This window comes from Alteromonas sp. ABH4_457 (assembly GCF_056160625.1).
The window spans coordinates 288,358-346,028 of record NZ_JBSWXN010000007.1; the positions used below are offsets into that span (position 1 = coordinate 288,358).

Annotated in this window: 51 protein-coding genes (2 of these 51 only partly in view); 25 read left to right on the plus strand and 26 right to left on the minus strand. The window is 48.7% G+C overall.

The window, feature by feature from the left end; translation table 11 throughout:
- The 6 genes from ACXAGR_RS19025 to ACXAGR_RS19050 form a co-directional block, all read right to left on the minus strand.
- Positions 1-748, minus strand: the 5' portion of a protein-coding gene (locus tag ACXAGR_RS19025) for a JmjC domain-containing protein (RefSeq protein ID WP_474851955.1). 404 nt of this gene lie to the left of the window's left edge; only the first 748 of its 1,152 coding nucleotides appear in the window; the start codon lies at positions 746-748; its stop codon lies beyond the left edge, outside the window.
- 6 nt (positions 749-754) lie between these two features.
- Positions 755-1,960, minus strand: coding sequence for an adenylate/guanylate cyclase domain-containing protein (locus ACXAGR_RS19030; RefSeq protein ID WP_474845711.1), 1,206 nt, complete (start codon positions 1,958-1,960; stop codon positions 755-757).
- 76 nt (positions 1,961-2,036) lie between these two features.
- Positions 2,037-3,410, minus strand: a complete 1,374-nt coding sequence (gene purB / locus ACXAGR_RS19035) for an adenylosuccinate lyase (RefSeq protein WP_474851957.1) — start codon at positions 3,408-3,410, stop codon at positions 2,037-2,039.
- A 14-nt stretch (positions 3,411-3,424) separates the two neighbouring features.
- The gene (gene hflD / locus ACXAGR_RS19040) at positions 3,425-4,051 is read right to left on the minus strand and encodes a high frequency lysogenization protein HflD (RefSeq protein ID WP_119501072.1); all 627 of its coding nucleotides are present in this window, start codon (positions 4,049-4,051) and stop codon (positions 3,425-3,427) included.
- The gene (gene mnmA, locus ACXAGR_RS19045; protein WP_474851959.1) at positions 4,051-5,166 is read right to left on the minus strand and encodes a tRNA 2-thiouridine(34) synthase MnmA; all 1,116 of its coding nucleotides are present in this window, start codon (positions 5,164-5,166) and stop codon (positions 4,051-4,053) included. The genes hflD and mnmA overlap by 1 nt, the downstream gene beginning before the upstream one ends.
- Before the next feature lie 192 nt (positions 5,167-5,358).
- A complete protein-coding gene (locus ACXAGR_RS19050; protein WP_474851961.1) occupies positions 5,359-5,901 on the minus strand; it encodes an rRNA large subunit pseudouridine synthase E in 543 nt (180 codons plus the stop codon).
- 459 nt (positions 5,902-6,360) lie between these two features.
- On the opposite strand from ACXAGR_RS19050, the gene ACXAGR_RS19055 reads away from it, so the two are divergent.
- The gene (locus ACXAGR_RS19055) at positions 6,361-8,586 is read left to right on the plus strand and encodes an NADP-dependent isocitrate dehydrogenase (protein ID WP_474845716.1); all 2,226 of its coding nucleotides are present in this window, start codon (positions 6,361-6,363) and stop codon (positions 8,584-8,586) included.
- 152 nt (positions 8,587-8,738) lie between these two features.
- Here ACXAGR_RS19055 and cspD read toward each other — a convergent pair whose 3' ends face one another.
- Positions 8,739-8,957 (minus strand): cold shock domain-containing protein CspD, encoded by a 219-nt coding sequence (gene cspD, locus ACXAGR_RS19060; protein ID WP_119501076.1) that lies wholly within the window; start codon positions 8,955-8,957, stop codon positions 8,739-8,741.
- Between the two features lie 202 nt (positions 8,958-9,159).
- On the opposite strand from cspD, the gene clpS reads away from it, so the two are divergent.
- Both clpS and clpA read left to right on the plus strand, forming a co-directional pair.
- Complete coding sequence (clpS, locus tag ACXAGR_RS19065) at positions 9,160-9,480, plus strand: ATP-dependent Clp protease adapter ClpS (RefSeq protein ID WP_119501077.1); 321 nt, start codon at positions 9,160-9,162, stop codon at positions 9,478-9,480.
- Between the two features lie 24 nt (positions 9,481-9,504).
- Complete coding sequence (gene clpA, locus ACXAGR_RS19070; RefSeq protein ID WP_119501078.1) at positions 9,505-11,781, plus strand: ATP-dependent Clp protease ATP-binding subunit ClpA; 2,277 nt, start codon at positions 9,505-9,507, stop codon at positions 11,779-11,781.
- An 84-nt stretch (positions 11,782-11,865) separates the two neighbouring features.
- On the opposite strand, the gene infA is transcribed toward clpA, so the two are convergent.
- The 4 genes from infA to trxB all read right to left on the minus strand — a co-directional run bounded on the left by infA (position 11,866) and on the right by trxB (position 14,623).
- Positions 11,866-12,084 carry a translation initiation factor IF-1 gene (infA, locus tag ACXAGR_RS19075; protein WP_070124261.1) on the minus strand — a complete coding sequence of 73 codons (219 nt, stop codon included), beginning with the start codon at positions 12,082-12,084 and terminating at the stop codon, positions 11,866-11,868.
- A gap of 74 nt (positions 12,085-12,158) precedes the next feature.
- Positions 12,159-12,872: an arginyltransferase gene (locus ACXAGR_RS19080; RefSeq protein WP_474845719.1), complete on the minus strand. Its 714-nt coding sequence runs from the start codon at positions 12,870-12,872 to the stop codon at positions 12,159-12,161.
- Positions 12,869-13,618: a leucyl/phenylalanyl-tRNA--protein transferase gene (gene aat, locus ACXAGR_RS19085; RefSeq protein ID WP_474851963.1), complete on the minus strand. Its 750-nt coding sequence runs from the start codon at positions 13,616-13,618 to the stop codon at positions 12,869-12,871. Before aat ends, ACXAGR_RS19080 begins: the two co-directional genes overlap by 4 nt.
- 39 nt (positions 13,619-13,657) lie before the next feature.
- Positions 13,658-14,623, minus strand: coding sequence for a thioredoxin-disulfide reductase (trxB, locus tag ACXAGR_RS19090; protein WP_474851965.1), 966 nt, complete (start codon positions 14,621-14,623; stop codon positions 13,658-13,660).
- Between the two features lie 273 nt (positions 14,624-14,896).
- Here trxB and yfbV point away from each other — a divergent pair, with 273 nt between their 5' ends.
- A complete protein-coding gene (gene yfbV / locus ACXAGR_RS19095) occupies positions 14,897-15,346 on the plus strand; it encodes a terminus macrodomain insulation protein YfbV (protein WP_119501081.1) in 450 nt (149 codons plus the stop codon).
- Between the two features lie 91 nt (positions 15,347-15,437).
- Here yfbV and ACXAGR_RS19100 read toward each other — a convergent pair whose 3' ends face one another.
- The gene (locus ACXAGR_RS19100) at positions 15,438-15,950 is read right to left on the minus strand and encodes a SprT family zinc-dependent metalloprotease (protein ID WP_474851967.1); all 513 of its coding nucleotides are present in this window, start codon (positions 15,948-15,950) and stop codon (positions 15,438-15,440) included.
- A gap of 6 nt (positions 15,951-15,956) precedes the next feature.
- The gene (gene sppA, locus ACXAGR_RS19105; RefSeq protein WP_474851969.1) at positions 15,957-17,816 is read right to left on the minus strand and encodes a signal peptide peptidase SppA; all 1,860 of its coding nucleotides are present in this window, start codon (positions 17,814-17,816) and stop codon (positions 15,957-15,959) included.
- 232 nt (positions 17,817-18,048) lie between these two features.
- Between sppA and ACXAGR_RS19110 the strand changes: the two genes are divergently transcribed.
- On the plus strand, positions 18,049-18,600 hold the full coding sequence (locus ACXAGR_RS19110; protein WP_474851971.1) for an NAD(P)H nitroreductase: 552 nt from the start codon (positions 18,049-18,051) through the stop codon (positions 18,598-18,600).
- 112 nt (positions 18,601-18,712) lie between these two features.
- On the opposite strand, the gene pyk is transcribed toward ACXAGR_RS19110, so the two are convergent.
- Both pyk and ACXAGR_RS19120 read right to left on the minus strand, forming a co-directional pair.
- On the minus strand, positions 18,713-20,149 hold the full coding sequence (gene pyk / locus ACXAGR_RS19115; RefSeq protein WP_119501084.1) for a pyruvate kinase: 1,437 nt from the start codon (positions 20,147-20,149) through the stop codon (positions 18,713-18,715).
- Positions 20,150-20,435: 286 nt separating this feature from the next.
- Complete coding sequence (locus ACXAGR_RS19120) at positions 20,436-21,287, minus strand: MurR/RpiR family transcriptional regulator (protein ID WP_119501085.1); 852 nt, start codon at positions 21,285-21,287, stop codon at positions 20,436-20,438.
- Between the two features lie 282 nt (positions 21,288-21,569).
- On the opposite strand from ACXAGR_RS19120, the gene zwf reads away from it, so the two are divergent.
- Genes zwf through ACXAGR_RS19145 form a run of 5 tightly spaced genes read left to right on the plus strand, consistent with a single transcriptional unit; the run spans position 21,570 to position 27,196 of the window.
- A complete protein-coding gene (zwf, locus tag ACXAGR_RS19125) occupies positions 21,570-23,066 on the plus strand; it encodes a glucose-6-phosphate dehydrogenase (RefSeq protein ID WP_474845731.1) in 1,497 nt (498 codons plus the stop codon).
- A gap of 1 nt (position 23,067) precedes the next feature.
- Positions 23,068-23,760, plus strand: a complete 693-nt coding sequence (gene pgl / locus ACXAGR_RS19130) for a 6-phosphogluconolactonase (RefSeq protein ID WP_474845733.1) — start codon at positions 23,068-23,070, stop codon at positions 23,758-23,760.
- A gap of 9 nt (positions 23,761-23,769) precedes the next feature.
- Complete coding sequence (gene edd / locus ACXAGR_RS19135; protein WP_474845735.1) at positions 23,770-25,599, plus strand: phosphogluconate dehydratase; 1,830 nt, start codon at positions 23,770-23,772, stop codon at positions 25,597-25,599.
- Positions 25,596-26,555 (plus strand): glucokinase, encoded by a 960-nt coding sequence (locus ACXAGR_RS19140; RefSeq protein ID WP_474845737.1) that lies wholly within the window; start codon positions 25,596-25,598, stop codon positions 26,553-26,555. Before edd ends, ACXAGR_RS19140 begins: the two co-directional genes overlap by 4 nt.
- A complete protein-coding gene (locus ACXAGR_RS19145; RefSeq protein ID WP_119501090.1) occupies positions 26,552-27,196 on the plus strand; it encodes a bifunctional 4-hydroxy-2-oxoglutarate aldolase/2-dehydro-3-deoxy-phosphogluconate aldolase in 645 nt (214 codons plus the stop codon). The genes ACXAGR_RS19140 and ACXAGR_RS19145 overlap by 4 nt, the downstream gene beginning before the upstream one ends.
- A 117-nt stretch (positions 27,197-27,313) precedes the next feature.
- Here the strand turns inward: ACXAGR_RS19145 and ACXAGR_RS19150 are convergent, their stop codons facing one another.
- Both ACXAGR_RS19150 and gap read right to left on the minus strand, forming a co-directional pair.
- Positions 27,314-28,165, minus strand: coding sequence for a D-hexose-6-phosphate mutarotase (locus ACXAGR_RS19150; RefSeq protein ID WP_474851973.1), 852 nt, complete (start codon positions 28,163-28,165; stop codon positions 27,314-27,316).
- Between the two features lie 127 nt (positions 28,166-28,292).
- Entirely contained in the window at positions 28,293-29,288 is a 996-nt protein-coding gene (gene gap / locus ACXAGR_RS19155) for a type I glyceraldehyde-3-phosphate dehydrogenase (protein ID WP_474851975.1), read from the minus strand.
- A 240-nt stretch (positions 29,289-29,528) separates the two neighbouring features.
- Between gap and malQ the strand changes: the two genes are divergently transcribed.
- The 5 genes from malQ to msrB all read left to right on the plus strand — a co-directional run bounded on the left by malQ (position 29,529) and on the right by msrB (position 38,159).
- Positions 29,529-31,733 carry a 4-alpha-glucanotransferase gene (gene malQ, locus ACXAGR_RS19160; RefSeq protein ID WP_474851977.1) on the plus strand — a complete coding sequence of 735 codons (2,205 nt, stop codon included), beginning with the start codon at positions 29,529-29,531 and terminating at the stop codon, positions 31,731-31,733.
- Between the two features lie 51 nt (positions 31,734-31,784).
- Entirely contained in the window at positions 31,785-33,953 is a 2,169-nt protein-coding gene (gene glgB, locus ACXAGR_RS19165) for a 1,4-alpha-glucan branching protein GlgB (protein ID WP_474851979.1), read from the plus strand.
- A gap of 17 nt (positions 33,954-33,970) precedes the next feature.
- Entirely contained in the window at positions 33,971-36,046 is a 2,076-nt protein-coding gene (gene glgX, locus ACXAGR_RS19170) for a glycogen debranching protein GlgX (RefSeq protein WP_474851981.1), read from the plus strand.
- 137 nt (positions 36,047-36,183) lie between these two features.
- Positions 36,184-37,731 carry an NADP-dependent phosphogluconate dehydrogenase gene (gene gndA / locus ACXAGR_RS19175; protein WP_474845750.1) on the plus strand — a complete coding sequence of 516 codons (1,548 nt, stop codon included), beginning with the start codon at positions 36,184-36,186 and terminating at the stop codon, positions 37,729-37,731.
- A gap of 26 nt (positions 37,732-37,757) precedes the next feature.
- Complete coding sequence (gene msrB, locus ACXAGR_RS19180; protein ID WP_474851983.1) at positions 37,758-38,159, plus strand: peptide-methionine (R)-S-oxide reductase MsrB; 402 nt, start codon at positions 37,758-37,760, stop codon at positions 38,157-38,159.
- 160 nt (positions 38,160-38,319) lie between these two features.
- Here msrB and ACXAGR_RS19185 read toward each other — a convergent pair whose 3' ends face one another.
- Positions 38,320-39,099, minus strand: a complete 780-nt coding sequence (locus ACXAGR_RS19185; protein WP_474845971.1) for a DUF2989 domain-containing protein — start codon at positions 39,097-39,099, stop codon at positions 38,320-38,322.
- A 241-nt stretch (positions 39,100-39,340) separates the two neighbouring features.
- Here ACXAGR_RS19185 and ACXAGR_RS19190 point away from each other — a divergent pair, with 241 nt between their 5' ends.
- The 7 genes from ACXAGR_RS19190 (at position 39,341) to ACXAGR_RS19220 (ending at position 47,576) form a co-directional block, all read left to right on the plus strand.
- Positions 39,341-40,786: a glyceraldehyde-3-phosphate dehydrogenase gene (locus tag ACXAGR_RS19190; RefSeq protein WP_474851985.1), complete on the plus strand. Its 1,446-nt coding sequence runs from the start codon at positions 39,341-39,343 to the stop codon at positions 40,784-40,786.
- Between the two features lie 183 nt (positions 40,787-40,969).
- Positions 40,970-42,097, plus strand: coding sequence for a M14 family metallopeptidase (locus ACXAGR_RS19195; protein WP_474851987.1), 1,128 nt, complete (start codon positions 40,970-40,972; stop codon positions 42,095-42,097).
- 44 nt (positions 42,098-42,141) lie between these two features.
- The gene (locus ACXAGR_RS19200) at positions 42,142-43,806 is read left to right on the plus strand and encodes an alanine/glycine:cation symporter family protein (RefSeq protein WP_474851988.1); all 1,665 of its coding nucleotides are present in this window, start codon (positions 42,142-42,144) and stop codon (positions 43,804-43,806) included.
- Between the two features lie 144 nt (positions 43,807-43,950).
- On the plus strand, positions 43,951-44,280 hold the full coding sequence (locus ACXAGR_RS19205; protein ID WP_119501104.1) for a hypothetical protein: 330 nt from the start codon (positions 43,951-43,953) through the stop codon (positions 44,278-44,280).
- Positions 44,277-44,567, plus strand: coding sequence for a YeaC family protein (locus ACXAGR_RS19210; protein WP_119501105.1), 291 nt, complete (start codon positions 44,277-44,279; stop codon positions 44,565-44,567). The genes ACXAGR_RS19205 and ACXAGR_RS19210 overlap by 4 nt, the downstream gene beginning before the upstream one ends.
- Positions 44,557-47,355, plus strand: a complete 2,799-nt coding sequence (locus tag ACXAGR_RS19215) for a DUF349 domain-containing protein (RefSeq protein WP_474851990.1) — start codon at positions 44,557-44,559, stop codon at positions 47,353-47,355. The genes ACXAGR_RS19210 and ACXAGR_RS19215 overlap by 11 nt, the downstream gene beginning before the upstream one ends.
- Positions 47,355-47,576 (plus strand): hypothetical protein, encoded by a 222-nt coding sequence (locus tag ACXAGR_RS19220; RefSeq protein ID WP_474851992.1) that lies wholly within the window; start codon positions 47,355-47,357, stop codon positions 47,574-47,576. The genes ACXAGR_RS19215 and ACXAGR_RS19220 overlap by 1 nt, the downstream gene beginning before the upstream one ends.
- An 88-nt stretch (positions 47,577-47,664) precedes the next feature.
- Here the strand turns inward: ACXAGR_RS19220 and ACXAGR_RS19225 are convergent, their stop codons facing one another.
- Both ACXAGR_RS19225 and ansA read right to left on the minus strand, forming a co-directional pair.
- A complete protein-coding gene (locus ACXAGR_RS19225) occupies positions 47,665-48,501 on the minus strand; it encodes a DUF2797 domain-containing protein (protein ID WP_474851994.1) in 837 nt (278 codons plus the stop codon).
- Between the two features lie 13 nt (positions 48,502-48,514).
- Entirely contained in the window at positions 48,515-49,522 is a 1,008-nt protein-coding gene (gene ansA / locus ACXAGR_RS19230; RefSeq protein ID WP_474851996.1) for an asparaginase, read from the minus strand.
- Between the two features lie 260 nt (positions 49,523-49,782).
- Between ansA and ACXAGR_RS19235 the strand changes: the two genes are divergently transcribed.
- Genes ACXAGR_RS19235 through ACXAGR_RS19245 form a run of 3 tightly spaced genes read left to right on the plus strand, consistent with a single transcriptional unit; the run spans position 49,783 to position 52,547 of the window.
- Complete coding sequence (locus ACXAGR_RS19235; RefSeq protein WP_119501110.1) at positions 49,783-50,589, plus strand: SAM-dependent methyltransferase; 807 nt, start codon at positions 49,783-49,785, stop codon at positions 50,587-50,589.
- Positions 50,586-50,798, plus strand: a complete 213-nt coding sequence (locus ACXAGR_RS19240; protein ID WP_474845765.1) for a hypothetical protein — start codon at positions 50,586-50,588, stop codon at positions 50,796-50,798. The genes ACXAGR_RS19235 and ACXAGR_RS19240 overlap by 4 nt, the downstream gene beginning before the upstream one ends.
- Before the next feature lie 39 nt (positions 50,799-50,837).
- Entirely contained in the window at positions 50,838-52,547 is a 1,710-nt protein-coding gene (locus ACXAGR_RS19245) for a GGDEF domain-containing protein (protein ID WP_474851998.1), read from the plus strand.
- A 44-nt stretch (positions 52,548-52,591) separates the two neighbouring features.
- Here the strand turns inward: ACXAGR_RS19245 and lipA are convergent, their stop codons facing one another.
- From lipA to rodA, 6 genes are all read right to left on the minus strand, one after another.
- Positions 52,592-53,554 (minus strand): lipoyl synthase, encoded by a 963-nt coding sequence (gene lipA / locus ACXAGR_RS19250; RefSeq protein ID WP_119501113.1) that lies wholly within the window; start codon positions 53,552-53,554, stop codon positions 52,592-52,594.
- Positions 53,547-54,131: a lipoyl(octanoyl) transferase LipB gene (lipB, locus tag ACXAGR_RS19255; RefSeq protein WP_474852152.1), complete on the minus strand. Its 585-nt coding sequence runs from the start codon at positions 54,129-54,131 to the stop codon at positions 53,547-53,549. The genes lipA and lipB overlap by 8 nt, the downstream gene beginning before the upstream one ends.
- A gap of 72 nt (positions 54,132-54,203) precedes the next feature.
- Positions 54,204-54,467, minus strand: a complete 264-nt coding sequence (gene ybeD, locus ACXAGR_RS19260) for a DUF493 family protein YbeD (RefSeq protein WP_474845770.1) — start codon at positions 54,465-54,467, stop codon at positions 54,204-54,206.
- 82 nt (positions 54,468-54,549) lie between these two features.
- Positions 54,550-55,698: a D-alanyl-D-alanine carboxypeptidase family protein gene (locus ACXAGR_RS19265; RefSeq protein WP_232373553.1), complete on the minus strand. Its 1,149-nt coding sequence runs from the start codon at positions 55,696-55,698 to the stop codon at positions 54,550-54,552.
- 247 nt (positions 55,699-55,945) lie between these two features.
- Positions 55,946-56,800: a septal ring lytic transglycosylase RlpA family protein gene (locus ACXAGR_RS19270; protein ID WP_474852000.1), complete on the minus strand. Its 855-nt coding sequence runs from the start codon at positions 56,798-56,800 to the stop codon at positions 55,946-55,948.
- A gap of 6 nt (positions 56,801-56,806) precedes the next feature.
- A protein-coding gene (rodA, locus tag ACXAGR_RS19275) for a rod shape-determining protein RodA (protein WP_119501118.1) crosses the window boundary here: on the minus strand, positions 56,807-57,671 show its 3' portion. Its footprint extends 251 nt past the window's final position; only the last 865 of its 1,116 coding nucleotides appear in the window; its start codon lies beyond the right edge, outside the window; it ends in the stop codon at positions 56,807-56,809.

Genomic DNA, 57,671 nt, shown 5'->3' on the forward strand with positions numbered 1-57,671 from the left:
CATTGCTTACCATGGAGGGATGTTCCTGCGGCAACAGGTGCGGGTCGCTGTATCGTCGTGGTGTAACACCGGCTACTGCCGGCGCTGCCGCAAGATGGTCTGCCAGTTGTTGTAATAAATCGTTCTGATCAGGGGCACGGAAGCCAATGGAATAAGTGAGGCAGTCTTCCAGTGCAGTGCCTTCGTGGGCCCAGCCCGGAGGGATATAAAGAATATCACCGGGCTTAAGTACCACATCGATATCGGGGTTAAAAGAGGCAACCTGCTGTAAATCCTTGTGCGGGCGGCACACTTCAGCATTATCAGGAGGCGCGACGCGCCAGCGGCGGGAACCTTTACCCTGAATAAGAAAAACATCGTACTGATCGGTATGTGCGCCCACGCCGGCCCCTTCTACAGCAAAGCTAATCATTACGTCATCCATTCGCCAGTAGGGGATAAAGCTGAACAGCGACATCAATTCGTCCACGTCATCACTGTAACGGTCTGTCGCCTGGACGAGCAACGACCATTTGCCTTTGCATACCTGGTCGAAATCTTCAAACGGGCCGTGGGCAACGTCCCACTTGTCACCGGTCCGGCTGACAATGCGGCTGTCGATATCAGCTTCCATCGCCATGCCGGCCAGATCGTGTTCATCCAGGGGATCATCGAAATCAATAATGCCGCTGCGGATAACTAACGGGGCTTTTTGCCAGTAAGTGGCGAGAAACTGATCAGTATTAAAATCAGTATTTAAGGTGTACATAAATAGTTAATCTTTTTGTAATCGCAATGAATGGGCAACCAGGTTATCGCCGACGACAAAGCTGTTAGAGAATTCAAATTGAGAGGCACCTGCATCGACAAGTTGTCCCCTGGTTCTGGCGCACACGGTGATTGAGCCGGGCTGACTGGCCTGTTCAAGCCTTGCTGCGCGGTTTACCGTTTTTCCCCAGATATCAAAATGGGGTTTATGGGCACCGATTATCCCGCCTGTGACAGAGCCGGTTGCGATTCCTATCCGGATATTACAGCCAAGGTCTTTTTCTTTTGCCAGTTCATGAAAGCTTTCTAAAATTGCGCTGGCAAAGGTACACAGTGTCACCGCAGTATTCTCCTGAATATATTCAGGTACAGTAATGGTGGAGGGAATTCCGGTAGCGGCCATGTATTCATCGCCGTTGGTTTTTACCTTTTCAATACCCAGGCGCAGGGCGTGGGCATCGAACAGACGATAAAGATCGTCCAGAATCGCAACAATACCAATGTCATCGTATTTTTCGCTGAGCTTGGTATAACCCTGAAGGTCTGCGAAAAGTACTGAAACATTGGTGATTTTTTCTGTGTGCCCTAAGGGCCAGTGTTTGCTCTTATCGTCCGGCGCTGCGGGCAACATGCTTTTCAGCAAGGTTGTGTTGCGGCGTTCAGACAACAACAAGGCTTCTGCCTGCTTTTCAATTTTATCCCTGACCAGCCTGAGCATGACCAGACCGCCGGAAACCAGAATGATGGCATTAGACAGGCGCAATGTGGCCCAGGTATGGGTTTCACTGAATACAATTACGCCTTCCACGATGATGTACAACAAGCCGTAGGTATATTCAGCAAAGCGGCGTTGTTGCTGTTCGCTGCGGGGAAAAATAAAGCCGCTGGTGATCATACCGACCAGCAGGAGCTGTTGTAATCCCGTGTCTTTTTCCCACATCAGTGATAGTAGCGTGATGAGGGTCATACAACTGGTGACAAAAATAAACCGCGCGCGATCTGCGGCATCCGGTTGATTACGGTAAGTCAGTGCGAGGGTGCTGCTGAACAGGAGTGCATGAGTGGCGATAAGCAACAGAATCGACACTGAATAGTCTTCAAGAATAAAAACAACAATCAGTGTATAGGCAGCCAGACCGGCTAAAACCGCAAGTGATAATGTCCGTACCAGTGAAAGCATTGAAACACTGGTTTTGCTAGCATGTGAATTCACAAGTATCCTGAAAAGAAGAAGGGCTGCACAGCAGCCCTAATATTCATACCGGTGACTAAATAGTATACCGTGACATTTATTCCGGCAACTGATCAACAAGGCGAATTGCATCACCGATGTAGTTAGCAGGAGACAAGGTTTTCAGTTCTGCTTTCACTGCGTCAGGCAGAGCCAGACCGTCGATGAATTCAGCCATGACTTCTGCATTGACTTTCTTACCACGGGTCAGCTCTTTGAGCTTCTCGTAAGGCTTTTCAATGCCGTAACGACGCATAACGGTTTGTACCGGCTCAGCCAGCAGTTCCCAGTTGTTGTCCAGTTCAGCAAGCAGGCTGGCTTCGTTAACTTCCAGTTTGCTGATCCCCTTCAGGGTCGCCTGATAAGCAATAACCGCATAACCCACACCAACACCCAGATTACGCAGAACTGTAGAGTCAGTCAGGTCGCGCTGCCAGCGTGATACAGGCAGTTTGGCGGCCAGGTGATCGAAAATTGCGTTTGCCAGACCCAGATTACCTTCTGAGTTTTCAAAGTCTATTGGATTGACTTTGTGCGGCATGGTAGAAGAACCGATCTCACCGGCAATGGTTTTTTGTTTGAAGTGACCGAGCGCAATATAGCCCCAGACGTCACGGTCAAAATCCAGTACGATGGTGTTGAAACGGGCCACGGCATCAAACAGCTCAGCAATGTAATCGTGAGGTTCGATTTGTGTGGTGTAAGGGTTCCATGTCAGGCCAAGGCTGGTAACAAATTTTTCTGACAGGGCGTGCCAGTCAGTATCTGCATACGCAGACAGGTGAGCATTATAGTTGCCCACTGCACCGTTGATTTTACCCAGCAGAGTGACCGCAGCAATCTGGTCGCGCTGACGGTGTAAACGCATGGCAACGTTCGCCATTTCTTTACCCATAGTCGTAGGCGATGCAGGCTGGCCGTGAGTACGGGCCATCATCGGAATGGTTTTGTATTCCTTCGCCAGACGGGTAAGTTCACTGATCAGCTTATCGCAATAAGGCAGAAGCACGGTGTCACGGGCTTCAGTCAACATCAGGCCGTGAGACAGGTTGTTGATGTCTTCTGAGGTACACGCAAAGTGAATGAATTCACTGATAGCGTTTAGTTCGCTGTTGCCTTCTACTTTTTCTTTTAAGAAGTACTCAACCGCCTTCACATCGTGATTCGTTGTGCGCTCAATCTCTTTAATGCGTATTGCGTCATCAACAGAAAAAGAAGCAACAATGTCGTTCAGCAGTGCGTGGGATTCATCGCTAAAAGCAGGAACTTCAGAAATTGATGCCTGTTCAGACAGCATTTGTAACCATCTTACTTCTACCTGAACACGGTATTTCAATAAGCCGTATTCACTGAAAATGCTGCGCAGCTCTGCACTTTTACTTGCATAGCGGCCATCGACAGGGGAAATTGCGGTTAACTGAGTCAGTTCCACCTTTAGCTCCTAAACTAATTGATTAATCTCAGTGCAAGGGTTGCACTGTGTAAAATTTGTTTGCGGTTAAAGAGTATCTGGCGGCGCCGGCCGCCCATTTGCCGCCACATAACGGCAGCACGCACACCCGCTAACAGCAGGGCACGGACCCGCTGCTGGTTAAGGGGGCGGCTTAAATGTTCTGTATTGCCGGCTACCTGAATTTTCGGTGCCAGCGGGCTGATAATATCACTGTAAATACTGGCCAGGGAGGCAATGATCTGACTGTTGTCAAAATCTACATGTGCCAGCTGTCGCTGAACGTGGGAAATACGCTGGCTCAATTCATTCAGGGCTGCCGGTTTGGCGCTGAGTTTTCTTTCCAGACCAAGCAGGCTGGCAACATAACGGGTGAGTTCGGCATCTTTATGACTGCTGCGGCCGGAGAGCTGGGAGACAATGCTCTGATAACCCATCTTCAAATTGCTTAACTGCCCGAAAACATGTTGTGGTGATTCCGGGTCGGTCACCAGGATACTCGACAGGCTGGCCTCACAAGCTTCGGTATCCACAGTGCCTGCGCGTGCGACTTTTTGTACCAGTGCTGCGGCCTGACAAACGCCTGCCAGCGCAATATGTTGCTCTATTTTAGGATCCAGCATCACCGTATGTAACTCTCAATGATTCCGCCACCCAGACAGACTTCTTCCTGATAAAACACCGCAGACTGGCCGGGCGTCACGGCTTTTTGCGGCTCATCGAAGATCACTTCCATCAAATCATCATTTAGCGGACGGATAGTGCAGGGGATGTCTGTCTGACGGTAACGGGTTTTAACGACGGCCCGCACCGTTTCAGTTACAGGGGTTCTGTCTACCCAGTGCAATTGCCGGGCGATCAGTCCTTTGGAATACAGACGGGGATGATCAGCACCCTGACCGACGATGAGCACATTACGTTCAACGTCTTTGTCTACCACGTACCAGGGATCGTCACCATGAGCCGCCAGACCACCAATGTGTAAACCTTTTCTCTGACCCAGTGTGTGATACATCAGGCCTTCGTGTTCGCCGATAACTTCGCCTTCAGCGGTTTCGATAACACCCGGCTGTGCAGGAAGATATTTAGACAGGAAGTCTTTAAATTTACGCTCACCGATAAAACATATGCCGGTGGAGTCTTTTTTGTCAGCTGTTACCAGTCCCTGCTCTTCAGCGATTTCACGGACACGGGGCTTTTCCAGTTCGCCAACAGGGAACAACGTTTTAGCGACATGTTCTTCGCCCAGCGTATAAAGGAAATAACTCTGATCTTTATTACCATCCAGGCCACGTAACATTTGCCAGTGACCGTCTTTCTCACGGCGGCGAACATAGTGGCCGGTAGCAATGTAATCTGCACCTAAGTCTTCAGCTGCAAATTCCAGGAAGGCTTTAAATTTAATTTCTTTATTACACATGATGTCCGGGTTGGGCGTTCTGCCGGCTTTGTACTCTTCCAGAAAGTACTCAAATACATTATCCCAGTACTCAGCGGCGAAATTAATCGTGTGTAATTCAATGCCCAGTTTATCAGCCACGGCCTGTGCATCAGCTAAATCTTCTGCAGCTGCACAATATTCGTCGTTGTCATCTTCTTCCCAGTTTTTCATGAAAAGTCCCTCTACCTGATAACCCTGCTGCTGCAAGAGATACGCAGAAACAGAAGAATCTACACCGCCGGACATACCGACAATAACTTTTTGAGATGCAGGTGAAGGTGTTGAATTTGATGACATATTAACTCTTAGTGGATTTCCAATTTATCTGGCTGACTCAGGGTCGCGGATTCTACCAGAATTATCTGGCTATGGCACGGCAGTAACCCGGCAATTCAGCTATAACTTGTGCCTTTTTGTAAAAAGTATAGAAGCCTGCTGCTATTGCACAATTGCCGGTACGGATTTTCCTCAGGCTCTGTCAATGACAAATTACTGGATTTGCAGGTATTCGCCGTTAGCAATGCCATCAATGGTCCAGTTACCGATGCGGTACCGGATCAGTCTGAGCGTCGGGAATCCCACGTGGGCTGTCATCCGTCTGACCTGACGGTTTTTGCCTTCGGTAAGGGTCACCGATAACCAGCTGGTGGGAATGTGCTGCCGGAACCTCACTGGCGGATTGCGCGGCCACAGTGCCGGTTCATCCATGCGGTGTACTTTTGCCCGCCGCGTAAGGCCGTCTTTCAGTTCCACACCATCACACAGCTGTTGTATGGCCTCATCTGTGGGCTCTCCCTCAACCTGCACCCAGTAGGTTTTACTGGTTTTGGCTTTAGGATTTGCCAGACGGTGCTGCAGTTTGCCATCGTCAGTGAGTACCAGTAACCCTTCGGAATCTCTGTCGAGCCTGCCGGCTGCATACACGCCGGGAACGGGAATGAAGTCTTTCAGGGTTTGTCTGCCTTCCTGATCGGTAAACTGTGTCAGTACGTTGAATGGCTTATTGAACAGCAGAATTTTGCCCGCCGGCATTTGTCACTCCCGGAAAATAGTCAGAACCGGTGCGCATGCTACCGCAAAAATGCCGTCGGGGCGGACTGTCTGTGTCACTTTTTTGAAGAAAAAAAACGAAATTGCAAAAAAAGATCAGGAAATTGACAAAAATTAGATTGATCTTCACGCTTAAGACAATGGTATGACTTGTAACTCCTACGTTCGACCCTATACTATTGAGCGCGGTAATTTCGGCAGGACAGGGTGCGTCTGCAAGGCGGGCCCGCAAAAATGACGAATTGGGTGTAGTGTTCGTGGGCGAGAGGACATTACACAGTGATCTGTAAACTACAGATATAGACCAGACTGAAAGGTTATTTCAGTAATCGTGATCAGAATCTTACGATATTACCGGAATGCCCTGCATATTATAGCGATTCCACGCGGGGTTAATGGAATAAATCAGGTAGCTCTTTACCGACAACTTTGAGGTATATAATGACCAAAGCTAAGTCGACTATCATCTACACAAAAACAGATGAAGCGCCAATGCTGGCGACTTACTCTTTACTGCCAATCATTGAGAAATTTGCTAAATCTGCTGACATCGACATCGAGTTAAGCGATATTTCACTGGCTGCGCGTATTCTCGCCAACTTCCCGGATTACCTGAACGACGATCAAAAAGTGCCTGACGCACTGACTGACCTGGGTGAAAAAACGCAGGATCCAGAAGCAAACATCATTAAACTGCCTAACATCAGTGCATCTATTCCCCAATTGCGTGCAGCAATCAAAGAATTAAACGCCAAAGGCTATAACGTTCCTCCGTTCCCTGAAGATCCTAAAACGGACGAAGAAAAAGACATCCGTGAACGTTACGGAAAAGTACTGGGTTCTGCTGTTAACCCGGTTCTGCGTGAAGGTAACTCAGACCGCCGTGCACCTACAGCGGTTAAAAACTTCGCGAAGAAACACCCGCATTCAATGGGTGAGTGGAGCCAGGCTTCACGCTCTCACGTTGCGCACATGCGCGGCGGTGATTTCTACTCAAGTGAGAAATCTACTACTGTTGAGAAAGACGGCTACGTAAGCATTGAATTTACCGGTAAAGATGGTAGCAAGAAAACCCTGAAGCCACGTGTAGATCTGCTGGCGGGTGAAGTTATCGACGGTATGTTCATGAGCAAGAAAGCCCTGTGCAAATTCTTCGAAGAACAAATCGAAGATGCGAAGCAAACCGGCATTCTGTTCTCACTGCACGTAAAAGCGACCATGATGAAGGTGTCTCACCCCATCGTATTCGGTCACTGTGTAAAAGTGTTTTATAAAGAACTGTTCGATAAGCACGGCGAACTGTTTAAAGAACTGGGTGTTAACCCTAACAATGGTTTAGGCAGCGTTTACGACAAAATCGCTTCTCTGCCTGAATCACAGCGTTCTGAAATCGAAAAAGACATCAACGCCTGTTACGCTGACCGTCCGCCTATGGCAATGGTTAACTCAGACAAAGGTATTTCTAACCTGCACGTGCCTTCAGACGTTATCGTTGACGCGTCTATGCCTGCAATGATCCGTAACAGCGGTCAGATGTGGGGACCAGATGGTAAGGCGCACGATACTAAAGCGGTTATTCCTGAGTCTACTTACGCGACTATCTATCAGGAAGTGATTAACTTCTGTAAGACCCACGGTGCATTTGATCCTACTACCATGGGTACAGTGCCTAACGTTGGTCTGATGGCGCAGAAAGCGGAAGAGTACGGTTCACACGACAAGACCTTTGAACTGGAAGCTGACGGTACTGTACAAATCATCGATCAGGACGGAAACGTACTGATTGAGCACAATGTTGAAGAAGGCGATATCTGGCGTATGTGTCAGGCGAAAGACGCGCCGATTCAGGATTGGGTTAAACTGGCCGTTACCCGTGCGCGTAACTCTGGTATGCCGGCAGTATTCTGGCTGGACGATGAGCGTGCCCACGATGCACAGCTGATCAAGAAAGTTGAGAAGTACCTCAAAGACCATGACACGAATGGTCTGGAAATCCATATCATGTCACCTGTACGTGCGATTCGTTTCTCTATGGAACGTGCAATCCGCGGCCTGGACACTATCTCTGTAACAGGTAACGTTCTGCGTGACTACCTGACTGACCTGTTCCCGATTCTGGAACTGGGTACCAGTGCGAAGATGCTGTCTATCGTGCCTCTGATGGCCGGTGGTGGTCTGTACGAGACCGGTGCGGGTGGTTCTGCACCTAAGCACATTCAGCAGTTCGTTGAAGAAGGTCACTTACGCTGGGATTCACTGGGTGAGTTCCTGGCACTGGCAGTTTCTCTTGAAGAGCTGGCTATCAAGCACAGCAACTCTAAAGCGAAAGCACTGGCGGTTGCCCTTGATAAGGCGACTGAGAAGCTGCTGAACACCGGTAAGTCACCTGAGCGTAAAGTGGGTCAGCTGGATAACCGTGGCAGCCATGTATGGCTGGCGCTGTACTGGGCTGAAGCACTGACTGAGCAGACTGAAGATAAAGAGCTGGCTGAACTGTTCAAGCCTACTCTGGAAGCGATGACTGCGAACATCGACAAAATTATCGAAGAAATCGATGCATCTCAGGGTCAGCCACAGGATATTGGCGGTTACTACTTCCCTGACGAAGACAAGCTGTATGCAGCCATGTCTCCAAGCAAAACGCTGCAGGAATCCCTTTCTAAATAAGCGTTTAAGCAAGAACCAAAAAACCCGGCTTTCGCCGGGTTTTTTATTTGGTAGCGGTAAATTTGAAGACACCGCTGAAAATGGCGCATAAAAAAGGCCTTCTACCGACTGCCGAATCGCAGTAAAAAGCCCTTTGAGATGCTTTTTTGAATTTAACGTTCAGGTTCTTCGACAACACCAATGTTTTCTGCGTGAAGGCCCTTAGGACCCTGCTGTACATCAAACGTTACTTCCTGGCCTGCCTTGAGAGAACGGTATCCATCCATCTGAATGGTGGAGTAGTGGGCAAAAATGTCCTCTCCGCCGTCCTCAGGAACGATAAATCCAAATCCTTTAGCATTGTTAAACCATTTAACTTTACCAACCGCCATACATCGACTTCCTCTTAATCCTTGAACTCATAATACTATGCCCCCACAATAGAAATATGAGGAGCACGATGGCTATGCGCGTCACTCGCATGGCCATAGTTAAAACTGTAGATATTTTAACCATTGAATGTCAAGCGTAAATTAAAGATTATTTATTTACAAAAAAATCGGCTAATCTGCGCTAAGGCACTATTATTGTACTATGAGTAAAGACAACGCGATCAGTATAGACAGAGAAAAAGAGAGGCTTGCGGAGCGACAAAAGACGCAGCCGCCGCCAATGTATAAAGTGTTGTTGAACAACGACGATTACACGCCGATGGACTTCGTGGTCGAAGTACTCATGCATTTTTTTAATATGGATGCTGAGAAGGCCAATCAGACTATGCTCACCGTACATTATCAGGGACGTGCTGTGTGTGGCATATTTACTGCAGAGATTGCAGAAACCAAAGTGATGCAGGTCAATCAGTATGCGCGTAAGCATCAACACCCGCTTATGTGCACCATGGAACAGGCATAGGTCTATTAACAGAGGGCGAGCGATATGTTGAATAAAGAGTTAGAGCAAACGCTGAACGAAGCTTTCGTGTTTGCCAGAGAACATCGTCACGAATTCATGACGGTAGAGCATCTGTTGCTGGCGCTGATGGATAATTCTGCCGCCCGGGACGCACTTAAAGCGTGTGGTGCCAATATCGAGCAAATCAAAAGCGAGCTTATCGAGTTTGTTAAAGATACCACGCCACTCATCATGGATGAGCAGGCAAATGACCGTGAGACGCAGCCAACTTTAGGTTTCCAGCGTGTACTTCAGCGCGCGGTTTTTCATGTGCAGTCATCAGGCAAAGACGAAGTCACCGGCGCGAACGTGCTGGTGGCTATTTTCTCCGAGCAGGAATCTCAGGCGGTTTATATTCTCAAACGTGCTGACGTCACCCGTCTTGATGTGGTGAATTACATCAGTCACGGTGTCAGTAAAAATGAAGATGAAAGTCCTGCCGGTGCTGAAAGTCAGGAAGAGACAGCAGAGGGCGAAGAGTCCGGTTCTGCACTGAGCAAATATTCTACTGATCTGAACCGTCAGGCGAAGGACGGAAAAATTGACCCGTTAATCGGACGTGATGCGGAAGTTGAGCGTACAATTCAAATTCTGTGTCGTCGCCGTAAAAACAACCCGCTGCTGGTGGGAGAAGCCGGCGTAGGTAAAACGGCTATTGCGGAAGGTTTAGCTTACCGCATCGTTAACGATGACGTGCCGGACGTGATTGCTGACAGTACGGTGTATTCTCTGGACTTAGGCGGCTTGCTGGCCGGTACCAAGTATCGCGGTGACTTTGAGAAACGGTTAAAAGCCATTCTTAAAGAACTCAGCAAAGACGAAAACGCCATTTTATTTATTGATGAAATTCATACGATCATCGGTGCCGGTGCGGCATCCGGTGGTGTGATGGATGCATCTAATTTGCTGAAGCCAAAACTGAGTTCCGGTGAATTGCGTTGCATCGGTTCTACCACCTATCAGGAATACCAGGGCATTTTTGAAAAAGACAGGGCACTTGCACGTCGCTTCCAGAAAGTCGACGTGGTGGAGCCTTCAGTGAGCGATACGACCAAGATCCTGCTGGGTCTGAAGTCCCGCTACGAAGAGCACCATAGCGTTCGTTTTACCCAGAAAGCACTTCAGGCTGCTGCAGAGCTGTCTGCCAAGTACATCAACGAACGCCATTTGCCGGACAAAGCCATTGACGTCATGGACGAAGCAGGCGCCAGCCAGCGTTTGTTGCCGGTGTCCCGCCGTAAGAAAACCATCAATGTGGCTGATATCGAGCAAATCATCGCAAAGATGGCCCGGATTCCTGAGAAGTCCGTGTCTGCCTCCGACCGTCAGGCGCTGAAACATCTTGGCCGTGACCTGAAAATGGTGGTATTTGGTCAGGACAAAGCCATTGAGACGCTGACAGACGCGATTCACTTATCCCGTGCCGGTCTGGGCAGTGAAGAGAAGCCTATCGGTAGTTTTCTGTTCGCCGGTCCTACCGGTGTAGGTAAGACGGAAGTCACACAGCAACTGGCAAAAATCATGGGTGTGGAGCTTATTCGTTTCGATATGTCGGAATATATGGAGCGCCACGCGGTGAGCCGTTTAATCGGTGCGCCTCCGGGATATGTCGGGTTCGATCAGGGCGGTCTGCTTACCGATGCAGTCATTAAAAACCCGTATTCGGTAGTACTGCTGGATGAAATCGAAAAAGCCCACAGTGATATTTACAATATTCTGCTGCAGGTCATGGATCACGGTACGCTGACGGATAACAACGGCCGTAAGGTTGATTTCCGTAATGTGGTACTGGTCATGACCACCAATGCCGGTGTGCAGGAAACCGTACGTAAATCTATCGGCTTCCAGCAACAGGATCACAGTCATGATGCCATGTCGGAAATCAACAAGGTGTTTACCCCTGAGTTCCGTAACCGTCTTGACGGTATTATCTGGTTCAATCACCTTGGCACCGACGTTATTCTGCAAGTGGTCGATAAGTTCCTGGTGGAACTGGAAGCGCAGCTGGATACCAAAGGTGTTACCTTTGAAGTCACGCCGGCTGCAAGGGCGTATCTTGCTGAGAAAGGTTACGATAAATCTATGGGCGCACGGCCTATGTCACGCCTTATAAAAGAGGAAGTGAAGAAAGAGCTGGCTAACGAACTGTTGTTCGGAGAGTTGAGCAAAGGTGGCAGTGTGAAAGTCGATTTGGGTGAAAACAAACTGGAGTTCTCTTTCTCCGGTGCGGAAACCCGGAATGAAGAGGCGGAATCCAACTAAGGATTTCGCACTCAACCCAACTTAAAAACAAAAAGCCCGGTGACATCACCGGGCTTTTTTTAAGATTCTACAGACTACTGAGTATTATCTTGCACGATAAACGATGCGACCTTTAGTCAGATCGTACGGCGTCATCTCTACGGTTACCTTGTCACCAGTAAGAATGCGGATATAGTTCTTACGCATTTTGCCGGAGATGTGTGCAGTCACAACGTGACCGTTCTCAAGTTCAACGCGGAATTGTGTGCTTGGAAGTGTGTCAACCACGGTTCCTTCCATTTCGATAGAATCTTCTTTTGCCATGAAAAGCAGTTACCTCAGTAAGTCAAAATTTTGCCGCGCAGACATTAACCAATAAACGCCCGTGTGTAAAGGGTTCAGGCTTTATTTGAGCTGAATTTTTGCCAATTCATGTCAAATAAACGTTCATGGGGCAAAAATTTCGTTTTGTAATTCATTTTATTGCACTCGTCTATCTGATAACCGAGATACAAAAAATTGCGGGCATCGGATTTAGCATGGGCGATTTGCTGTAATATCATCCACGTGCCCATTGACGAGGACGATAACTCAGGCGCAAAAAACGTATACAGCGCTGAGAAAGAAGCTGTACCGTCACAATGACGGATGTCATCGGTAACGGCCACTGCAACCAGCTCATCTCCGTCCCGCGCTTCAATAAATACGGGGGGATTCCAGTTGCAGAAAATGAAACTGTTATACTGGTCTCTGTTAGCCGGATACATGCTGCCGTCGGTATGGCGCTCATTAATGTATCGTTCGTATAGAGGGTAGTATTCGTCTTTCGGTGTTAATGACAGCGTAGTGGTGAGGTGACTGTTGCGCTTCAGCACACGTCGCTGACTTCTTGAGGGCGAAAACTGTGCCACAGGAATACGTACCGACTGGCAAGCTTCGCAGGTGGGGCAGTGGGGCCGGTAAATTTGATCGCCGCTGCGACGGAATCCAGCCTGAATCAGCTGTCCGTAACGATAGCGGAGATCCTGTTCAGTTTCTGCAAATACCAGTAACTGTTCATTCTTATCCGGTAAATAACTGCAGGCGAAAGACTGCGTAAGCCCAAACTTCATGGCGTTATATTTCCACCTTGCCAACTACTACGGTATGAGGCAGTTATTCTGCCGTCTTCGTCTATTGTAGCATTATGTTGACGTAAGCGGTCAATAAATGTGCTTCTGGGAATGGTTTGCGCCCCGAGGGACTGCAAATGTTCCGTAGGTAACTGGCAGTCAATAAATGCAAGATTATGGTTTTGCATGTGTTTTACCAGCGCCAGCATGGCCAGCTTGGATGTATTCGGTTCTTTGTGGAACATGGATTCACCACAAAAAACACCACCTACTGCCACACCGTACAAGCCGCCGGCCAGTTGATTGTCTTCATTCCATACTTCAACAGAGTGGGCAATGCCGGCTCGGTGTAGTCTTTCGTATGCGGTAATCATGTCACCGGTGATCCAGGTATCCGACGACAGTTCATTACTGTCAGGCCGGTAGCGGGGAATGGATGAGCAGGCACGGATTACCGCGTAGAAATCTTCATTCAGCGTGACGCGGTACTGTTTTCGTTTTGCCAGTTTTTTCAGACTTTTAGATACGTGAAAGCCATCCAGCTCAATGATTGCTCTTGGATCCGGCGACCACCAGAGTACCGGCTCATCATCGCTGAACCAGGGGAAAATGCCGTTGGAGTAAGCCTGAAATAACCGGGGAGCGTCCAGTGTTGCGCCGTAAGCCAGCAGGCCGTCAGGTTCTTTCAGTGCAGTTGAAACAGGCGGAAAAGGCGTATCAACATTCAGGTAAGGAAGTTCAATCATGGAATCACGGGGCAGGGAAGCTGCCCCGTACCTCAGTTATCAGCCTTGTTCCGGGCGGAAACCGTCGAGGAATTTTTCTGCATCCAGTGCAGCCATACAACCGGTGCCGGCTGAGGTAATTGCCTGACGATAAATATGATCGCTCACATCACCGGCAGCAAAAATACCTTCCACCGAGGTTTGTGTGGCATTACCCTGCAGACCGCTCTGAACAACAATATAGCCGTCTTTCATTTCAAGCTGATCTTCGAAAATATCCGTGTTCGGCTTGTGGCCAATGGCAATAAACAGGCCCATTACATCGATTTCTTCTTTGGCATCAGACTGCGTGTCAGCGATACGGACTTTAGTTACGCCCATTTCATCGCCCAGCACTTCGTCCAGCGTTTTATTCAGGTGCAGAACCACGTTACCGTTTTCTGCTTTGTCCAGCAGACGCTGCTCAAGAATTTTTTCACTGCGGAAAGTGTCACGACGGTGAATAACGTGAACTTCAGACGCGATGTTCGACAGATACAGTGCTTCTTCCACGGCAGTATTACCGCCGCCCACAACCGCTACTTTCTGGTTACGGTAGAAGAATCCGTCACAGGTTGCGCAGGCAGAGACCCCTTTACCTTTGAACGCTTCTTCAGATTCCAGACCCAGGTATTTCGCAGAAGCACCGGTTGCGATGATCAGTGCATCACAGGTATAAGTGCCTGAATCACCGTAAAGGGTGAACGGGCGCTTACTGAAATCAGTTTTGTTGATGTGGTCAAAAATGATTTCTGTATTGAATTTCTCTGCGTGTTTTTGCATGCGTACCATCAGATCAGGACCTGTCAGTCCTTCAGGGTCGCCCGGCCAGTTTTCAACTTCTGTGGTTGTTGTTAACTGTCCACCCTGCTGAATACCTGTTAACAGTACAGGTTCAAGGTTTGCTCTGGCCGCATAGACTGCTGCGGAATATCCTGCCGGGCCAGAGCCCAGAATAAGTAGACGGACGTGTCTGCTTTCTGCCATTTCTATCTCCAATGCTTTCACTCATCGCCGCTGACAACGAGCCTTTAAATGATGGTATCTTTATGTGGGTCAATATCGCATATTCAACCTGAATTGAGTATGACTTTTCATTACAATATATGTCAGTAATGTAACCTGAGCCGTTAACCGGGCTATAATAAACCAAACCGCAGTATATTTAGTATAGAATGCTGAATACATCCGGGATTATTTGTAGTTTAATAAAACAAAATCCAGACGTTGACCGGGGTCAGCACCGGCAGGAGAGCAGGCATGTCACAATCAGTAATTACGCTTCTGCGTGACGGACAAGACTATATGAATACCTGGCCGGTAAAACGGGAGCTTTATGCTTTCTTTCCGGAGTGCCGTGTCGTCAGTGCTACAAAGCTGGCTATCAAAGCCATGCCGCCTCTGGCCATTGTGGCCGCGGGAATGATGTTAAATGTGCTGGGAAGTGCATACCTGCCGCAGGCGATGGCAATTGGGTTGTTCTTCATCAGCCTGCCATTACAGGGCTTACTCTGGTTGGGGCACCGCTCGAATCAGACTCTGCCGCCGCAAATTAAAAGCTGGTATCAGGAAGTTCACCGTAAAATGGCAGCAGAAGGTTGTGAATTGCAGGCAATGCGTTCTCAGCCTAAATATCGTGAACTGGCGGCTACGCTGAAAACAGCATTCAGTGAACTCGACCGCGTTTTCACGCAAAAATGGTTTAACTGAAACCCGTTTCTGCTACCGGTGACGTGTTACTGCGTCACCTGACTGCCAGGTTTTTAAACCTTTTTTAAGCCTTCTTATATTTTCAGTCAGCTTACGTTGCTTCGCTGTTCTTAACGAATACCAGATTTTCCCCGCATCGTCTGCAGCGATAAGTCATGCCCTTTTTCACATTATTATGCCTTCTCACCGACAATGCTATAGTCTGGCAGCCGCAGCGGTAGTTAAAGGTTGTCAGGCCCAGTACGGATAAGTCGAAGTCATGTGTCGTTGAAGGGGATACGCCGTAAACATGTTGCATGACAGTCTGCCATTCCGGACCGTGAGGTTTCACTCTGCGTCGTTTGCCTGCTGTATGCCACGTTATCAGATGACTGACTTCATGTGGGATCACATCACTGAAAAATGCCGCTTTGTTTGCAGCCAGTAATACAGGATGAAAGTTAACCCTGTTCTGCTGTAAAAAGGCGGTGCCGGCGTTTTTACCGCTGCGCCTGAAAGATACATCCGGCAAAGGGAAAGGGCGGCTAAAATAACGTTCTGCAACAGCAAAGAGGCGGTGAACTTCACGGATCACCGCCTCTTTTTCAGAGTGATTAAGTGTCACCGGGTCTTAGTCCACCTTACACTGAAGGCACAGGGTGTATACACCGCGTGGATCATTCAGGTTGGTTACCGTGCCGGTTTCTGCTAACAGGTTCTTCACCATTTTCATCAGGTGACTGTCGTTATCAGCGAATTGCATTTTTGCACCCCACACCAGCGCCTGGCCGAAAAACTCTTTCCAGAATTGTTCCTGAGGAGACAGGATACGCTCTACGTACTGGGTGTCCCAGGTTTCCAGACCGGCAATTTCAGCAGCGGATGCGACGGCATCATCAAGGTCGCCCAGTTCGTCTACCAAACCCAGTTCCAGTGCCTGACTACCAATCCATACACGGCCCTGGGCAATTTTATCAACCGCTTCAGGGCTCATACCGCGGGATTCACCCACCATGGTGATGAACTGGCGATAAGCACTTTCCACATTGCGCTGGAGGATTTCACCAAAGCGGGGATCCAACTCGCGCAGTGCTGACATACCGGCAATTTCGGTAGATGCAACACCGTCGGTGTTAATGCCAAGATATTCCAGTGAATCCTCGAAGGTAAGAAACATACCAAACACACCGATGGAGCCAGTGATAGTGCTGGGAGAAGCAATGATTTTATCTGCCGGTGCAGAAATCCAGTAACCGCCGGACGCTGCATAGGTGCTCATAGACACAACGACAGGTTTACCGGCGCTTTGCAGTTCCAGCACTTCCTGACGGATAATTTCGGATGCAAATGAACTGCCTCCCGGTGAATCGACCTGCAGAACGACAGCTTTCACCGTATCATCCAGACGGGCCTGTCGTAATAAGCGTGCTGTGCTGTCCCCACCGATTGTGCCGGCGGGCTGATTACCGTCGAGGATTTCGCCTTTGGCTACCACAATTGCGACTTTATCCTTCGTGTTACCAATTTTGGGTAACGGCGGATTAACGGCTTTCAGGTAAGTATTAAAAGGGGTAACGTTGACACCCAGTTTGTTTTCATCCGTTCCGACTAAAGCAACCAGTTCCTGACGGACTTCTTCCCGGGTTTTAAGGGCATCCACCCAGCCGTTGTTCAGTGCATATTTAGCGAAATCTGCACCGGCTTCTTCAAACTTGTTCAGCAGAACGTCCAGTTCTTCATCGAAGTTACTGACATCAATACCACGGGCAGCAGCCACATCAGCTTTGTATTGTGACCAGTAAGTGTCGAGCCACAACTTGTTTGCTTCTTTTGCCGCGTCAGACATGTCATTACGGATAAACGGCTCTACGGCAGATTTGTACGTACCAACACGGAAGATATGTGTCGTAATGCGTAATTTCTCCAGCATGTCTTTAAAGTACATGCCAAAGCGGCCGTAACCTTCAAACATCACACCGCCCATTGGATTCAGGTAAATATGATCAGCACGTGCTGCAAGGTAATATTGATTCTGGCTGTAGTAGTCGCCGATAGCGTAGACCGGTTTTTCGGTCTTAAAGTCATCGATGGCAGCGGCTACGGTGCGGAGTTTATCCAGTCCGCCGCCCTGTAACCCGGACAAATCCAGAATGAGCGCTTTTATGCGGGAGTCCTGCCTGGCGTTATTCAGTACCTTAACCACATCACGTACCAGCACTTCCGGGTTTTCCGGTTCTTCACCAAACGCTTCCTGCATGAATTGTGAAAACGGGTCGACCTGCTCTTTTTCAATGACCAGGTTACCGTTCAGCTGCAATAATAATGCACTGTCAGGTTTTACCGAGATGGGATCTTCACTGCTACTGATGGCAATAATGACGCCAATAACAAGAACCAGAAAAATAAGATTAAATACGAGTTTTCTGGCGAAATTCAGTACTGTCCATAGTCCTGTGAATAATGCTTTCGTCCAGCTTCCTTTTGCTGCCATATTGCTTTGTACCTCAGACGGATGTTTAGTTCATGGTAACGGAACCACGAAGGATAGCTAACTTAAATTGTAATGAATTGTGATAGCGGTAAACAAGCGCTACAGGCCTGATTTACTGTGAATATACATCATTGAGGGATAAGTTTGGTAAAAGCTGTTTCATCTGCACCACGCCGCTGATACATTGTGCTTTCATCAATGTATTTCCCGATGTGTATAAGGAGAACCGCAATTGGAAGCTCTTGACCTGCTGTTAAACCGTCGTTCCCAACCCAGACTCAAAGCCCCTGCGCCGGAGGGCGATGCCCTGGAAAATATTTTTCAGGCCGCTTTACGTGCGCCGGACCATGCGGCGCTTACGCCATGGCGTTTTATTGTGTGTGAAGGGCAGGGGTTGGTAAAACTCGGTTCTGTGTTTGAGCAGTCTGCTATTGAAAACGACAAATCCGCCAAAGAAATAGAACGTGCCCCGCAGTTGCCACTTCGAGCTCCTATGGTGATTGTGGCCATCACAACGTATAAAGAGCACGAAAAAGTGCCCCGTGTAGAGCAGGTCGCGTCGACAGCCTGTGCGGTAATGGCCATGCAAATGGCTGCTCAGGCGCAAGGATTTAACGGAATATGGCGGACCGGCGCCTACGCCCATTGTGAGCTGGTGAGAAAGGCATTGTCGTTAAATGAAGAAGATGAAATAGCCGGATTTTTATATTTAGGCACACCGGCAATCGATACGCCGCCGGTAATACGTCCGGACAGCACGCCGTTTTTCACTTACTGGCACTGATCGTTTCAATCCTGACCGGCGTTGACCGCATCAGTGATAAGCACAAAGCAAAAGGCCGGCAACATTGCCGGCCTTCCTGTATCCGTTGAACGGACATTAAATTGAGTCAGTATTAATCTACCTGAACAATTTTCAGCGCGTTGGTCGCACCGATTTTTTCCATTTCATCGCCGTAAGTCATGATCACACTGTCACCTTCTTTCACCAGACCGATGGCTTTCAGTGCTGCCATGGTGTCGTGTTTCAGCTGACCCGGTTCACTGTCGCGGGAATCAAAGAATACCGGCTTCACACCACGGTAAAGTGCCATTGCATTAAGCGTGGCTTCGTGACGTGACATAGCTATGATAGGTAAACCGGTGGTAATACGTGACATCAGCTTAGGCGTATTACCACTTTCAGTTAATGCAACAATAGCTTTGATGCTTGGCAGGTGGTTAGCAGCATAAACTGCAGACAACGCCACTGTTTCACTGACCGTAGAGAACACTGTATCCATTCTGTGCTTGGACAGTTTAACGCTGGGGTGTGTTTCTGCACCTTCACAAACCCGTGCCATGGCTCTCACTGTTTCAACAGGGTAATTACCGGCAGCAGTTTCCGCCGATAACATCACTGCATCCGTACCGTCCAGTACGGCGTTCGCCACGTCCATCACTTCTGCACGGGTTGGCATCGGGCTGGTGATCATTGATTCCATCATCTGCGTGGCAGTAATGACAACTTTATTCAGTTGACGAGAGCGGGCAATCAGTTTCTTCTGAACACCTACCAGCTCTGCATCACCGATCTCCACACCCAGGTCACCACGGGCAACCATAACGGCGTCAGATGCACTGATAATATCGTCAATGGCTTCATCGGTAGCAACGGCTTCAGCACGTTCTACTTTGGCACAGATTAGTGCTTCACAACCGGCTTCGCGGGCCAGCTCGCGGGCGTAGTTCAGGTCTGCACCTGAACGGGGGAAGGACACTGCCAGATAATCAACGCCGATTTTGGCGGCAGTTTTAATATCTTCTTTGTCTTTCGCAGTCAGAGCTTCGGCAGACAGACCACCGCCCTGACGGTTGATGCCTTTATTGTTAGACAGTTTTCCGCCTACGGTTACTTTTGTATGCACTTTACGACCGGCTACTTCTGTAACTTCCAGTTGAATACGGCCATCGTCGAGTAGCAGAATGTCGCCGGTGTTTACGTCGTCAGGCAGCGCTTTATAGTCGATGCCTACTGCGTTCACGTCACCGTCATCCTTCGCCATTTCAGCATCAAGGGTAAAAGGTGCGCCTACATCAAGATTTACAGCGCCTTCTTTAAACCGGGCTACACGAATTTTAGGGCCCTGCAAATCACCGAGAATGGCGACATATTTATTTAAGTTCTTTGCTGCCTGACGTACTTTCTTCGCACGCTCAATGTGATCTTCAGCCTGACCGTGAGAGAAGTTCATCCGCACTGTGTTTGCACCTGCTGCGATGATGGCTTCAATGCGTTCGATGGTGTCTGTTGCTGGTCCTAATGTGGCAAGTATCTTTGTTCTTCTGGTCATATGATTCGTCGCTTGTTCTTCGTCGTTAACAGGGAGGCTTCTACACACGTTACTTACATTGACAATAATGTCGAAAAAATGTTCGATTTATGTTGCTGTAATGCTTTTACGTAATTTTATTACAGAATAGTAGAGCAATCTGACAAAAATGTGAATGCAAAGAACATTTTTCCTCACTGGCCTTACCAGTGAGGTGTGAACTAATCTGAACGCAGGAAGAAGAAAAAATGGTTAAAAAAAAACCGCTGGTAAAAGCGGTCTTCAATAAATCAGCTGGAATGAACTGTTATAAGTCACGCTTGTCAAAACGAGAACCACGAAGGGTGTCTTTGACCCGCTTGAGATTTTCTCTGAATTTATTGCCACGACGCAGGGTGAAGCCGGTGGCCAGTACATCAATTAAGGTAAGCTGGGCAATACGGCTCGCCATGGGCATGTACATGTCAGTGTCTTCCGGCACTTCCAGAGACAATACGTAACTGCATTCACGTGATAAGGGGCTGTCTGCAGAGGTGATACCAACGACAGTGGCATCGTTACTGCGGGCAATCTGGGCAATCTCGACCAGGCTTTTGGTTCTGCCGGTGTGGGAAATCAATACAACCACATCGCCGTCTGTGCAGTTCATGCAACTCATGCGTTGCATCAGAATATCTTCAAAGTAAACCACGGGCACATTGAAGCGGAAAAACTTATTCAGCGCGTCATGGGCTACAGAGGCCGAGGCGCCGAGGCCAAAAAATGAAATTTTTTGTGCCTGAGTCAACAGATCAACAACACGGTTAACAACATTGACGTCAATGGACTGCCGCGCAACTTCGAGGGATGCCATGGTGCTTTCGAAAATTTTGTTGGTGTATTCACCCGGGCCGTCACTTTCATCTACATGACGGTTAACATACGGCGTGCCATTCGCTAAGCTTTGTGCCAGATGCAATTTAAAATCCGGGAAGCCTTTGGTGTCCAGGCGGCGGCAAAAACGGTTTACTGTCGGCTCACTGACATCAGACATTTTAGCGAGCGTTGCTATACTCGAATGAATTGCCGTTTGCGGGTTGGCCAATATTATTTCGGCAACTTTGCGCTCAGACTTGCTGAAAGCGGCTTTATTTTGCGTAATTTTCTCAAGAATATTCATACGGATATAGCGAAAAGTAAGGTAAAGTTATAATCATTCCAGCTTTCTATACTACCCAAAGTGACTCGGGTGACAAGAAAAATGTAATTTTTTGACAATCGAAGCAACAGAATGGCGGGTATTCAGCGAATAAATACCTCTTTAACGTGTCATAGATGACTCAAGTTGTAATTTTACTACATTTGGTGTTAACTATGTGCTAACAACGACGAGACAGTTCATCTGCGTTGCCTGACAGTATCGAACTGTTATCTGGATTATCATTAAGAAGGTCGACGAAATATGGTAATGGATAATTCCTTTGAACCCTGTGATTTTGTGCTGTTTGGCACGTTAGGGGATCTCTCACGACGGAAACTATTGCCGTCCTTATATCAGCTGGAAAAAGCTGAGCTCATTCACCCTGATACCAAAATTATTGGTGTAGCGCGTCAGGACCTGAGCACTGAGGACTACAAGAAAGAAGTCCGTAACAACATCGAAAAATTTGGTTCCAAACAAGTTTGCGAAGATACCTGGGCCCGCCTTGAAGCCCGTCTGCAATATGCTTGTGTGGATATGAAGAATACTGAAAGCTACCGCGTTTTTGATTCAGTAGTAGATGCAGACCGCATTATGGTTTGCTATCTGGCGACTCCGCCGGCTATCTACGGTGACATCTGCCGTGGTCTGCACAGCTGCGATATTATCGACAGCTCCGTACGTGTAGTGCTGGAAAAACCAATCGGTCACGATCTTGAATCTTCTAAAGTCATTAATGACCAGGTTTCAGAATACTTTAAAGAATCGCAAATCTACCGCATTGACCACTATCTGGGTAAAGAAACCGTTCTTAACCTGATTGCCCTGCGTTTTGCTAACTCCATATTTGCTACCAACTGGGACCACAACTCCATTGACCACGTACAGATTACTGTTGCTGAGTCGGTAGGGATTGAAGGCCGTTGGGGCTATTTTGATGACGCTGGTCAAATGCGTGACATGGTGCAGAACCACCTGTTGCAAATTCTCAGTCTGATTGCCATGGAACCGCCGGCAAACCTGAATGCCGACAGTATCCGTGATGAAAAACTGAAAGTACTGAAAGCCTTACGTCCGATTAACCTGAGTAATATCAACGAATCAACAGTTCGTGGTCAGTACACGTCTGGTTTCGTTAAGGGTGAAGAAGTACCTGGCTATCTGGAAGAAGAGGGTGCCAACACCCGCAGCCGTACTGAAAGCTTCGTTGCCATCAAGGCCGACATCGACAACTGGCGCTGGGCCGGCGTGCCGTTTTATTTAAGAACAGGTAAGCGTTTGCCGACTAAAGTGTCTGAAGTTGTGATTTACTTCAAACGCCAGCCACACAACCTGTTCGGTGACAGCTTCCAGAATCTGCCGCCTAATAAACTGGTTATCCGTCTGCAGCCTGACGAAGGTGTTGAAATCACCGTAATGAATAAGGTACCGGGTCTGACCAGCTCAGGTTCAATGGACCTGCAAAAGTCAAAACTCGACTTGAGTTTCTCGGATGCATTCGGCGACGACCGCATTCCTGATGCTTATGAAAAGCTGTTACTTGAAGTGATGCTGGGCAACCAGGCTCTGTTCGTTCGCCGTGATGAAATTGAACAGGCGTGGAACTGGGTTGATTCAATTCTTGAAGCGTGGAAGCAAACTAATGAGCCACCGGAGCCTTATCAGGCTGGTACGTGGGGACCGGTAGATTCTATCGGGTTATTAGCCCGCGCTAACCGTAGTTGGTATGAAAGCAAAACAATACGGAAGAAGAAATAAGATGGCTTTGACAATTAATGCTTTTGACAATGCAGATGCACTGACCAGTGCATTTGCAGACACGCTTATTTCACTGCTGGAAAAAGGTATTGCAGAACGTGGTCGCGCCAGTCTGGTAGTGAGCGGGGGCAGAACACCTCTGGCTCTGTTCAAACAGCTTAGCCAGACTGATCTTGCCTGGGATAAAGTTGACATTACGCTGGCTGATGAGCGTTGGGTTGGTGAAAATGACGACGCCAGCAATACAAAGCTGGTGCGTGAAAACCTGATTCAGAACAAAGCAGCAGCCGCTAATTTTGTCACTTTGAAAACGAATGATGCAGATGCCAATGATGGTATCGCCGAGGCGGAAAACCGCCTGTCCAGTTTCAGCCAGCCTTTCGACGCGCTTATTCTCGGTATGGGCGAAGATGGCCACACAGCATCACTGTTTCCGTGTTCGGAGCAGGTTGCGGATGGTCTGGATCTGGCGAGTGGTAAAATTTGTATCGCTACCCAACCCACCACGGCCCCTCACCAACGTATTTCACTGACACTGCCTGCGCTGTTAAACAGTCGCAATATCTTTATTCACCTCACCGGTGAAAAGAAAAAAGCGGTTTTAGAAGACGCCATTGCTAATGCAACTGAGCTGGAAAAACCCGTTACCGCAGTTGTCAACCGTGCTGATGTCACGCTGATGTGGGCACCCTAGGAGCAGATCATGAATTCTCAAATTGCTGAAGTAACACAGCGAATTATTGAACGCAGTAAAGCAACCCGTAAGGCCTATCTGGAAAAAATAGAAAAGGCCCGCCGCCAGGGGCCGCACCGTGGTGTGCTGTCCTGTGGTAACCTGGCTCACGGCTTCGCCGCTTGTGGCAGTGATGACAAAGCCGATTTGCGTTCAATGACGAAAGCCAATATCGCAATCATCTCTTCTTACAACGATATGCTGTCGGCTCACCAGCCGTACGAAGCGTATCCGGCAATCATTAAAGAAGCCATCCGTCAGGTGGGCAGCGTAGCGCAGTTCGCCGGTGGTGTACCGGCCATGTGTGATGGTGTTACTCAGGGTAACCCGGGCATGGATCTGAGCCTGATGAGCCGTGACATTATTGCCCAGGCGACCGCAGTGGGTCTGTCTCACAACATGTTCGACGGCGCTCTGATGCTGGGGATCTGTGACAAAATTGTCCCAGGATTACTGATGGGGTCACTGGCCTTTGGTCACTTACCGACTGTTTTCATTCCTGCCGGACCAATGCCTTCAGGTCTGCCAAACAAAGAAAAAGCCCGTGTCCGTCAGGAATTTGCACAGGGTAAAGTCGGGCGCGACAAATTACTTGAAGCAGAATCTCAGTCTTACCACTCTGCCGGTACCTGTACTTTCTATGGTACAGCGAACTCTAACCAGCTGGTTGTTGAGACTATGGGTCTGCATCTGCCGGGTTCATCGTTTGTTAATCCGGGCACGCCACTACGTGATGCACTGACAAAAGCAGCATCCGTTCAGGCAACCCGTATCACTGACCTGGGCGACAACTACACGCCGATTGGTCATATTGTTGACGAGAAAGCCATTGTTAACGGTATCGTTGCATTACTGGCGACCGGTGGTTCAACTAACCACACCATGCACCTTGTGGCGATTGCCCGTGCAGCCGGTATTCTGGTTAACTGGGACGACTTCTCAGATCTGTCTGATGCCACACCGTTAATTACCCGTATCTATCCGAATGGTCACGCTGACATTAACCATTTTGTCGCTGCCGGTGGTATGTCGCTGTTGTTCAAACAGCTGCTGGATGCAGGTCTGCTGCACAATGACGTTAAGACAATTTGTGGTGACGGTCTGGATTTATACACCAAAGAGCCGGTTCTGAAAGACGGTGAACTTGAATGGCGTGACGGTCCGGTTGAATCTCTTGATAAAGAGGTACTGGCCACTATTGAGAAACCCTTTAAGCCTGACGGTGGTGTTTGCGTACTTCGCGGTAACCTGGGTCGTGGCGTTATCAAAACGTCTGCGCTTAAGTCGCCGGTTTGCCACATTAAAGCACCTGCTGTGGTGTTCGAAGATCAGTTCGAACTGGATGCGGCGTTTAAGTCCGGTGAGCTGGACAAAGACTGCATTATCGTTGTGCGTTTCCAGGGCCCGTCAGCGATTGGTATGCCTGAACTGCACCGCTTAACACCACCTCTGGGTGTGTTACAGGACCGCGGATTCAAAGTCGCGCTGGTAACAGACGGACGTATGTCCGGTGCGTCAGGTAAAGTACCCGCTGCTATCCATGTTACCCCGGAAGCCTATAAAGGCGGCATGCTGGCGAAAGTGGAATCCGGCGACCTCATCGAACTGAATACAGAAACCGGTGAACTGACATTGCTGGTGGATGACGAAACTCTGGCTGCACGTACCGCAAAAGAAGCGGACCTGGCGCATCATCAGGAAGGTATGGGACGTGAACTGTTCTCCGGTTACAGAAATATTCTGTCCGGTGCTGAAGAAGGCGCGTGTTCATTGTTTGTAACTCAGGAGCAGGCGCTATGACGGCACTTTTTGTTGCAGATGTCGGCGGGACGAACATTCGTCTTGCCCGTGTAACTGATACCGGTGTAGACAATATCATCAAATACCAGTGCAGAGATTTTGCCAGTATTGATTTGGCTATTGGTCAGTATTTCGCAGATTTACCTCAGTTCACCTTTACGTCAGGTTGTATTGCTATTGCCTGTCCGGTACTGGGTGACCAGGTAGAGATGACGAACCACAGCTGGGCATTCTCACAAACTGCATTACGTAGTCAGTTGAAGCTGGACAATCTGTTTGTGATCAATGATTTCACAGCCGTGGCGCATTCATTACCGGTATTAGGTGATGATCAGGTGGTGCAAATCGGAACCGGCACGGCGAAAACCAACGGCAATATCGCTGTATTTGGTCCGGGCACCGGGTTAGGTGTAGAACACATCACCATGACGTCTTCAGGCTGGCAAACTCTGGACGGCGAGGGTGGTCATGTTGATTTCGCCCCTGTTGATGAAACAGATGTGGTGATCTGGCGCTACCTGCAAAATGAACACGGTCGCGCATCTGCTGAAGAGGTGATGTCTGGTCGCGGACTGATGAACATCTACAAGGCGCTGGCATTACACAATAACGTACCGGTAACACACACAGAACCGTCTCAGGTTACTGAACGTGCGTTGTCCGGTGAATGCGATGTGTGCGTACAAACTCTGACTCAGTTCTGCCGTATCATGGGCAGTTTTGCCGGTAACCTGGCACTGAACATGGCTACCACCGGTGGTATTTTCATCGGCGGCGGTATTGCGAACCGTTTTGCAGAATTCTTAAAAGAGAGTGACTTCCGTGCCCGCTTCGAGGCCAAAGGCCAGATGAAGCATTACGTGAAAGACATTCCAACTTATCTGATTGCAGAGCCCGACCACGGATTATTAGGTGCATCTGCATACCTGAAACAACATACAGCGAGTGAACTATGACAACGAACGCTAACTATACACCGGCAGACATTTTTGCTGCTGGCCCGGTAGTCCCGGTACTGGTAATTAAGGACCTGGACAAAGCTGTGCCACTGGCAAAAGCACTGATTGCAGGTGGCATTAAGGTGCTGGAAGTCACACTGCGTACACCTGTTGCTCTGGATGTGATTAAGAAAATCGCAGACGAAGTACCTGAAGCGATTATCGGTGCGGGTACTGTTACCAATGCACAGCAGCTTAAACAGGTTGTTGAAGCAGGTGCGAAATTCGCTATCAGCCCGGGTCTTACAGAAGCACTGCTGGAAGCCGGTAAAGGCTACGATATTCCGTTAATTCCGGGTATTTCTTCAATTTCTGATCTGATGACAGCGAAGGATGCGGGTTATGACCACCTGAAATTCTTCCCTGCTGAAGCATCAGGTGGCGTGAAGGCGCTTAAATCTATCGGCGGTCCTTTCCCTGATGTGACATTCTGTCCTACAGGCGGTATCGGTCCGGCTAACTACAACGACTACCTGGCTCTGTCTAACGTTCGTTGTGTTGGCGGTTCATGGGTTGCACCTGATGATGCCATTGAAAGCGGCGACTGGGACAAGATCACCCAACTGGCAAAAGAAGCCTGTGACGGTGCCAAAGCCTGAGTACAAATTCTCTGATTTTGCTCATAAACCGGATGTTGTATAACATCCGGTTTTTTTTATGTCTGTTTAAATGCTTATGCCTGATGGTGTGTTTTTCCCGCTTGTGACAATAGCTGACTAAAGGGGGGAAACAATTTGCGTGATGCTGCGGCTTTCACCGGGTGCTAGCGTGCATCCATTGGTCACGGCTGTCTCAATACATAACATATGTCTGAAACCAAACGCGTCCATGTCAGCGATAGAAGCAGCCCCTTGCCAGGGATTCCAGACCACCAGAGAATCGTGTCCCATAGACGTTACGCGGGTAAATGGCTTCTCTTCTACATAAACGGTTACGTCAGGAGCAGCATGCTGATGAATGCGGTCTGTTTCACCACTGAAAGTATACGGAGACGGGGCAGGCTTTAATGCCCAGTTTTCCAGTTTGTCTTTATACTCGCCTTCAATACCTGTAATTTTGGTATGCGCGATATCTGCCACTGAAAAATAGGTGTGCATTGCTACATTGAATGAAAACGACACGATACCTGTGTTTTCTGTTTTCAGTGTAATCGACAGGGTTTTACCCACCAGAATTTCGTAGCTGACTTTGCAATCATATTCAAAGCCTTCACCACGACTAAATGTGGGGGTAAGAACAATGCGCGTGCCGTCTCCGGTGTCTTCAGAAGACTGAATCTGCCAGCTTTGGGTGCGCAAAAAACCATGAGAAGGCAGTTCACCTTTCTCACGGCCATGATCATCACTGAACCAGGGCCAGCAAAGAGGAATTCCACCACGGATCGGGCGCTCACCGTTTAAGAACGCATGAGGACTGAGCCATAAACGGTCACGATCATCAGATTTTGGAATGAATGACAGTACATGCGCGCCAAATAAGCTGATACGGCTGCTGGCAAACTGATTGTCTACGTTTAAAAAGGTAATCCCTGAAGATTCTTCAACAGTTACTGAGTCGGGAATACTCATGTGACATCTCCTTGCCAAAATAAAGTCCGGTTATTATTGTGCATCCAAAAACAAAAAGGTGCGATAGCAAATCGCACCTTTTTTTACATTTTTATCTTGCTTATCACCCGGTTAGGGCGTGTTCGCATTATTTTGAAATATGCTGAACCAAATCAAGTACTTTATTTGAGTAACCCCATTCGTTGTCGTACCAGGATACAACTTTAACGAACGTGTCAGTCAGAGCGATACCTGCATCTGCATCGAAGATAGAAGTGCGTGCGTCACCCAGGAAGTCATTAGACACAACAGCATCTTCGGTGTAACCCAGAATGCCTTTCAGTTCACCTTCAGACGCTTCCTTCATTGCTTCACAGATTGCTTCATAAGTGGTTGGCTTTGCCAGATTTACTGTCAGGTCAACAACTGAAACATTCGGAGTAGGCACACGGAATGCCATGCCGGTTAATTTACCGTTCAGTGCAGGGATAACTTTACCAACGGCTTTCGCAGCACCGGTAGAAGATGGAATGATGTTCTGGCTTGCACCACGACCACCGCGCCAGTCTTTGTGAGAAGGACCGTCAACAGTTTTCTGTGTTGCTGTTGTCGCGTGAACAGTCGTCATCAGACCGTCAACAATACCGAATTTGTCGTTCAGTACTTTCGCCAGAGGCGCAAGACAGTTTGTGGTGCACGACGCATTAGAAACGATAGTCTGGCCATCGTATTCACCGTGGTTAACACCCATAACGAACATAGGCGTGTCGTCTTTAGATGGTGCAGACATCACCACTTTCTTTGCGCCGGCTTCAAGGTGAGCTGAAGCAGTATCTTTTGTCAGGAACAAACCTGTAGATTCAACAACAACGTCAACGTTTACATCGTTCCATGCCAGGTCAGCAGGTTTTCTTTCTGATGTAACACGGATAGTTTTACCATTTACTATCAGCTGGTTATTGTCTACCTTTATTTCACCATCAAAAACGCCATGGGTTGAATCATATTTCAGCATGTAAGCGATGTAATCTGTGTCCAGCAGATCGTTGATAGCAACAACTTCGATGTCGTCACGCTTTTGTGCAGCGCGCATTACCAAACGACCAATGCGTCCAAAACCATTGATACCGATGCGAATAGTCATGTCATACCTCTAATTGTATTTTGGTACAAGTGAAAAAAAATTACGTAAAGTATGGATCAAAATGGCATAATTGGCAAAGTAAAAAGCAAAAAATGTTGCAAAATTACAACTATGGACTATGCAAACGTATTCAGTTTCGTTGTATCGGGTCTTTAACTGATAATGCTCAAAATTATGTGTTGATGAGAATGCGCGGCCGTTGCCTTAACATTATCAACACGGGAAACAGGAATAGATAAAATGACAAATCCCGTTTTACAACAGCTGGTTGAGATGCGCGGCATAGAGACCCACTATGTTGATGCGTGGGGCAAACCTGCCACGATTTCAGAATCAAGCCAGACCAAATTACTTAATGCACTGGGTTACGACACCAGCAATGAAGCTGCTATAGAACAACAGCTTTCAGAAGAAGCCAGAAAAATCTGGCAGACTCCGCTCAACCCGGTACAGGTTTTACGCCAATCAGACACCGTTCCGTTTTCTGTACGGTTACCGATAGAGCTGGTAACCGATGAGTATACTGTAGCGCTCTCTTTTGAAGATGGACAGACATTCGTCCACACTTTTGCACCGGTTGACGAAACACTGGTAAATGTCGCCCAGCTGGAAGACGTGGAATATCACGAATACGCTGTCACACTGCCGGTTCAGGCGCCCACGGGGTATCATACACTGAGCTTATCGGTGGAAGGGGATGATGAACCGCTTTGCAGTATGCGGGTTATTATTGCACCTTCAGCCTGCTTCATCCCTGAATCCATTGCTGCCGGTAAAAAGATTTGGGGCCTGAGTGTGCAACTTTACTGTGTACGCAGTCAGAAAAACTGGGGTATGGGCGACTTCTCAGATCTGGCTTTATTAACCGAAAAGGCCGCTGCCACCGGAGCAGAGTTTATCGGGTTGAACCCTATTCATGCGCTGTATCCGGCGAACCCTGATGCCTGCAGCCCTTACGGACCGTCTTCACGTCGCTGGCTGAATTATTTATACCTCGATGTGACAGCCATGCCCTGTTTTGACGACGCCAGTGTGCAGACCATTGTGAATGATGCGGCTTTTCAGGAAAAACTTGCAGCAGCAAGAGCGGCTGACCTGGTTGACTATGCTGCCGTTGCGTCACTTAAACTGCCTGCACTCTCCGCATTGTTCGACGTGTACTACAACAAGTACCTGACTAAAAATACAAAACAGAACAAAGCATTTAAAGCGTTCGTGGAAGCCGGTGGTGAAAGCCTTGATATGCTGGCGGTGTACGATACGTTGCAGGAAAAGCTGGCTGAAGAAGGTAAGCCTTCCTGGGGCTGGCCGGTATTTCCTGAGGAATTCCGTGAATACCACAAACCTGATGTAGCGGTATTCAGAGATCAGAATAAAAAGCGGGTTTCTTTTTACCTGTTCCTGCAATGGCAGGCTGCGTTGCAATTACAGGCCGCCAGTGATGTGGCAACTAATGCCGGCATGGCTATCGGTTTATACCGTGATCTCGCCGTAGGTGTCAGTGAAGGCAGTGCAGAAATCTGGGGTAACAAAGACTTGTACTGTACCGGTGCCTCTGTGGGGGCGCCGCCGGATATTTTAGGGCCACTCGGACAAAACTGGGGGCTGCCGCCTATGGACCCTTACAAGCTTTACAAACAGGCCTATCAGCCAATCATAGACTTGTTTGCTTCCAACATGGCCGGTTCCGGTGCTTTGCGAATTGACCATGTTATGGCACTGCTTCGTCTGTGGTGGGTGACTAAAGGTGACCATGCAAAAGACGGTGGCTACGTTTATTATCCTGTCGACGATCTGCTGGCCATTCTGGCGCTGGAAAGCCACCGTAACCAGAGTCTGGTGATCGGTGAAGACTTGGGTACGGTCCCGGAAGAAATCCGTGAAAAACTGGCGGATAACGGTGTCCATTCGTACCGTGTATTCTTCTTTGAGCAGGCTAAAGACGGCGGCTTTTATTCACCGGCCCATTACCCCGTGCAATCTATGTCGACACTGACAACCCACGATATGCCAACTTTGACCGGCTTCTGGCATTGCCTGGATCTTGAGCTGGGTAAAGAGCTTGGTTTGTATCCTACTGATGAAATATTGTCTGTGTTGTATCACGACAGGCATAAGAATAAACAGGCGATACTGGATACCTTGCACGGTCACCATTCCATCAGTGACAACATTAGTCGTGATGTGAATGTGACGGGAATGACTACAGAACTTAACCGCGGTATGCAATTGCATATGGCGGCAGGTTCCAGTGCGTTACTCAGTCTGCAACTTGAAGACTGGTTGGAAATGGATAAGCCTGTTAATGTACCGGGTACGTTTAACGAATATCCTAACTGGCGCAGGAAGTTATCTCAGCCTTTAGAGACTATTTTTGAAAATCAGGACATCACTAACCTGGCTGCTAAGCTGACCGCTGTCAGAAAGCAGGCCAGCACAGATTAGGGATGTTCTGCAGTCTGCCGTATTGTGCGGCAGACTTTGCAGGAGTAACAAATGGTAGTAGAGCAGCAACTGGCACAAGCGCGGTGCAGTCAGCCTTTTTCCTTACTTGGTAATCAGCAAAGCGAAGATGGCGTAACGGTTACCGCCTATATCCCGGAAGCCAAAACAGTGTCAGTCCGCTGTTTAAAAACCCGCAAAGAAATCATCAAACTCAAAAAACAGGGCGACTCAGCTCTGTTTTCTGCATTATCAAAAAAGTTAAAGCCTGCGCAGCGTTACGAACTGCAGGTGACAACGGCAGACAGCGAATACAGCTTCACCGACCCTTACCAGTTCCGTGAAGAAGCATTTCATGCTGTGCACTTTATCGACCATCAGCCTGAAAATCTTTACCGGCAGGGCGGGGCACAACTGCTAACCACAGATGGCATTACCGGAACACGTTTTGCTGTTTATGCCCCTAACGCATCTGCGGTTTCCGTCATCGGTGATTTTAACCGCTGGGATGGCCGTACTCATCCCATGCAACAAACTGACATGGGCTACTGGGTACTCTTCATTCCGGGACTCGTTGCCGGCGAGCGCTATAAATATCAGTTAAAAGATGCCTGGGGTAACGATTTACCTCACAAGGCTGACCCGTTAGGTTTTGCTGCTGAGCAGTATCCATCTCACGCTTCAAAAGTGTTCGATCACAATGCCTATGAGTGGAATGACAGTGCCTGGATGGAGAAGCGGCAGGCAGACAAATACGCAAATCCCATGAGCGTATATGAAGTGCATCCGGGTTCATGGCGCCGGCCTTCTGAAGAGAGCGGGAAACGCTATCTCAGTTATCATGAACTGGCAGATTCACTGATCCCCTACGTGAAAGAGATGGGGTATACCCATATAGAATTGTTACCCGTATCAGAGTTTCCTTTCGACGGTTCCTGGGGGTATCAGCCGGTGGGGCTTTACGCACCGACAAGCCGCTTCGGTTCACCTGACGATTTTAAATACTTTGTTGATCAGTGCCACCAGGCAGATATCGGCATCATCATTGACTGGGTACCGGCACACTTCCCGGAAGATGCCCATGGCCTTGCGCGGTTCGATGGCAGTCATGTATACGAATATGACGATCCCCGCCGTGGCTGGCATCCGGATTGGAATTCATGCATTTACGATTTCGGTAAAGATACTGTTCGCCAGTTTCTGGTTGCCAACGCACTTTTCTGGTTGGATAAATTTCACATTGACGGCTTGCGGGTGGATGCAGTGGCGTCCATGTTGTACCTGGATTATTCCCGCAATGAAGGGGAGTGGATCCCCAACGTTCACGGGGGCAATGAAAACTACGAAGCCATCAGCCTGCTGAAATGGATGAATGAAGAGGTTTACCGGCACTTCCCCGGTGCAATGACTATTGCTGAGGAGTCCACTTCATTCCCGGGTGTATCCAGACCGGTGAGCGAAGGCGGTCTCGGATTCGGCTTTAAGTGGAATATGGGCTGGATGCACGATTCATTGCATTACATCAGTAAAGATCCGGCGTATCGCCGCTATCATCACGGAGAAATCACCTTTTCCATGGTGTATGCATTCGATGAAAACTTTGTATTGCCGATTTCCCACGATGAAGTCGTACACGGAAAAGGCAGTCTGATTGGTAAAATGCCGGGAGATGAATGGCAGCAGGCGGCAAACCTGCGTTGCTATGCCGGTTTCATGTATGGTCATCCGGGAAAAAAACTGAATTTCATGGGTAATGAAATTGCCCAGTCAAGGGAATGGAATCACGATGGTGAGCTTGACTGGTGGTTGCTGGAGTTCGACAAGCATAAAGGCATGCAGGCACTTTACCGTAAGCTTAACCATCTGTACCGGACTATGCCTGCACTGTATGAGCAGGATCACAATTATGAAGGTTTCAGCTGGATAGACCATAATTATGCTGAACTAAGTATGTTGTCCTTCGTAAGAAAAGCCAAAGACGACAAGCAAAAAGTCTATGTGGTGAATAACTTTACGCCTTCTCCCCGTGAGAAGTTCCGCATTGGCGTGGAAGACCCGGGCACTTACTCACTGGTACTGAATACCGACAGCGGTGAGTTCTGGGGCAGTGATTACCCTGCACCTGAAATTGTTACTGCTGACGCGGTGGAATGGAACAATCAGCCGTATTCTATTGAAATCACTTTACCGCCACTGGCAACACTTTACTGGGTTTATGAATAACAGGAGAACCGGCAAAGGTGAAGCAAGACTCACTTGTAAACTATAACGTTAAGGCTGGCGTGCCGTATCCGCCGGGGGCGACTGTCACCGGCGACGGCTGCAATTTTGCTGTTGAATCGCCGGACGCCAGAGCTGTCGTGCTGTGCCTTTTCCAAAGTGATACAGAGGAACCGGTTGCAGAGATTGTGATGCCGGCCAAAACCGGTTCAGTCTGGCATTGTGAAGTAGAAGGTGCCGGCGAGAATCAGCATTATGCATACAGGGTGGAGCGTGGTGAAGAATCCCTTCACCATGTGCCGACAGACAAGCTGTTAATCGACCCTTATGCCCATAAACTCAGCCGGCCACTGCACTGGAATGCCAGACACTATGAACATGACTCACAGTTTATGGTGCCGAAATGTGTCGTGGTGCGTCATGATAAACATGACCGGCCGCCGAAGCCTGCCTTTCAGCCCCATCAGCGAATTATTTACGAAGCCCATGTGAAAGGGCTGACTATGCTGCACCCCGCTGTACCCGACGAGGATAAAGGTAAATATACAGGGGCGGCCCATCCGGATGTCATAAAACATCTGGTTGATCTCGGTGTGACCACTGTGCAATTTATGCCTTTGTCAGCGTTCATGCCGGAACCTTACATTACTGAAAAAGGCATGACCAACTACTGGGGTTACAATCCGGTAAACTACTTTGCACCTGAGCCCCGGTACGGAAAAGCGGATGCTGTCCGTGAACTGAAAGCCATGGTGGATGCCTATCACGGAGCCGGCCTGGAAGTCATCATTGATGTGGTTTACAACCATACCGCTGAGGGCGGAGATGGCGGACCGGTATTGTCTTTCAAAGGCTTCTTCCCCCACCAGGCCTATTTGTACGAACAGACCAAAACCGGTGAGATTGTTTACAGCAATCACTCAGGATGCGGAAATACAGTAAATACTGCCAGTCCGGTCATGACGACGATGATTATGGATGCCATGCGTTACTGGGTTGAGGTTATCGGTGTAGACGGATTCCGTTTCGATCTCGCCGTATGTCTTGGCAGAGATCCGCAACAGTTTTCGCCTCACTCCGGTTTGCTTAAATCAATTTCACAGGACCCGGTGTTGAAACAGGCTGTACTGGTGGCGGAACCCTGGGACATTGGCCCGGGCGGTTATCAGTTAGGCGCTTTTGCGTATCCGTGGCTGGAAGTGAACGACCGTTACCGTGACACCTTAAGAGCATTCTGGCGGGGTGATCACGCTATTACCGCGGAGTTTGCAACACGGCTGATGGGGTCACGGGATATTTTCCATAAGGGATTCCGGCCTGTTTATACATCGGTAAACAATGTGACCTACCATGACGGCTTTACCCTTCACGATTTGGTGAGCTACACCGAACGCCACAATGAGGCGAATGGTGAAAATAACCGCGACGGGCATGGTCACAATTTATCAGCCAATTATGGTGTGGAAGGACCCACTCAGGACGAGAAAATTCTCCAGCTTCGTGAGCGTCAGAAACGAAATATGTTTTTGTCGATGATGCTGTCACAGGGGATCCCTCATGTTCTGGGCGGTGATGAGCTGAGTAAAACCCAGAACGGAAACAACAACGCCTATTGTCAGGACAATGCCCTTAACTGGTATGACTGGGAGCTGAATAAACGGGAGTCTGATTTTCTGCATTTCTGTCAGCACGTGATTCAACTGCGTCGTAGCAGCGAGTTGCTGAGTCATTTACTGCTCGAAGACGATTTATTTCAGCTTGATACGAATGTAGCGGTGATCCGCTGGTATAAACCTGACGGACAGGATAAAGAATCAGAAGACTGGCAGTCACCGGACAGTCAGTCATTCGGCGTTGAAATCCGCGGTACAACCAAAGATGAAAACGACCCTGAACACTGGTTCCTGTGTTTTAATGCCAGCCTGCAGGACAAGCGTTTTAATCTGCCAGGGATCTCGCCTCAGTGTGCCTGGCAACTGATGGTCGATACCCGGTACGGTTCTTTACCGGAACAACCGGATATTTGTATTCAGAGAGTGTTTTTGCAGGCGGGCAGAAGCGTAGCCGTGTTTAAACAAAGCCAGATAGTGCCGTAAAGGGTTTACTGCTGCACGGCAAGTAAGCAATCAGTCATGATTTGAGCATAATTCGCAGAAAATCAGTCATAAGTTAGTGTTCGCACTATTATCGGGTGGTATGATCCGCAGCCATCTGTAACTTGAGGTGACACCCAATGCAAAAAGAAGATGGAAAGCACACTGAAACTAAGTGTGATATCGGTTTTATTGGTTTAGGCGTAATGGGCGCCAACCTGACGCTTAACCTGGTCGATCATGGTTATCGCGTAGCCTGTTTCGACCTTGATCAAACCAAAGTCGATGCAATTATTGCTAAAGATGCTGAAGAGCGTGGCGACGCGGCTGCCCGTGTAGAAGGCTGCAGCTCATACACCGAATTACTCAGCAAATTGAAGTCACCTCACATGGTTATTCTGTCGGTGCCTGCCGGCGAACCTGTAGACCATGTTTGTTCTCACCTGATTGACGCCGGCATCCAGGCGGATGACATTGTTGTGGATACCGGAAACAGCTTGTGGACGGATTCTGTCGAACGGGAAGAAAAGTACAAAAGTAAGTTTATCTTCTTCTCTACTGCGGTTTCCGGCGGTGAAGTGGGCGCACGTTTCGGCCCTTCTCTGATGCCTTCAGGCAACCCGTATGCGTGGACACGCCTTGAGCCGGTACTGAAAGCTATTGCAGCAAAAGTCGATGCTGAGACAGGTCTGCCGATTGAATCTTTCACCCCGGGTAAGCCGGTGCTGGAAGGGGAAGCCTGTGCCACGTACATTGGTCCTGTGGGTGCCGGTCACTACGTTAAAATGGTGCATAACGGTATTGAGTATGCCGACATGCAACTTATCTGCGAAACCTATCAGGTCATGCGTACCGCTTTACACATGTCTGCTGCTGAGATTGCAGAGGTTTTCCGTCGCTGGAATAAAGGCAAGCTGAACAGTTACCTGATGGAAATCAGTGCAGAAGTGCTGGAGCAGCTGGATCCTGAAACCGGTGTACCACTGGTAGATGTCATTCTTGATAAGGCTGGTCAGAAAGGCACGGGTCTCTGGACCGCCGTCAGCGCGCTGCAAGTGGGAAGTCCTGCCCAGACGATTACTTCTGCGGTATTTGCCCGCAGTCTGTCCAGCCTCAAAGACGAGCGTGTCGCAGCCAGCAAAGTTCTGCAGGGACCGGAAGTCAAAGTCCTTTCTGACGAAGAGAAGTTTGCGGCTATCGACAAGCTGGAATATGCGCTTTATTGCTCAAAGATTTGTGCATACGCGCAGGGTTTCCAGTTGATGGCTGTTGCTTCTAAAGAGCACGGTTGGGAACTGGACTTCGGTGGTATTGCGAAAATCTGGCGTGCCGGCTGTATTATCCGTGCGGTATTCCTGCAATCTATTTCCAAAGCCTACGAAAACAACGAAGATCTGGCGAACCTGCTGCTTGATCCTTTCTTTGCTGATCAAATCACCCAATATCAGTCTGACTGGCGGGAATCACTGGCACAGGCTGCTCTGGCAGGTATTCCCTGTCCGGCAATGATGTCAGCGTTAAGTTATTACGATTCTTACCGCACCGCAGTACTGCCGGCCAACCTGCTTCAGGGCCAGCGTGACTACTTTGGCGCACACACGTATCAGCGTGTAGATAAACCGTCGGGTAAGAAGTTTCACCTTGACTGGAGTGATCCGGCGCGTCCTCAGATTGCTATCAAAAAGTAATCGTGTAAACGAACACAGGAGCAAACATGGCTGTCGATAAAGACTGGAAAGCAACGCTGTCACCTGACGAATATCGTGTCACCCGTCAGGCTGGTACAGAGCGTCCTTACACGGGTGTATTACTGGACGAGAAGCGTCCGGGAACCTATATATGCAAGTGTTGTGGTGCGCCGCTTTTCAGTTCGGATGCTAAGTTTGATTCCGGTTGTGGCTGGCCTTCATTTGATCAGCAAACAGATGACGGTAATGTGTTGTACCGTGAAGACAATAGTCACGGCATGCGCAGAACGGAAATTATCTGTAAATCCTGTGACGCCCATCTGGGCCATGTTTTCCCTGACGGACCCACAGAGACCGGCCAGCGGTATTGTGTAAATTCGTTATCACTGAATTTGAAAACTGCTGAGGATGAAGTCGTCCGCGGCTGACATGTTCACTTCTGGTTAAAAAATAAACACCGCTTTGTTGTAAAGCGGTGTTTTTGTTTGTGACTTCGTCATAACGGGTGGAAATACTGAAATTTCCTGTGAAAGTGACTTACAGGATCCGTTGAAAAAAGCGACCCCGGTCAATGCTGAAGTCTGACGGTTACAGTTTGGTAAGCCCCAGCGCCTTTGCATCGAATTCACCGTCTTCCAGTGCGCCGGTTATTTCATCTGCTACGTTATTCATCAGTGACGCCGGTAACTGAAACTTTGTTGCCATTGCTTCCAGTTGATGCGTATTGATTGAGTCGGAGTAGTGACTGGCGACTTTTGACCAGATCCAGGCAAGTTTGTATTTCTTCTGTTCCATGCTGATGGTTGTCAGCGTATGAAATACTGAGACATCGACATTTTCATCATCTTTGTAGAGACTCAACGCACGGTACAGGGTGTCACGGGTGCGGTTCATGTCATCTTGCGCCTGTATTGACGCCAGGGCGATCAGTTGTTCCGGCGTGTTAAGGTGACCGGCACTGGCAGCAGACATAAACCGTTTCAATGCGTCTTCATCACCGGAACGGGACCAGTGATACCAGGCGAGAAGGGGCTCACTGCTATTGCGGGTTTTACGGTTGAGACGATCGAGTTCTTTGCGTGCTGTCAGCACACCTTTCATCCGGTCTGCTTCTTTGTCCCGGTATTTTTTGTGGGTCAGGCCGGAGGCGTTAACAATACAACGCTGGTAGTCTTCAAACATCAGCATCAGGCGATAAATGTCTTCACCTTCACCGTCGTCAGGGTGGCGGTAGCGTTGCTTGATAATTTCTGCTTTTTCCCCGCGGCACCATTCATCGCTGTTGAGATCGTTACACATTTGCGGATTATCCTGACAAATTGTGGCGACTTTAGGCGCAAACATATCACCGCAACCGGGCAATACCACTGTCCCAATCAGTAACGGCAGGCACTTCGCCAGTTGTGTTGGAAAATTACTAAAGGATCGGGGTGTTTGTAGCTTAAATGATGAAATACTGAAAATTTTCAACAGTTTGGTCTTCCTTGATGGTTTTCTTAGAATAAGTCCGTTCCACGCAGACAACGACTTTTACACCTTAGTGTACCCTACAATTATGAAGCTTTCTGCGTGGACTGTCCGGTTAATTTCAAATGGTTAAGGCAAAGGCATGAATCAACAGTTTGAACAGGAATTGCAAAGTAGCTGGCAGGAACGTCAGGAATACGCGGAAATGATGATGCCGCTCATCGGTAAGCTCTACAGAAATCATTCAGTAGAAGTGTCTGTGTATGGCCGTTCGTTACTGGGTGCCAGTGTCATCGATATCGTTAAAGCACACCGCAAAGTGCGTTTACATGAAGGCATTAAACTGCGTTTACGGGAGAGCTTTCCTGTACTTGAAGCGTTAACAGCAATGCCCCTCGCACCGGCACAAATTGATATTGGTAAACTGGCTTTTGATTTCCATTATGGCAGTGCCGTCGATCAAACCGATTTGAATACTTATTTGCAGGAAAAGCTGGCTGATGTAGCCGGTAAAGACGATGAGCAGACGCCTCAGGATGTGGTGCTTTACGGCTTTGGCCGTATCGGCCGCTTACTTGCCCGTCTGCTGATAGAAAGACAGGGCAAAGCGAACAAGTTGCGCTTGCGTGCAATTGTTGTGCGCGGCGGCAAAGACGGCGACCTGGAAAAGCGCGCAAGCTTACTTCGTCGTGATTCGGTACATGGTCCGTTCAATGGCAGTATCACAATTGATCACGAGCGCCAGGCCATTAAAGCTAATGGTTCTTTTATTCAAATCATCTATGCAAACAGCCCGGATGAAGTGGACTACACCAAATACGGTATCGATAATGCTATCGTCGTTGACAATACCGGCATGTGGCGCGACCGGGATGGTCTGGGTCTGCATCTTAAAGCCAAAGGTGCTGCGAAGGCATTACTGACTGCTCCGGGTAAAGGTGACATTAAAAACATCGTTCACGGCGTTAATCATGAAGACATTCTGGCAGAAGACACAATCCTGTCAGCCGCCAGTTGTACAACGAATGCAATCACGCCTGTGCTGAAAGCGCTGGATGAAGAGTATGGTATTGATTCCGGTCACGTGGAAACCGTACACAGTTTTACCAACGACCAGAACCTCATTGATAACTACCACAAAGCTGACCGTCGTGGCCGCAGTGCACCGCTTAATATGGTTATCACTGAAACCGGCGCAGCGAAAGCAGTAGCAAAAGCCTATCCTAAACTGGCCGGGAAGCTGACTGGTAACGCGATTCGTGTGCCTACACCAAACGTGTCTATGGCTATTCTGAACCTTAACCTGAAAACTTCCACCGATAAGCTGGCGGTGAATGAGTTCCTGCGGGATACGGCTCTGTTCTCATCGCTGCAGCATCAGATTGACTATACGGCCAGTAAAGAAATCGTTTCAACTGACCTGGTGGGTTCACGTGCTGCGAGTGTGGTGGATTCACAGGCAACAATCGTCGCTGATAACCGTCTGACGCTGTATGTGTGGTATGACAATGAATTCGGATACAGCTGCCAGGTGATGCGTGTAGTGCGCGACATGGCCGGGATCACTTTCCCAACGTTACCTGCATAATTGTTAGCGCAGGCGTTAATACCGGTATCGCTTCGGCGTTACCGGTTTTTTTTGTCTGCAGAAATGTAAACCTTCGTGCTGTTCATTTCCCGGGCATAACCACCGGACGGATGTGTTAAACATGGTATTTACATTCCCGACTATGCTAAATTAGCGGCAAAAATAGAAGGACACGACAGATCCATGCATATCTCAGCACAGTTTGACAGCGGAAATATCCGTGTCATCGAAGCCGCCTCTCCGCAAAAAATCGTTCTTGGCATCAACAAAGACAATCAGTCAGATTTTTATCAGTGGTTCCATTTCCGTTTATTCGGGGAAGTATTCGAAATCCATCACATCACGCTCACTGATTTGGCTAAATCTGCGTATCCCGATGGCTGGAAAGATTACAATGTACTGGCTTCTTATGACCGCCAGAACTGGTTTCGCGTAGACAGCGAATTTGACGGTGATAATCTTTCATTCAGCTTCACACCGGAACAGCCAGCCGTCTATTTTGCCTATTTCATCCCTTACAGCTATGAACGGCATCTGGATCTGGTTCACGATGCACAAATGTCTCTGCGCTGTGAACACCGTCTGTTAGGCGAAACGCTGGATGGTCGTGACATTAACCTGTTAGTTATCGGTGACGAAGAGCCGGCTAAAAAGAAAATCTGGATCACAGCCAGACAACATCCCGGCGAAACCATGGCCGAATGGTGTGCAGAAGGACTGCTTTACCGCCTGCTGGATGAACAGGACGGTCTGTCCAAACAATTACTGGACGATGCTGTTTTCTATATTGTGCCGAACATGAATCCGGATGGCGCTGCACGGGGCCATTTGCGTACGAACGCGGCGGGTACTAACCTGAACCGTGAGTGGGCAGAGCCCAGCGCAGAGAAAAGCCCGGAAGTCTTGCATGTGTTAAATGCCATGACAGACACCGGTGTAGACATGTATCTTGATATTCACGGTGACGAAGCATTACCGTACAATTTTGTCGCAGGCAGCGAGGGGATCCCTTGTTATTCTGCACGCCTGAAAGATCTGGAGGACACGTTTAAAGCAGCATTACTGTCTGCTACGCCGGAATTTCAGGACGAATATGGCTATCCAAAAGACAAGCCGGGTGAAGCAAACCTGACCGTGGCATCCAATGCTGTTGGTCAGAAATTTGATTGCCTTGCCTACACGCTGGAAATGCCGTTCAAAGATAATAATAATTTACCTGATCCTGTGTATGGATGGTCAGTGCAACGCTGCCGCCAGCTGGGAGAAGACCTTTTGATTGCCGTGCGTGCGGTAGTGTCAAAACTACGATAATAAAAACACGCAAAATAACAACAAAGTATTGAGGGGAACTCGTCTTGGAAGGCTTGTATAATTTTCTTGTGTCAATAGATGGCATGCTCGGGGGAGCACCTTGGTTCCCCTTCGTTCTGCTGGGTGTCGGTTTGTTCTTTACCGTGTACCTTAAATTTCCGCAAATCCGCTTCTTTAAGCATGCCTGGCTGGTCGTCACCGGCAAGTATGATAAAGAAGGCGAGGAAGGGGATACCACTCACTTCCGCGCGTTAACCACTGCACTTTCCGGCACAGTGGGTACAGGTAATATCAGTGGTGTTGCTTTCGCAATCTTTCTTGGCGGTCCTGCGGCGTTATTCTGGATGTGGGCAACAGCCTTTCTGGGTATGACCACTAAATTTGTAGAAGTGACACTTTCCCACAAGTACCGTGTGAAAACGGAAGACGGCACCATGGCCGGTGGTCCCATGTATTACATGGACCGTCGTTTGAACATGAAATGGTTAGCCGTAGCTTTTGCTATTGCGACGGTAATCAGTTCATTCGGTACCGGAAACCTGCCACAAAGTAATGGTATTGCACAGAGTATTGAAGCCACTTTTGGTATTGATCCGGTTATCGTCGGTAGCGTGCTGGGTATCCTGCTGGCACTGGTTATCTTAGGCGGTATTCAACGTATTGCAGCATTTACAGCCAGAATTGTTCCCATTATGGCGATGGTGTATCTGATTGGTGCGCTGGCGGTAATTTTTGCTAACCTGGAAAATATCGGGCCGTCATTCGCTGCTGTTATCGGAGATGCATTTACCGGTTCCGCTGCTGCAGGCGGATTCCTTGGTGCATCACTGGCTTATGCATTTAACCGTGGTGTAAACCGGGGACTGTTCTCTAACGAAGCTGGTCAGGGTTCAGCACCAATTGCTCACGCCGCTGCGAAAACCAGTGAACCGGCATCTGAGGGCATGGTATCTCTGCTTGAACCTTTCATCGACACCATTTTGATTTGTACAGTAACCGGTCTGGTTATCCTGTCTTCAGGTGTATGGAAAGAAAAGCATGAAAACGTGTTTGACCGCGCAGATATGTATTTCGTACAGGGCGTCTATTCTGATGAACAGCCGCAGGATCGTGAAGCACTTTACAAATACTTAAACGGTGTCGACGGCAGTGGCGTTGAGGCTTATACCGGCCCGGTTTCAGTGGTTAACGGTACGGCAGTCAGTGAGGGCTTCACCCTGATTAACTCCCGTTCTATTGCGGAAGACGTAACCTATTCACTGGGTGACGACGACGCTTACACCGGCACGCTGCAAATTAAGAATGGTAAACCGGTTAAAGACAACCTGGAAGTGCAGGGCAAGTCGCTGGTGCATTCTGCCGCACTGACTACCATTGCTTTCACCCGTGGGTATTTCGGTGACTTCGGGCAGTACATTGTATCTATTGGTCTGATGTTATTCGCTTTCTCCACCGCTATTGCCTGGTCGTATTACGGTGACAGGGCAATGACCTATTTGTTAGGTCCCCGTTCTGTTATGCCTTACCGGGTGATTTACGTGGCTGGTTTTATCTGGGCTTCGTTTTCAGATACCACGCTGGTGTGGGCTTTATCGGCGGTCGCAATAGTTGTTATGACACTGCCTAACCTGTTTGGTATTATGATGCTGAGCAAGGAAATGAAGCAGACGGTGAACGAGTACTGGGCCAAAGTCCGGGACGATAAGTAAACCGTCAGCGTATTCCGGCTGACACTTATGTCAGCCGTCGAATTGAAAAGGACACATTGGTGTCCTTTTTTGTATAAGCGGGCCACACGCAGGGTTCCGCAATGAAACTTATTTAAGTACCAGTCAAACAGTCCGGGAGCAATAATGGCATTAACAGATTGTCCGTCATGTAATAAAAAAATATCCGATAAGTCTGAAGAGTGCCCCCATTGCCAGTTCAGAGTGGGTGATGCTTCAGCTGAAGATGTGTTGAGAAAGCAGAGTTTGCAGCGCTACAAGAAAAAACAAAGTATACAAAATCAGTCACTGCTGGCAGTGCTGTTGTTTGTTGCCGGATTCGGCTTTATGTACTGGGGCGGCACAAAGCCCGGTGATATTCAGCATAACCTGGCGATTTTAGCCGCTGTGGCCGGCTTTATGTGGTATGTTGTGAACCGTGTCAGATTAGTCATTATTAAACGTTTTTCCTCATGAATATAGATGCATTACTTGCCGCTATGACGCCCGATGTGTACGCACGTCTGCGTCAGGCAGTTGAAACCGGCAAATGGCCTGATGGCACTGTACTGTCTGAAGAGCAGCGGGACAGTTGCATGCAGGCGGTATTGTTGTACCAGTCCAAAATCGAAAAATCCTCCGAGCACATGACAATAAATGCGCAGGGAGAGATCGTGCAAAAAAGTAAAAGAGAATTCCGTGATGCGTTGCAGGCGGAACAGGATGAAAACACCATAGCGCGGTTCAAACAGGATGATATTTAGTCGACTTTTTTCCCCGGCGCACACCAGTTCAGACCCGCAAAAACGACTTCAGGCCATTGCCGGATTATCGGTAAGTAAACCAGCAGAACGCTCGGCGTTGCATGAACTGGCTTTCAACGACAGCAACAGCGATGTGAGTCTGGCCGCACTGGAAAAACTGGATTCCTTTCCTCTGTGGATGAAAATGTCACAGACAGCCCGTGATGACAAAATCCGGCGCCGTGCGGTTGCACGGGTTGAATCCGCCATTATTGATGCTGACAGTGCTGATATTTCTACTGACGACCAGTATGAGTATGTGCTGAAGCAGGCCCCTGCTGAACTGGCACGCAAGTTAGTGGAATCTCCCCGCCGGGAAACCCTGACGGAGGCTCAGATTTTTGCGTTGCTGGAAAAAATCGGCCGCAGTGACTACACACGGGAATTCTTTGGAGCATTTGCATCTGTGTCGCTGCAAATGCGTATCGCAGAACAATGCGATGATGCAGTATTGCTGGGCCGTTTAATAAAAAAGGCGGACGATACGCAGGTACAAACGTTTATTCAGGATAAGCTGAGCGCCTTACAGGAAGCGGCAGAGAAGCCGGCCAGAACTGAGCAGGCTTATACGCTGGTGTTGTCAAAGCTGCAGGCAGTCACTGACCGTTTTGATTATGAAGATGTGGATGCACGTTTGCAGGCCTGTGCTGAAGAGTTAGATGCGCTGTCAGCGGATTTACCCGTTCTCGCTGAAAATGTTGTTGCAACGATCACTGAAAAGCAAACCCGTTTACTTGCACGCGCGCAGCAACACCGCGATCGTCTGAAGGTCGACTGGGATGCGCAACAAGCAGAAAGGGCATTGCAGCAGGAGTGGTTGTTATTCAAGGCTGCATTGTCTGCAGCGGAAGAAAAGGTTGCCTGGCTGTTTAATGAGCGTTTGTCAGAAGCAACACTCTCTGATGTCGAATCTGTCAATGATGCGGTAAGGGAACTGGAAGGCAAAGCTGACAGCTTCGCACAGTTAAAGCCTGCCGGGGAACGACAGGCACTGGCAGATACAATTAATGACCTTGCCGGTAAACTGGATGCATTCTCAGCACAACAGCAGATCGCCATACGGCTCAATGCGGTGCTCAGTGATGCTGAACGTGCCGCTGCTGATGCCGGTGGCGCAGAAAACATTGACGATGAAGTGTGGCGTGCGCTGGCAGGCCGCTGGGCAGAACACAAAGACTTATTGTTCCCTGTAGCGGATGCGTTAAAGCAACGCTGGAGTGTACTGTCGAAAGCGAAGAAGCGTGAACAGACTCAGCGTCGTGTGGCTCAGAACAATACGCTGAAGCAGGTCCGGAGATTATCATCTGTAGTCAGTAATCTTATTGAAACCGGACGTTTCAGAGCTGCCATGACGCGGTTCACTGAACTTCAGACTTTATATGATGCACTCGATGAGAGCAACCGGCTCTCCGTTGAGCGCAAATACGGGCAGCTCACTGAAGAGATAGCCCGTCTTGAGGGCTGGCAAACATATCTGGCTGCGCCGCGCAAACCGGCCATGCTGGAAGAAGCACGACAGCTCGCTGCAACAGCTCCTGCTGATATTGCTGCCAGAGCGGCAGCTATCAAACAACTGCGTAAACAATGGCAGTCACTGGCAACCTCTCAGGATAAGGATGAAGCAGATATCGCCTTTGACGAAGCGCTGGAACAGGCTTTTGCGCCATGTCGTGCCCATTATGCTGAACAGGAACAGCAGCGACTCGCTGCGCAGCAAAAACGGGAAGGGTTGATCAGTGAGTTATCATCACTCACACCGGCTTGTGATGACCCCGCGTCACTGGCTAAACAGCTGGATAAATTGCGTCAGCGCTGGCGCGATGCCGGTGCTGTAGATAAACCCGTGTATGAGGCGCTTAAGAAACGTTGGGATAGTGCGCTGGCGCCACTCAGTGACAGCGTCAATCAGTGGTTTAATGACAACCGCGTGCGCAAGCAGGCCATTATTGAACAAGCCCGATCTCTGGCGTCTCAGGAAGACAGTGCTTCTGTGTCTGAACAGGCTAAAGCACTTCAAGTGGAATGGAAAAATACCGGTCATGCCGGCAAGCGTCATGAAAGTCGTTTGTGGCAAACCTTTAAGAGCATCAATGATGAGCTGTTCGCCCGGGTGAAAGAGCTGCGGAATGCCGTTGCAGAGGAAGAAAATGCACAGCTGAATACGCTGCTTGAACAGGTTAAAGTAGTTGGCAAATCAGTGAAACAACATCCGGAAGAAATGGATGCGGCACTGGTACCTGTGGTCGAAGCGATGCAGACCCTTGACGCAAAGAAACAGGCGGTGGTGCAGCAGCGTATTGACCGGCTTCGCAAAAACGCGCAGCAGCAGGTTCAGGAGCAGGCGCTGGATGATCGTAAAACAGCCATGTTATCATTGCATGATGTGCTGAAAAGCTGGCTGGCGAATGATGCTTTACCGGTGGATAGTGATGCCTGGGCTTCACTACCGAAAGCATGGCGTAATGCACTGACAGGTCAGTCTGCTGCAGATAAATCCCGCGACTGGTACACCCATGTGCTTGAGCTTAAATTAAATATTGATGCAGCACCGTCTTTGCTGGCGGAGCGTCGTAGCGTGCAGCTTGCGCTGATGACAGCGAAGCTGGAAAAGGGCGATGATATCAGTTTCAGTGAGGCCCTTTGTGCATGGCTTGGTCACGGAAAACCCGGTGATGCTGAGTTCCGGCGGTTACTGAATGTCATCGGTCAGGTGCAGGAAAATGCCGTGTTACTGAAAGAGGTCGTGTAGTGCAGGTGCAACTGGAATTTGTGTTTGATACGGAACCGGACGCTTACCGTTTCTTAAATACAGCGAAGCATTTTGTTGCAAAAGATCTCATCGTTAAACGGGGCAGGACTTCACAGCATGTGTTGATCCGCTACCGTTATGCTGACGGAGAATTTGATGATACGGCAGCAAAGCTTGACGATCTGGCCCGTGAAATGGGTGGCGAAGAGTTTTCCGGCTGATAAAGCGACCGGATAAGACAGGGAGCCGGCTTTTCCGGCTCCCTTTTATCTTAATGCGTTTTCTTACCTGCCAGCTTGCCGGCAAGCATTAAAAAGATAATGTTGCCCGGTAACCCGCATATTTGCGGATGTTTATGACCCTGTCACCATCGAGCATAAGATACTGGCCCTTAATGCCATGCAACGTGCCCGTGAATGCAGGGGTTTTGTCCAGATTAATTGATTTGATTTTTACCGGATAGTTATCCACCGGATAGTGGATAGAGACCGCTTCTGCAGTGGTTTCGCTTACCGCATCAAGCCCGTGTTCACGGCGTATATCTTCCAGACCATCAGCGATTTTCTCCATCAGACTGGCTTTCAGAGCCGGTAAATCTGCCGCTTCCGCTTCGCCTTTCAGCATTGTCCGCCAGTTGGTTTTATCCCCGATGTGGGCTTTACATAAGGTTTCCACCAGACCACTGGTCAGGCGGTCTTTGACACGAAGAAAAACCATAGCCTGACTGGCGCCCTGGTCCATCCAGCGGCTGGACACCTGATCAGATACATGACGGGTAATGCCAACCTTCAGGTTGCCGGTATTCGCCAGATAAACAAAGTGGTCACTCAGACAATGGGTTTCTCCCCATTCCGGCTCCCTGCAGGTGCCTTCTTTGTAATGGCAAAGTTCCGGTTTGATAATACAACTGTCGCATTGAGCAAGGGTGATCAGGCAACGGTAGCAGTAACCCTGATTGAAACTTTTTTTGGTTTTCGCTTCACAATGAACACAGCGGATTTCACCTTCTGTGGTCAGCGTAATTTCTTTCCCGATGAGACTGTTCATATCTACCTTCTCATCACCCAGCGGTAATGTGTAGTGGACAAGATGACTGGTATTAACGGTTACCTTCATTTTGCCAAGTGCGCCTGTAAATGATTGCATGTTTACTCTTTTTTTATTCGCTTAGCTCACCACGTAAACTGGTCGTCAGCTTTGATTTAATCTCTTCATAATTTAATGACTGGCTGAGCAGATAGTGCAATTTGGCAAGGGCTGCTTCCGGCGTCATGTCACTGCCGGACAGTACGCCGGCTTCTTTTAAACTGTTACCCGTTGCATAGCCACCCATATTCACCCGGCCACGGAGACATTGTGTGCAGTTGAGTACAACGATTTCTCTGTCTGCCGCGTACTTGAGTTGTTGTAACAGAGCAGGCTGTTGTGGTGCGTTGCCTACACCGTAACTTAACAGAATGAGTGCATTAACCGGCTGCTGTAACGTGTTTTTAATTACCTCCGGTGAAATCCCGGGGTATAAGCTCACCAGACCGATGGGTTGTGATTTAACACGGCAGACTTTCAGTGGTGTTGCTGCCGGTTTGGCCAGTTCTCCGGCTTTGACACGGATATTAATACCGGCTTCCAGTAACGGCGGGAAGTTCGGTGAGTCAAACGCATTAAAACCGTCAGCATCGACTTTACGGCTCCGGTTTCCTCTCAGAAGGCGGTTGTTGAAGAACAGGCTGACTTCTGCAATGGGATAGTTCGCCGCGACGTAAAGGGCATTGAGCAGATTAACCTGACCGTCAGAGCGCAGTTCTGCCAGCGGAATTTGTGAGCCGGTAACGATAACAGGTTTACTCAGGTCCTCCAGCATAAAGCTGAGGGCAGATGCCGTGTAAGCCATGGTATCCGTACCGTGGAGAATAATGAATCCGTCATATTTATCATAATTATCTGCGATATCATCAGCGATACGCTGCCAGTCTGACGGGTTCATATCAGAAGAATCAATCAGGTTGTCATACTCATGCAGAGTATATAAAGGCATTTCAGGACGATGAAACTCAGGCATGTTGGCGAGGGTGTTGCCAAGGAATCCCGCTGCGGGCACATAGCCTTGTCTGGAGGGTTTCATCCCGATAGTACCGCCGGTATAGGCAATGTAAATATGTTTTCTCATAGGGACTCCTGTTTTTAGCGGCGTATTGTAGCAGGCTGGCAGGGCAAGTCATCATGTGCCGCTGCGAATAGAGGCGGGTAGGGTGATTGATTTGCCTCACATGTCTGATTAATAAAGGTAAGACGGACATAATTCATGCTTGCTCCGCAAAATTATCAGGGCATAATTAGAATAGATCGCTCAGACAATATACAGCCTTTAACAGGCTGGTCTGAAACCGTTTATAAAATCATAAAAAATACAGCAGTACGGTTATTACTATGCAAAGTAACACAGGAAGTTTGGTCTGCGTGGGGCCGGGAATGACCCTTGGTGCTCATATGCCGCTGCGCTGCCGCAGTCACATCGAAAACGCTGATGTGGTCTTTACCAATTGTCATCCTCTGATGGAGCAATGGGTAAGCACCATGAACAAAGATACCCGTTCTTTACAGCCACTTTATGCGGAAGGTAAAGATCGCCGTGATACTTATCGCGAAATGGTCGCAGCGATAATGGCGGAAGTGACATCGGGCAAACGGGTGTGCGGTGTATTCTACGGGCATCCGGGTGTATTTGCTCAGGTGCCTCACACGGCTATTGCTCAGGCAAAGCAGGCTGGCTTTCGTGCGCATATGGAGCCGGGCATTTCTGCTGAAGACTGCCTGTATGCTGATATGGGCATCGACCCCGGCGCCTATGGCAGTCAACATTTTGAAACCACACAATTCATGATGTTCTCACGTAATATCGATACTACCGCGTATCTCTTCCTCTGGCAGGTCGGTCTGGCAGGGGACTTATCCATAACAAAAAAATCAACGTCGGTGGCTCAGCGTAAAGTACTTACTGATCTGTTAATTGATGATTATGGCTATCCGCCGGAGCACCGTGTTGCGTTGTATGAATGCCCCGTGGTGATAACGGATAAAACCAGAATTGAATGGCTGCCTTTGAATACGTTACACGAAGCAGCGTTATCCTTGATCACCACCCTGGTGATACCACCATGCAAGCGATTAATTAAAAACGAAAAAATACTAAATAAACTCAACTCACTCTCATCTGACAAGGAAGCAACATCATGAATAAGACTATTGAAATACTCGCTGCACTGGCAGAGGATGTCACCCGTTCGGTCGATCAGTTATCACCGCAAGAAATGGCAGATATCGCACGTTTGAAAGCAGAAACTGTTAGAATGAACCCGCTGATGGCTATCGTGGAGCCTAATGATCCCGACGAGCCTTCACGGGAACCGGAGCGTGAGCCCGACAGAAACCCGATTGTGGCGTAACTGCTGCAACGGATAGTTGTTTAATACTGAGATTGCTGAATGCGCTGTTTTCTTTTCATTTTGGTGTTTATTCCTTTCGTCTGCACGGCAGCGGATGATCATGAAAGACTGCAGCGCATTGAATCCCTCGCTTTGTCTGACTGGGACACGGCAAAAATCCTCCTGAAAGAAGTTAACCCGGAGGTGCTTGCACCGGCAGATAAACATTTTTACCGCTATTTATCCATTTACCTTTCTACGAAAGATACGCCTCTTGAAACTCTTGTCGGTCAGTATAAAGGGCTTTACCGCACGCTGCCGGATGAGGCGGTGAAAGTTAAAGTTGCTAAATCTCTGCTGGCACTGGAAGCTTATCTGAACGAATGGGACCATGCGTTCGGCCTGGCAAAAGAACTTGAAGCGCAAATCGCCCGGCTGAATGACGTACAGAGTAATTTATCCGCCTGGAAAGGCATGGTGGTATTTTACAGCCAGGCCGGTTTGTATGACATGGCGTCTGATATGGTGGGAAAAATCCTTGCAACAAAAGAGGCAGGGGATGATTTGCGCTGTTTCGCACTCTCTCTGGGTGAAGAAATAAACCTCCATAACAACACGGCGTCTGAAAAAGGCTTTAATCATGCGATTGATGTCTGCAGACGGGCAGGGCAAAACTACTACATCGCTTTCAATTACGTCCATCTGCTTGATTTATATGTAAATGAAGAGGCTTTCAACAAAGCACGCATTATCGAGAAGGAGGCTACCTGGCGGGTAAACGAGAGTCAGTTTCATCATTTGATGGCCGGATTCAGTTTATCGCTGGCTGAGATGCGCCTCAGCGAAGGAAAAGTAGAAGATGCTGAAGCACTGGCACTGGGTGTGATTCAAAAGGATATCCGTGAGGAATTTAAAGAGGCCCTGCGCGATGCATACCGTATCCTGGTCGGGATAGCCGTTGAAAAGCAGCAATATCATAAGGCGTTTGATTACATCAGCAATAAACAACGCATGGAAGATGCGCTGCATTCAGAACAAAGCATAAAAGAACTCGCATTTCAGAAAGCCATGTTTGATGTATCCAGTAAAGAAAATGAAATTCTCCTGCTGGACAAACAAAACAAGTTACTTCAGGCAGAAGCAAAATACAGCAGCCAGAAAATGAAGACCACGGTGCTGGCCCTCTCGCTGGTGTCAGTAATGGGTGTTGCTTTGCTATTGTGGAGCTACCGCAGCCGCACGCTTGCCAGACGCCTGCGCTACCTGGCAACCCGCGACAGTCTGACAGGTGTTTATAACCGGGGTTACTTTACCGACCTTGCCGCAGAAATACTTAAACGCTGCCAGAAAAATGAAACGTCTGTGGTGATGTTACTGCTGGATCTGGATTTATTTAAAGGTCTTAACGACACCTATGGTCATCAGGTGGGAGACTGGGTTTTGCGGGAAGTGGCCCGTGTTCTTAAAAATTGCTGTCCGGAGAAAGGTCTGGTCACCCGCATGGGCGGAGAAGAATTTGGAATTCTGGCCGAAGGAATGACAACAGAGCAGGGATTCGAACTGGCGGAACGCTGCAGGCAGGCCATTGAAGAAATTGATTCCGGGATATCCGGTCATAAGTTTACTGTATCAGCCAGTTTCGGAGTCAGCAGTTCATCGCAGGTAGGATATGGTCTGGATAACCTGTTTTCGGCTTCGGATCTTGCGCTTTATCAGTCTAAACGCTTCGGCCGCAATCAGGTTTATGAGTACAGTCATTCAATGAATTAAAAAACCCGGCATTTGCCGGGTTTTTTATAATACTTAGCTGAGAGTTACTTCACTTCTTTACCGGCTGCCTGCTGGTCTGCATGATAGCTTGAGCGAACCATTGGACCGCATGCCGCGTGCACGAAGCCGATATCTTTCGCGTAATCGCCAAGCGCATCAAATTCGTTCGGGTGCACATAACGTTTCACCGGGTAATGGTGACGGGACGGTTGCAGGTATTGACCCAGAGTCAGCATGTCGACATCGTGAGCACGTAAATCACGCAGTACACCTTCAATCTCTTCGTTCTCTTCACCCATGCCCATCATCAGGCCGGACTTGGTTTTCACGTCAGGGTGCTGAGCTTTAAACTTCTTCAGCAGATCCAGAGACCACTGATAGTTCGCGCCCGGGCGGCATTCCCGGTAAAGGCGAGGAATGGTTTCAAGGTTATGGTTGAATACATCCGGTACACCGCTTTTGAAAATCTCCAGTGCACGATCCATACGGCCACGGAAATCCGGTACCAGTACTTCAATGGTGGTTGACGGACTGTGTTCACGTATTGCATTAATACAATCAACAAAGTGCTGAGCACCACCGTCTCTGAGATCATCACGGTCTACTGAAGTAATCACCACGTATTTCAACTTCATTTCCGCAATGGTCTTAGCCAGTTTTTCCGGTTCTTCGGCACTGGGCGGTAATGGTTTTCCGTGAGCGACATCGCAGAAAGGACAACGACGGGTACAAATATCACCTAAAATCATGAAGGTGGCAGTTCCGTGGTTAAAACACTCAGCCAGGTTAGGGCAGGAGGCTTCTTCACATACGGAATGCAGTTTGTTTTTACGCAGCGTCTGTTTGATTTCGTCAATACGATCAGTTGTACGTGGAAGCTTAATCTTGATCCATGACGGTTTACGAAGCATCTCCTCTTTTTCGGTAGGGACGATCGTAATCGGAATATGTTTTACTTTCTCATCATCGCGGAGTTTTACCCCGGCTTTAGGACGTGCGTTACTCATCAAAACCTTCTTTGTTTATGACTTCCTGAATATTTAGAATATTCAGAAGGTGTTGCGTGAGAGCCGGGCCTGCAATTTCCAGCGAATCAGGCCCTGCTAACCGCGCAGTATCAATCATTTCCATGCCGGCATAGCCGCAGGGATTAATCCGGTTGAACGGAGCTAAGTCCATATTAACATTGAGTGCGAGTCCATGGAATGAACAACCTTTACGGATCCGTAATCCTAAGGAACACACTTTCCGTTCATCAACGTACACACCGGGAGCATCTTTCTTAGCGCGGGCTTCTACACCGTAGTCTGCCAGTAATGCAACCACTGCATCTTCCATCGCCGTCACCAGCTCCCGCACACCCAGTTTTCGACGCTTAATATTCAGCATCAGGTAAATAACCTGCTGGCCGGGACCATGGTAGGTAACCTGACCGCCACGGTCTACGTTGACTACAGGAATATCTCCCGGCATCAATATGTGTTCGGCTTTACCCGCCTGACCCTGGGTAAACACAGCGTCATGCTCTACCAGCCAGATTTCATCGGTTGTGTCTGCGTAACGCTCATCTGTGAACGACTGCATTTTTTGCCACACCGGCAAATAAGACTGACGGGCTAACTGACGGACAATTACAGGATGATGTGTTGCGGTCACTTACAATACAACCCTGACGAGTTCAATTTTAGCCAGCTCGGTATAAATGGTTTCCATGTGCTCTTTACTGGTCACACGGACACTCACCGACACAGAATGGTAGTTACCTTTAGCACTGGGCTTAACGGTAGGAGAGTAATCTCCCGGCGAATGCTTCTGCAGACAGGTAATCACCTGCTGCGGTAATTCTTCATGGGCTACACCCATTACTTTAAACGTCTGGAAACAGGGAAAATCCAGCAACTCATCGAAACGGGTATCCATTACGATATCCTTACTTCTTTATATAAACAAAACGGCCAGATTATAACAATCTGGCCGCTGATCAACTAGCACTACTGACCGGTTATTCGTCCCAGCCAAGCTGCAGCATGACATAATCAACCATACGATCGAAGAAACCACCTTCATTCACTTCCTGCAAAGCAACAAGGGGATAGTTGGCAACGTCTTCGCCGTCCAGTTGCAGGTAAAGTGTGCCAACCACCTGGCCTTTTGCCAGCGGCGCTTCCAGTTTCTTATCTAACTCAAAACTGGCTTCAAGGTTACCTGCCTGGCCACGGGGAATGGTAATGGGGGTAGATTGATTAATTCCAAGGTCTACAGTTTCGCGGTCACCCATATAAATGCGGTGAGCAACGAAGCTTTCACCGGCTTTATAAGGGGTTACAGTTTCATAGAAACGGAAACCGTAACGCAATAATTTTTTGTTTTCTTCTTTTCGGGCGCGTTCACTGTCTGTGCCCATCACAACAGAAATTAAACGCATATCACCTTGTTTGGCCGAGGTGATGAGGCTGTAGCCTGCATCAGAAGTGTGACCGGTTTTAATGCCATCCACATTCAGGCTCTGATCCCACAGCAAGCTGTTACGGTTGTACTGTTTGATACCGTTGTAGGTGTACTCTTTTTCGCTGTAAATCGCGTAGATTTCCGGCGTCTCAGCGACCAGCGCCTGAGACAACAGCGCCATATCCCGCGGCGTTACGTAGTGATCGGGGTCGTGCAGGCCGTGGCTGTTCACAAAATGTGAAGAAGACATACCCAGCGCCTGCGCGTGGGCATTCATCATGCTGGCAAAGGCACTTTCAGAACCGGCGATATGTTCAGCCATAGCAACACAGGCATCGTTACCGGACTGAATAATAATACCGCGAACCAGGTCGGCCACTTTTACCTGTGTACCCACCTCAATGAACATTTTTGATGATTCCGGAAAATTCTTCGCCCATGCATTTTCAGAAATGGTTACTTCATCGTCCATGCTGATATTGCCGGCTTCCAACTCTTTGCCGATGACATACGTCGTCATCATTTTAGTCAGACTTGCAGGCGGCAACTGCATGTCTGCATTTTTCTCTGCGATAACCTGGCCCGTTTCGTTATCCATCAGCACGAAGCCTTCAGCGGCAACACTTGGCGGCGGCGGGATCACGACGTTGGCGTGGACTTTGGCAACATAAGACATGCACATCATGATAAACATGGTGAGCATGAAAGACGGTTTAGCGCGATTTATAATTTTATGCATGGGAATATCAATTACCGTTTTTTATTTAAGACAAACTGTTTTGAATTTTAACGTAAGCAACAAGCCTGGACCAGAGTCAGTGCAGCTTTGTTCCTTATATAAAGAGCAAAGTGATTCAGATGCTGATTTGTACCTTAAAAGTCTACCGGATTACAGTGTTGCTGACCGATTTACCCGGCAAATCCACAAGTTCGGCAGATGAATGCCATATTTACAGGTTGCCGCCCACGGTATAAGCACCGGGATAGCCATTTTTCTGCAAATCATCTAACAGCATTTTTGCCTGAAAGCGGTCAGCCAGCGGGCCCAGCCGTAATTTGTAGATATTATTAATTAGCGGTATTTCAGCAGGCACCTGATAAAGTTGGGACAGGACGGTAGATACTGATTTGGCACGTTCAGGATCACTCACTGCGGCGACCTGAATGTAAAGCCCGTCGTCAGCAGCAGAAAACGGCTCAGCTTCCGGCTCTTCAGGCAGAGGAACAATGCCGGCATATTGTTCATAGCTGACAGTAGGCTGATTGCCCACAGTCACCTGATTGTTCTCATCAAAATGAATCACTTCCAGCTTCACCTTTGCCGTGCCGTGCTGCTGGTAATCCAGTTTTTTCGCTGCGGCATAAGACAAGTCGATAATCCGGCTGGAATGAAAGGGGCCACGATCATTTACCCGCACAATGGCTGTCTTGCCATTACTCAGGTTAGTCACTTTAACAAATGAGGGCAGCGGCAAGGTTTTATGTGCCGCTGTCATTGCAAACATATTGTAGGTTTCACCGTTAGAAGTGAGGTGCCCGTGAAATTTCTGGCCGTACCAGGAAGCCAGCCCGGTTTCCACAAAACCTTTACCGGATTGCAACGGATAATATCGTTTACCCAACACTTCGTAGGGGCGGCTGTTCCATTCACGGTAAGGTTCGTATTGCGGGTCTGCGTCAGTGTAATCCGGTTCGTCATACACAAACGTGGGGGCTGAATCGCTGTGCTGGGCATAGCGACCTGAAGACTGGCAGCCGCATAACACGACTGCACATAAAAGTAAGATACAGTATTTAGCGCACATAACCGGTTATCGGGATAAGAATCTTTTTTGTGTTCCGATTGCCATCAGAATGCCAAAACCTGCCATCAATGTCACCATTGACGTACCGCCAAAACTAACCAGTGGCAGTGGCACTCCTACTACGGGCAGTAAGCCTGACACCATACCCATATTTACAAACACGTAAACAAAGAAGGTCAGGGTTATCGAACCCGCCAGTAACTTACTGTAGGCGTCCTGAGCACGGTTGGCAATGATCAGGCCGCGAATAATGATAAACAGGTAAATTGCGAGTAATCCGATGACGCCGGTCAGACCGAATTCTTCACTGAAAACCGCAAAGATAAAATCGGTGTGACGTTCCGGCAGAAACTCAAGCTGTGACTGGGTTCCCTGCAACCAGCCTTTGCCCTGAAGGCCGCCGGAACCAATGGCAATTTTAGACTGGATAATATGATAACCGGCGCCCAGAGGATCGGATTCAGGATTTAAAAACGTGATTACCCGCTGTTTCTGATATTCCTGCATCAGAAAAAACCACATTACCGGTGCAAACGCACCGCCCATGGCGGCAACAATGCCAATAAGACGCCAGCTCATGCCTGCCAGAAAAATAGCAAAAATTCCCGAACTGGCAATAAGTAGCGACGTCCCTAAATCCGGCTGTTTAGCGATGAGGATTGTGGGTACGATAACCAGAGTGAAGCCAATGCCTATCTGAATAAGACGGGGGGGCAGGGTAAACTTACTGATATACCAGGCCACCATCATGGGCACCGCAAGCTTCATCAGTTCCGATGGCTGAAAACGAACAAATTTAAGATCAAGCCAGCGCTGGGCACCTTTACCCACGTCGCCGAATAAAAGTACAGCAATCAGCATCAGTAAGCCG

What these genes read in the sequence shown, in the direction of transcription:
- lipA (WP_119501113.1), bottom strand. Translation starts at nt 53,554, where the DNA reads ATGAGTAACGCACGTCCTAAAGCCGGGGTAAAACTCCGCGATGATGAG.
- gndA (WP_474845750.1), top strand. Translation starts at nt 36,184, where the DNA reads ATGCAAAAAGAAGATGGAAAGCACACTGAAACTAAGTGTGATATCGGT.
- pgl (WP_474845733.1), top strand. Translation starts at nt 23,068, where the DNA reads ATGGCTTTGACAATTAATGCTTTTGACAATGCAGATGCACTGACCAGT.
- ACXAGR_RS19235 (WP_119501110.1), top strand. Translation starts at nt 49,783, where the DNA reads ATGCAAAGTAACACAGGAAGTTTGGTCTGCGTGGGGCCGGGAATGACC.
- clpS (WP_119501077.1), top strand. Translation starts at nt 9,160, where the DNA reads ATGAGTAAAGACAACGCGATCAGTATAGACAGAGAAAAAGAGAGGCTT.
- zwf (WP_474845731.1), top strand. Translation starts at nt 21,570, where the DNA reads ATGGTAATGGATAATTCCTTTGAACCCTGTGATTTTGTGCTGTTTGGC.
- infA (WP_070124261.1), bottom strand. Translation starts at nt 12,084, where the DNA reads ATGGCAAAAGAAGATTCTATCGAAATGGAAGGAACCGTGGTTGACACA.
- ACXAGR_RS19205 (WP_119501104.1), top strand. Translation starts at nt 43,951, where the DNA reads ATGGCATTAACAGATTGTCCGTCATGTAATAAAAAAATATCCGATAAG.
- ACXAGR_RS19055 (WP_474845716.1), top strand. Translation starts at nt 6,361, where the DNA reads ATGACCAAAGCTAAGTCGACTATCATCTACACAAAAACAGATGAAGCG.
- msrB (WP_474851983.1), top strand. Translation starts at nt 37,758, where the DNA reads ATGGCTGTCGATAAAGACTGGAAAGCAACGCTGTCACCTGACGAATAT.
- ACXAGR_RS19145 (WP_119501090.1), top strand. Translation starts at nt 26,552, where the DNA reads ATGACAACGAACGCTAACTATACACCGGCAGACATTTTTGCTGCTGGC.
- cspD (WP_119501076.1), bottom strand. Translation starts at nt 8,957, where the DNA reads ATGGCGGTTGGTAAAGTTAAATGGTTTAACAATGCTAAAGGATTTGGA.
- glgB (WP_474851979.1), top strand. Translation starts at nt 31,785, where the DNA reads ATGGTAGTAGAGCAGCAACTGGCACAAGCGCGGTGCAGTCAGCCTTTT.
- hflD (WP_119501072.1), bottom strand. Translation starts at nt 4,051, where the DNA reads ATGCTGGATCCTAAAATAGAGCAACATATTGCGCTGGCAGGCGTTTGT.
- pyk (WP_119501084.1), bottom strand. Translation starts at nt 20,149, where the DNA reads ATGACCAGAAGAACAAAGATACTTGCCACATTAGGACCAGCAACAGAC.
- gap (WP_474851975.1), bottom strand. Translation starts at nt 29,288, where the DNA reads ATGACTATTCGCATCGGTATCAATGGTTTTGGACGCATTGGTCGTTTG.
- sppA (WP_474851969.1), bottom strand. Translation starts at nt 17,816, where the DNA reads ATGGCAGCAAAAGGAAGCTGGACGAAAGCATTATTCACAGGACTATGG.
- clpA (WP_119501078.1), top strand. Translation starts at nt 9,505, where the DNA reads ATGTTGAATAAAGAGTTAGAGCAAACGCTGAACGAAGCTTTCGTGTTT.
- aat (WP_474851963.1), bottom strand. Translation starts at nt 13,618, where the DNA reads ATGATTGAACTTCCTTACCTGAATGTTGATACGCCTTTTCCGCCTGTT.
- ACXAGR_RS19140 (WP_474845737.1), top strand. Translation starts at nt 25,596, where the DNA reads ATGACGGCACTTTTTGTTGCAGATGTCGGCGGGACGAACATTCGTCTT.
- ACXAGR_RS19150 (WP_474851973.1), bottom strand. Translation starts at nt 28,165, where the DNA reads ATGAGTATTCCCGACTCAGTAACTGTTGAAGAATCTTCAGGGATTACC.
- malQ (WP_474851977.1), top strand. Translation starts at nt 29,529, where the DNA reads ATGACAAATCCCGTTTTACAACAGCTGGTTGAGATGCGCGGCATAGAG.
- edd (WP_474845735.1), top strand. Translation starts at nt 23,770, where the DNA reads ATGAATTCTCAAATTGCTGAAGTAACACAGCGAATTATTGAACGCAGT.
- lipB (WP_474852152.1), bottom strand. Translation starts at nt 54,131, where the DNA reads ATGCAGTCGTTCACAGATGAGCGTTACGCAGACACAACCGATGAAATC.
- ACXAGR_RS19050 (WP_474851961.1), bottom strand. Translation starts at nt 5,901, where the DNA reads ATGCCGGCGGGCAAAATTCTGCTGTTCAATAAGCCATTCAACGTACTG.
- ACXAGR_RS19190 (WP_474851985.1), top strand. Translation starts at nt 39,341, where the DNA reads ATGAATCAACAGTTTGAACAGGAATTGCAAAGTAGCTGGCAGGAACGT.
- yfbV (WP_119501081.1), top strand. Translation starts at nt 14,897, where the DNA reads ATGTCACAATCAGTAATTACGCTTCTGCGTGACGGACAAGACTATATG.
- ACXAGR_RS19265 (WP_232373553.1), bottom strand. Translation starts at nt 55,698, where the DNA reads ATGCTCACCATGTTTATCATGATGTGCATGTCTTATGTTGCCAAAGTC.
- ACXAGR_RS19225 (WP_474851994.1), bottom strand. Translation starts at nt 48,501, where the DNA reads ATGCAATCATTTACAGGCGCACTTGGCAAAATGAAGGTAACCGTTAAT.
- mnmA (WP_474851959.1), bottom strand. Translation starts at nt 5,166, where the DNA reads ATGTCATCAAATTCAACACCTTCACCTGCATCTCAAAAAGTTATTGTC.
- ACXAGR_RS19215 (WP_474851990.1), top strand. Translation starts at nt 44,557, where the DNA reads ATGATATTTAGTCGACTTTTTTCCCCGGCGCACACCAGTTCAGACCCG.
- ybeD (WP_474845770.1), bottom strand. Translation starts at nt 54,467, where the DNA reads ATGGATACCCGTTTCGATGAGTTGCTGGATTTTCCCTGTTTCCAGACG.
- ACXAGR_RS19210 (WP_119501105.1), top strand. Translation starts at nt 44,277, where the DNA reads ATGAATATAGATGCATTACTTGCCGCTATGACGCCCGATGTGTACGCA.
- ansA (WP_474851996.1), bottom strand. Translation starts at nt 49,522, where the DNA reads ATGAGAAAACATATTTACATTGCCTATACCGGCGGTACTATCGGGATG.
- ACXAGR_RS19240 (WP_474845765.1), top strand. Translation starts at nt 50,586, where the DNA reads ATGAATAAGACTATTGAAATACTCGCTGCACTGGCAGAGGATGTCACC.
- ACXAGR_RS19245 (WP_474851998.1), top strand. Translation starts at nt 50,838, where the DNA reads ATGCGCTGTTTTCTTTTCATTTTGGTGTTTATTCCTTTCGTCTGCACG.
- trxB (WP_474851965.1), bottom strand. Translation starts at nt 14,623, where the DNA reads ATGGCAGAAAGCAGACACGTCCGTCTACTTATTCTGGGCTCTGGCCCG.
- ACXAGR_RS19080 (WP_474845719.1), bottom strand. Translation starts at nt 12,872, where the DNA reads ATGAAGTTTGGGCTTACGCAGTCTTTCGCCTGCAGTTATTTACCGGAT.
- ACXAGR_RS19270 (WP_474852000.1), bottom strand. Translation starts at nt 56,800, where the DNA reads ATGTGCGCTAAATACTGTATCTTACTTTTATGTGCAGTCGTGTTATGC.
- ACXAGR_RS19195 (WP_474851987.1), top strand. Translation starts at nt 40,970, where the DNA reads ATGCATATCTCAGCACAGTTTGACAGCGGAAATATCCGTGTCATCGAA.
- ACXAGR_RS19120 (WP_119501085.1), bottom strand. Translation starts at nt 21,287, where the DNA reads ATGAATATTCTTGAGAAAATTACGCAAAATAAAGCCGCTTTCAGCAAG.